This window comes from Halobacteriovorax sp. JY17, from assembly GCF_002753895.1.
Classification (GTDB): domain Bacteria; phylum Bdellovibrionota; class Bacteriovoracia; order Bacteriovoracales; family Bacteriovoracaceae; genus Halobacteriovorax.
In genome coordinates, this window is the sequence record NZ_NJER01000003.1 from 230686 (window position 1) to 285666 (window position 54981).

Below are 54981 nucleotides of genomic sequence, written 5' to 3' on the forward strand. Positions count from 1 at the left end.
TCGAGTATTCACCGCCAGGGGTTAATTTTACACCTCCTGGAGCTGTAATAATTTTATTGCAACACTTACAGGAATATTTCTGCCTCTTGTGCCTTTTGATTATATATTGTCTTTCAATAACTTCGAATTCGTTTGATTCTTCAAAACAATTATTCATTTCATGGAGTTTATCACCACCACAGCTTGGGCATGATGATTTTTCAATCTTGTAGTCTATGATTTCTTCATTGAGATCAATTTCTAATTCTTCAATTTGAGTATTCTTAGATTTATTATGAGGAAGATTTCCCTTTCTCCTCTTTCTCTGATTCTTTGGTTTGTTAGCCTTCCGCTCTTGCTTAGAATCGAAAACACGTTTTCTTAGGTTCTTTAACTCTTCTTCTAACTTTTGTAATATCTCTTCATCTTTCTCTTTTAATTTCCTAAGTTCAACAACTTCAAGCTCTTTTGAAAGTAGTTTTTCTTGCATTAACATAAGAGCTTCACGCATAAATTCTTTGTCATTTTCTTTAGTAAAATCAATCATAGAAGAACTATATTACGGACGAGATGAAAGGCCTAATGTTTTCTTATCTTTTTAGTAGTATTTTCTTCCCAGACTTTGAGAGAGGGATCTGTCCGCCATTGAGAATTAGCATTAACTCATTTGAGTTTATCTCAGTAACTTCTTTGATGTGTTCAAAGGACATGAATCTCCCACGGTCAATCTTCTTGTGAATTAGCACAAGTCCATTGCCATCAAAGAATAAAGCTTTGCAGGCCTTTCTACTTTTTGCGACGAATAGAAAAAGAGCTCCTGACATTAGCTCCAGATCGATCTTATGAGTGACGATATAAGCCAAAGTGTTGTGGCCTTTTCTCATGTCGACGTAGTCGTTAAAAATATAAATGGGATATTTGGGGTCGAAAATCATGACTGGATAATAATGTAGGAGATATTATCTGACTATCCGTGGCAGACGCCCAACTTACGACACATGATAGGGAACTGCTTATTCAAATAGGCCAAAGCACTTCTACACATCTCTAAATTTGAAAATTTAATATTACGGCTTATTTTGGGTGCGAGTTCCTTTTTAGATAGCGGGGTGAAATCCCACAATTCCTCATAAAGCCCTCTTCCTGAAAGGGCTGAGAGCTTCCCAATTATTTGGATTAGATAGTAGTCTTCCCAATGCTCAAACTTGCTCAGAGGTCTTTCAAGTAATCTAAAGGGACGGCCACGAGTCTCCTTTCTTTTCTTCTTTGGAGGAAATGAGAATACTCTCTCACAAAGGTTACACTTATAACGCTGTACCTTGTTTCTTCCTCTCCGATAAAATCCATTTTTCCTTATGCACTCACTCGATGGCCGTACTCCTTTTGCTCTACAAGTACACTTGCAGTTATCAAATTTCTGTTCACTATCCATATTAATCTCAATTTCCTACCCACTTGAGTTTAATAATCAATAGTAACAACTCATCGAAATAAATGTAATAAACAATAATAGACTACAGAGTGGTGTTGATTAACCCAACCCTTTGTGCAATCGCTTGCACTAAGACTAAACATACTAAATTAGCTTGCACATTCTTTTAATCATAATAAATACGTTGAGAAGATGAAAAAAGACATAAGACCACTTCAAAGCCCTTAAAATCTACTCACATACCAAAGACTTGGATTGCCTTGCTAGACAAGTGAGTTTTTCCTTTCATGTCTATAACAAACCCCAATAAATCACGCTCGTTGAGATAATCAATCGCTTTTTTCGATGAATAGTTCATCAATATAGTTGCAGTCGTATCTGATTCAATAGCATTATCAGCAACGACTGTTGTTGTAATAAGTTCACTTCGGCTACGGCCACTTTTGGGGTCTAAAATGTGATGGTCGCTATGGCCTTCTCTCGACGAGTTGTAATGAATATAACTACCAGATGATGCGACACTCCCTTTTTTAAGTTGCAAAAAGCCAACTGACCTTTCAACACTTTTTGAGAATGGATTTTTTATTCCAATTCTCCAAGGTCTTGGAGCACAAGAGTGGGAATGAACTCTTATATCGCCTGAGCCATTAACATAAAAATTATGGATGCCTTCTGACTTTAGCAATTCAAATACTTTATCTACGGCATATCCTTTTCCTATACCGCCTAAGCCTATTTTCATTTTTTTACTTGGCAAAAATATAGAATGTTCCATCTCATTTAATTCTATATTTTTATAATTAATATATTTATGGCCTTCCGTTCTTTCTTTAAGAGACAAAGTACGATTTTCTTTTTTTGCTTTTCGCCACAAGTGACCAACACTAGCATAAGTTATGTCAAAAGCCCCTTTAGATTGTTCTGAAATCTCGATAGACCTCAAAACCAGATTCCATATTTCCTCATCTACAGGAACAGGCCTAATTCCTGAATATTTATTTATCTCGTTAAAGGGGCTCTCTTTAAAATCTGTAAATTTCGATTCAATCCGCTTTACTTCCTTTTCTGCCTCTTTAAAAATGTTTAAAACCTGACTTTTAGAATGATAAGATTGAGGGAAGCACAAAAGCTGAAATTCTCCCCCCATCGCCTTAAACCGATGTCCTAATCGAATACTACTATTTTTTTCAACTATTGAAGCTGTCATTAAATCTTCTTAGGAGGACGATTTCCTCTGAATAGAACTTCCATTTTATTGTTTATAAGAATAGTTTTAGGAAGGTCTGTAATATTTAGGCTTTTAGAAGTTACTCTATCCTTATCTTCTAGGATAAGGTAGCTGAAATTATGCTTCTTCAAAAACCTCTTAATTTTCTTTCTTTTTTCCCCTGCATTCACAGCAACAAAAAGAACTCCATTTTTCTCATGCTTTTTCTTTAAACTCTCTAGCTCTTCTAATTCTTGAATGCAAGCCGTACACCATGATGCCCAAAAGTTGATTAATATCTTGTTATACTTTTTTGTCTCTTTCTTGATTTCAAAGGACTCTTTTTTCCCATAGATTGGTAAAGTAAAATTTTTCAATTCTTCAGCCTGAACTCCAAAAGAGATAAATAAAAGCAGTAAAGAAAATAAGGTTGCCTTAAACATAAATATTCCTAAAACTCGAAGCCAAGAGATGACTGAAAATAAGCATATATTAAGCCATTTGAACGTTTGTAGCCAGTAACACCATTATTCCAAGTAAAGTCATCTAGCTCCATACCAAAAAGTTTTTTTCCTTCAAAGTTACTAGAGAGATACATACTCAACTCATACGAATTAAACTTATCTAAGTCTGAGTCGCTCGTCATAAAATCTTGGCTCGTATTAAAGGAGTCTTGATAATATCGAACCTTATCTTGAGAATGAAGTCTTATTGAAAATTCCAAAAAATCTTCATCATCATTTATCTCTTTTAAAAATGCCAACCGTACCGTATGAGCGTCGAGCCTCCATTGGTCAAAGTAATATCTATAAAAAAGGTTCATCGCAAAAGTATCACTAAAGCCGTGTACCCATTTTGATGAAGCGGCATATCTTTTCCGTGAGTCTGGTAATTTTTCAGACTCACGAATATCAGAAACCAAGACACTGCTAGCAGTAGACTCAAGGTTATCCTTAGCCTGAATATAAGTTAAACCAAATTGAATAATGTCCTTTCTCGTTAGTATTTGAGAAGCTGTTAGGCTTGCCGCCAAAATCTTCCTAGGCTTAAACTCTGAAATAGTAGCACTGCCAGCAGGGGTTAAATCTTCAAACAGCCTAACTTCATCTGAATAATATTGAAGACCAAGACCAATAGTGAAGTTGTCTTTAGCCAGAGAACGCTCTACTCCCAAACTGGCATTAAGAGAGCGATAATCGTACTCTGAAGAAAAGCCTAAGCCTCCATTGAATGCCCAATCACCTATTTCCTTTCTGGCTCCAACAGTTCCAGAAACTCTGGATTGCCCCTTAATCGGCTCACCTCCACTTGCACCTGTTAAACCGTCTAATTTTGTGTCAGAAGCCGCAGTCCAAAAATCAAATACAAAGTGAGCATTTATTGCAGTATCTTCTGTAATTTGATGTTCAATGAAAAGCATTGGCTCAACGACATTTGCTTCTTCTCTTTTTGAATTATCGAAGACCTGTTCTCCATCGTCACTATTTTGGTGATAAAGATTAAACAAGAGCTTAAATTTTGTCTGCCCTTTTTCCATCATTTCAGCAAAGACACTTTGAATCGAAGTAATAACTAGAAATAAACTTAGGGCGAGCTTTTTTAATTTAGTTACATCCACATCCACCACCAACTGCGGAACTCCCGCCTACGGCTCCTTCCCTAAAAGAACGAACTTCCTCTTGAAAAACACTTTCCTCTGGATGAGGGTCTAGTTGCATAATCTTTTTTGATAGAAGGCCTCTATCAATTTGCTCTACATTTGCACAAGAAACGAGAGACAAGAGTAAAATGCCTAATAATAATTTCATATCATTTCCTTTTCTTTATTATATCAGATAATTAGAATATTTACATTGAGGAAAAAACCACTCTATTCACTAAAAATCATCTTTTATGCCGGTTACTTATAAAGTTAGATTATATTTCTCAGTTATTTTTCAATTCTACTCAACCTTCTTCAGAACTTGATATATAGTCTTCCCATACCAAAGACCTTTCTTAGTCTTTGTCGGAACTTTAAGAACATTTAATATTTCAGCAATTTTTCGATAGCTATAACCTTTAGCTCTAAACTCTTTCATTTTTTCAATAACCTCTCGCTCCCTCTTATGTTGAGACACCTCTCTCTTTTCAACTTTTTGACCATACGCAAGACCACGCCTCCTTTTTTGGTTCTTTCCAGCCCCACGAATAGAGATTTCGCATTCCTTCAATCTCTTTAAAATAGTCGTTCGGGAGGACGCCACAGACCTCGAAATTTCAGCACAAGAAAGGCCTTCTAAGACATATTTTTGATGGAGGAACTCTTTGGTTAGGACTTCAGGCTCATGGAAAAAATCAATTATATTAGACAGTTCTGATGGAGGACGATATTCTTGTTTTGTGGAGGTTTGATGACCCCATTGATTTTCTTGACTACATTCACGAAAGTGATAATCCCTTCGGGGTGATTCATATTAAGCCTCGTTCACAACCCGTTCGAGGCTTTTTTGTTTCTACGGAATTTAATCCAAACAGGAGAACTTGGCGCAAGGGCCACTGCGATCTTGGCCTTTGGTATTTCTTTTGAGAGACATTCAAGTTCATAGTTATTTAAAAACTTATCTAAAACAATTTGCATAATTGAAAGACCGAGCTGCTCGCCGATACACTTTCTTGGCCCTTTTCCAAAAGGAAAGTAAGCTTTTAGCGTATGTGGTTTTACATCTTTGAAGCGCTCTGGATTAAATTCATTTGGATTCTTCCAAAATTCTTCCATTCGGTGAACCACATAAGCGGGAACAACCACATTCGTATTCTTAGGAATTTTTAAATCACCAAGAATTGTGTCACTAGAAGCCTTTCTCGAAAATATAGGAAGAGCTGAGTAAAGCCTAAGCCCTTCGTGAATAATATTTAAATGATCTGAATCTTTCCAATTACCATGAGTAGCTAAAAGAGTAAAAATCCATCCCAAACTAAATGCTGTTGTCTCATGTCCTGCGATCAGAAGTGTTAGAAGCTCGTCTTTAATTTCATGCTTAGTTAACTCTCCTCTCTCACCAGCTGCGACAAGTTTAGCTAACACTCCTTCGCTATCTTTGGTTTCAATAAGATCAAAGATCAGGGTTTCAAGGAAATTATAATGCTTTGAAAATTTCTTATGCTTATATGTTGGAACCCAATATGGAAGTGGAATAAAATCAAAGATTCTATTGAAGGTGACCTCAGAGCAAAACTCTAGGGCCTCTTTAAAATGACTTACTTGTTCATTCTCTAGTCGAACACCTAGGAATAACTCACACGAAATATCAAAGGACATATCTTTAAAGAAGTTGAAGATATCAACTTCACTTTCATCAGATAACTTATTTATATATTCTTCAACGACACTTTCAATTCTTGTAGTGAATTCTTTAACAGATGGCCTCGTAAATTCTTTAGCAATTAGAGAACGCTTCTTACTCCAATCTTCAAGGTCATTATTGACGGCGAGCCCGCCTCCAATAACAGCACTCACTTCTAAGAGCTGATCTCCCTTTATAAAGTCAGAGTGACGTTTAATAAATAACTCTTCAATAAGCTCAGGCCTGTAAATAATAACTGAATTCATAGGCCAAGGAAAACTCGCATAGTCTCCATAATCTCTTTGCACACTAAGAAAAGAGTCCAAAATATCTCTTTGAAATTTCTTCACGTATGAAAAAAAACTCTTACCTCTTGGTCCGTGAATATGAGAGAGATCTACTCTTTCAAAAAATGATTTAGAATTTGTGCGCTTATTGATATTTGTCATAATTTAATTATAACTAATTTCTTTCATCTTTAGGAGATTCCATCACAACAAAAGTTGATATTGAGTTCACTTGGGGTAATGTTCCAAGAACATCGGTGTGAAATACTTTATAAGAAACCAAATCCGCAGTTTCAACTCTCAGCAAATACTCAAATGCTCCTGTAATATTATGGCACTCACGAACTTCAGGAGATTTCACAATGGCCTTTTCAAAGTTCTCTTGTGACTTCTTAGTATGCACGGAAAGCCCTACCGAAATATAAGCGACAAAACCAATACCTAAGCGAGAAGTATCAAGGACCGCTCTATAACCTTTAATAATTCCACTTCTCTCAAGCTCTTGAACTCTTCTAAGGCAAGCTGATGGAGAAAGTCCTATTCGGCCAGAAAGCTCGGAGTTACTCACTCGCCCATCAATGCTCAACTCTTGCAATATTCTTTCGTCAATTTCATCTATTTTAGTCATATATTGCAAAAAGTAGCACTTAGGCACATCAAAAAGCAAGATAAAAAAATACGTTCTCTGCTATATTAATCTCATGAATAATGAAACTCTTAATGCTCTATTCGCCTTTGCCCTCGTATCTTCCATAACTCCAGGGCCTAACAATATAATGCTCATGAGTTCTGGAACAAACTTTGGCATAAAGAAATCTATTCCTCACATGCTTGGAGTAAGTATTGGATTTGCTCTAATGATTATTCTTGTTGGGTCGGGCTTAATGGAGCTATTTACTCTTTATCCAGTTGCTCAAAAAATTTTAAAGATTGTTAGCATTATTTACTTAGTTTATCTGTCTTACAGAATTGCTACCTCAACTCCTGTTACAACAAACTCAACAGTGATAAAAAAGCCTTTTTCATTTATTCAAGCAGCTCTCTTTCAATGGGTTAATCCGAAAGCATGGACTATGGCCCTTGCGGCAATAACTTTATTTTCTCCATCAAATAATTTTCAAGATATTTTAAAGGTCTCCATTGCCTATGGACTTGTAAATCTTCCATCTGTAAGTCTTTGGGTAGTTCTTGGAAAAGAAATTAGAAAAGTGTTAAGTAGTCAGGCAAAATTAAGATTTTTCAATGCCACAATGGCAAGTTTACTACTAGCCTCTCTTTACTTTATTATTTAATCTATTAAAGAATAGATACTCTTAAATAGTTCTTAGGTATTTTGCAAGTTTCTTAATCTTAGAATCTTCAATTGTAGCTTCTCTTTTTACTATATAAACACTTCTCTTAACGGTCTTCATTTTAGCTGGTAGGTTCTTCTTCGTAAGCTGATATTCATCTTTCACAATTTCATTGTGCAGTTTTGCGACAAACTTTGGAAGAAAGACAGCGCAATGCCCCTGCCTTGCGAGAGAGATAGCTGTCTCCATCAAGTCTACTCTAAATTTTATAATTCTCTTGAACTTTTCATCAGGCCAACTATCAAGTCCCTTAACTCCTGTAGGCGCTCCTTCAATAGGTATTGATGGCGCAGCAAATGGAATATTTAAAATATCAATTCCTTTGAAAGATCCTTTTTTGACATAAGCATCCATCTCTATTTCTGTAACTTTTAAGTGCTCAATCCCAGGAAAAGGAATAGGCTCATAAGTAATAGCAACATCAATTTCTCTAGAAAGAAGGGCCCTTTCTAATTTACCTGGAATTAATTCATGAAAGTCTAATTCCATCTCGGAGAATACTGGTTCAAAAACTTTAGCGAAGTATGTTGTGAACACTTCAAATGAGCCAATTCGTAAAATTTTACTACCGCTTTCATTTTCTTCAGATAATAAGTTCTCAAGACTTGAAATAAACGAGGGGATTTTCTTAGCAAATTCATGCCCCTTGTCAGTAAAAGAAATCCCTCTTCCCGACTGAGTAAAGAGCTTAAAGTTCAACTCAAACTCGAGTGTAGACATTGATTTTGAAAGGCCAGAATGAGAGATCCCAAGCAATTCAGACGCTTTTCTTATGTTTCCGGTTTGATAAATTGTAATAAATTGCTTCAGCCTATTGGTTTCCATATGGAACCAATAATTGAATATTAATCACTTTTAGTCAATAAGCCATAGTGATAGTTTCAATATTCATCACAAGGAGGAAATATGAAGATGACCATTTTAAAGATTGCTATAATTACGGCCCTTATTCCTGTAAATAGCGTTCACTCTCTAGAAATTGCCAAAAGAGATGGTGCTTCAGACACTTATAAAAGTTGCTCACTTACAGAAGACAGCAGAACACTATTTTTAAATAGAAATTTAAAAGAAACAACTCACTTAGAAGTCCCCGCAGAAGAAATATTATCTAAAAGTAATAATGCTCTTAATAATAGAGGTCCTATTCGCTACAGATGGTTAAGTAATCAGGAAAATTACTTTGTAAATGGAGAAAGATTCTACGCCTTTGGATATGAAACGATCAACAACGATTCTACAGCCTCAAAGGAGCTCATCACAATAATTGATGAAGTTTGTGAGAGAGACTTAAGAGAATTTAAAATATTTGGTAACTTTATATTTAATTTAAGAATAGGAAGTAAATTATTTAGGGATATTGTTAACATAGATCTTATTAGAGATCCTTTAAATAAATATCCCACTATTCGTGGAAGCTATTCTGTTCCCAGCTCTTTTACAGCTAAAGTTTTTGATTTGAAGTATGACAGTGGAAGCTTCTCATTTAAAATTAGAGTTCTTGAAGGGGATGATGATTATATAGCCTTATTCAAGGGAGATTTTACAGACACTAATAACCTAGAAGGTAGAGCGTTCATTCTCCCTGAAGGTAAAGAGCTTGGAAGTTTTAGCGGAGTGAGAAATTAAAATGGAAAATATTTATGAACATATTCTTTCTCATAAATCGATACGAAAGTATAAAGAGAAAGAAGTTTCTGATGAGATCCTAAATAAAGTAATCACAGCGGGAACAAGGGCCTCCTCTTCTGGTAATATGCAACCATACTCTATTATCATTACTAGAGACAAGAAGCAGAGGAAGAAGCTCTTCCCTCTGCATTTTGAACAAACAATGGTTCTCGAAGCCCCTGTACTTCTCACCTTCTGTGCTGACTTTAACAGAATGCGCATTTGGCTTAAACAAAGTGATGCTCCAGAAAACTTTGATAACTTTATGAGCTTTCTAATCGGAATGATTGATGCAACACTAGCGTCCCAAAATGTTGCTCTGGCGGCCGAGGCAGAAGGACTTGGCATTTGCTATATGGGAACCACTCTAGCTTCCAACGGAGAAATTTCAAAAGTATTAGAACTTCCTGAACACGTAGTTCCCGTTGTTGGTTTTTCCCTTGGTTATCCAGACGAAGAAGTCGCGGCGCGAGACCGACTCCCTCTTGAGGCAATTATACATCGAGAAAAATATCAAAACTATACAGAAGAGAACATACGAGAAATTTACAAGAAAAAAGAAGTGGATGGAATGAAGAGATACCTATCTCACCCTGATCTTAGGAAACTCATTGAAGAGTCTGATGTTTCAAATCTTGCACAAGTTTATACAAAGATAAAGTATACCAAAGAATCTCACCTTAAATACTCAGCTGATGTCTTAGAATGTTTAAAGAATCAAGGTTTTCTAAATAATATAAAGAGTGAAGATACAACAATCATACTCAAGCAGTAGTAGGAATTACTAATGATTTCTATAGGAGTTAGCTTAAAGCTAGCTCCTAACAGTAGTGCCTGGGCCCCGTAAGGAAGAAGTCCTTGTGTAATACATGAAAAGATATCTAGCAAACTCGCAGACCGCTTTGCGGAAATACTGCCCGCGATTGCCAACTTCTTTGCGATCGGACCGACAACAATAATTGAAACAGTATTATTAGCAACACAGAGATTTGTTAACGAGACCAAGAGAGATATACCTAATTGATCGGCAATATACTTATTCCACTTCCCAATTCTCATTGTCGCTCTTTGAATCCCTCTTGAAATGAACTCAAGCCCTCCACCGACTTTTATAAATTCAGAAAGCCCTCCAATTAATAGAGAAAGTAGAAATATTTCTTGCATACTACTAAAGCCTTTATAAATATCCTTTGTAAATGCTAAGAATGAATAATCACCAAGAAGCCCAATCCCTCCGGCCAAGAAAATTCCCGTAAGAAGAACAATAAAAACATTTACTCCTAAAATAGCGAGAATCAATATAGAAAAATAAGGAAGTGCCAGTAAGAGATCAAAAGATTTTACTTCTACAGCCTGTGGGGCTGGAGTAAGAAAAACTAGTAAGAAAATCGTAATTGCTGCTGTTACTAATGAAATTTTAAAATTTTCTTTGAACTTATCTTTCATATTACAACCCTGCGAGCGAGTCGCGGCAATTGTTGTATCAGAAATGATAGAGAGATTATCTCCAAACATTGCTCCCGAAAGAACTGCTCCGGCCATAACTGACATATCAATGCCCGTCTTGCTTGAAACTGCATACGCAATAGGAGCAACTGCTCCAATAGTTCCCATTGAAGTTCCCATTGCAGTAGCAATCACTCCGGATATGATAAAGAAGCCAGGGAGGAGAAAGCTTGAAGGAATGAGAGAAAGTCCTGCGTTTACCACAGCATCAACACCACCACTTGCACTAGCAACAGTAGAAAAGGCACCTGCAAGTAAGTAGATTAGACACATTGTTATAATATTTGAATGACCCATTCCTCGAACGAAGGTTTCAACAGATTCATTCATACGCATCTTGCTTAAAAAGAAGGCCAAGATGATAGCAGGAATAATCGCTATAGGAGCCGGCACCTGATAAAAAGCATAACTAGTACCAATAGATTCAAAGTAAATTCCACTACCAAGGAAAACTAAAACAAATAGTAGAAGTGGTAAAATAGATAATTTTTCAGTCTTTGCATTCACTCTTTATTTCTCTCTTATAGGCTTCATTAAGTATTTTCTGCTCTTCGCTTTTTCCATCAACTTATTATAGAAGTCTTCACCTCTAAGCAAGTCTTTCTCTAATATTGATTTATCAAATCTTAAATTATTCAATTCATCGGCAACGTGAAACTCAGAGGATATTTTTCTTTCTAATTCTTTTATATCTTTTTCAGTTTCTAGATTCTCTTCTCTCTGTCTAAAAACATCTAGCCCTAATTGGTGAGCAACTTTAAATCTATCTTCGTCTTTAAAAGAACTACACTGTCCTAGATAAGTGGCCCCTCGTCTCCCCTCATTAAAACCTCCATATCTTGTACAAAAGAGTTTCAATCCCTCATTTCGACCAGAGACATACTCTTTATTATCCGGTGCTTCAGTACATTTTAAAGCGTGCTGTAAAAAGTACGTACTTCTCCTTCCTTCTTCACCGTCCTTCACTCCTTGATCATACCAATTTAAGGACGAGCAATCCTTCTTTGAAACACTAGAACAGGACTGGACGAGTAAAATCATCAGTAAAGATAAATATCTAAACATAGGGTCTCCAAAATTAAGAAATTTAGATACTTATCGGATTATTTCAACAAAACTAAACTAACTCTTTTGAAGTTTATCCTGAAGAGTTTTAACGGCTAAATCACTTGTCCAATCATTGCCAAGACACTTAAAGTCCGTGGAATCTGGATCAACATCTAGCCCCGAGAGATAGTCTCTATCACAGACAAAGAATTGCTTTCGATAAGGTAGAATAAACTCATCACTTTTTAGAAACTCTAAGGCCTCTTCCTTAGTTGAAAACCACTTCTTCCACTGAGCACTCCACCTTGGAGGATTTACAAGATCAGCTAACTCATAGGAGTCCTTTAAATCTTTCCAAGAATTATAACCAGCACTCTCAGCGATAATCTTAAATGCTTCTTTAAGGGCTATCTCTTCCCCTTTAGACTTCTTCGCTTTTTGTAATAGCTTTGCTTTAATTTTTAATGAATCTACACTGGACTTTGACATTACACTTTCTCCTCTGGTTATTGTTACCTTGTCCGTTATTGGTAACCAAAAGATTAAATGTAAAAAATTTGAATTGAAGTGAGGTACTCTTTTTAACGGTTAGGCGTCTTCAAAGCCTAAACCAACTATAACCTAAACAGATAGTTGATTCAAGCCCGAATTTATAACTACTACGAATCAGATTTTTCAAAACTTACAAGGTTCTTAAATCCACCCCACATCATTCTCTTTCCGTCGAATGGCATCTCTTCATTTTCCATGTCCAACATTCTCTTATCACTCATAACCTTTTCAAGAACTTCATCTCTGTGCTCTCTTGATTCGTAAGTAATCCAAGAAAAGACAACTACCTCATCTTTCTCTAAGTTAACACTTTGTGGAAAAGAAGTTTCCTCACCTGATTCCACATCGTCAGAAACACTTTCAATATATGAAAGAGCTCCATACTCCATCCAAATCTTTCCGGCCTTCTCAGATATTTTTCTGTAGGCTTCTATATTCTTACTTGGAACAGGGGCAACAAACCCATCAACATAATTTCCCATTACTTCTTTCCTTTCTTATTTAAAAGATATTCTAAACTTCCCTCTGTGACGGAGAAGAAATAGTCTTGATTTAATGCCTTTTTAGTATTGTTTTGACCAAAGATAAAGCAAAATGATTTATCATTCTTCTCTAGCAGGTAATTCATTGTGATCACTCCAGGCTCACTTCCACCTTTGTAGCCTGCATATGTTGCTCCATCCTTAGAAACAAAGGGAGTGTTATAAGCAAGAATTTTTCTAACTTCCTCACTCTCTCTCTTATTTAAGACTTCAAATAAATTACACATTTCATTTGCGCTAGAGAACCATTCAATTTTATCAATATAAAGAGGGTTATTCCCCCATTTTTGAATAGCTTTAATAAATTCCTCATAAGGTTTATTAGATAAGCTCTTTAACATTTCCAACTTTTCTTCTCGAGAAGATGATTCATACTTCTTCGCATCTGCAGGTTTAAAGAAAGCGCGTGTTCTAAACATTTCCATCGTTGAAAGAAAAGGGGAATTACCACTATGAACAACTCCTAAGCGCTTTAATAATTTCTCAACAACTTCTCTTCCAACAAATTGAAGAAGGTGGTCTGTTGCCGTATTATCAGAAATCTCTATCATTTTCCTAGCAAAGAAAAATAATGTCCGCTTTTCGCCGGCCTTTAGATTTTGCATTTCCCCAGATGGAAGAGACTTAAACTCCTCTTTAATCTCTAAGAGATCGTCCCAGCTTGCTTCTCCCTTGGAAATTTTCTCATCTAAGGCGAGGAGGATATAGAGCTTAAAAGCAGACCCAAGAGCAAAGGGTTGATTTAAATTTCTTGAAATTATCTCTTTTCCACCTAACTCTTTAAATAAGATCTGCGTATCTCCAGGCATATTTTCAAGTAGCTTCTTTAACTGAGTAGTGCTTTCTATTTTAACTTTTGGAAGATTAACACCCTTATAAAGTAGTCCTATTATTTTATAATTCTTAGGATCTATACTGATTGTAAATTTAAGATCAGATCTATGCATTGTTATGAAAGTTCCAGAAAACTCATCTATAACACTTAAATCAACGCTCTTACACTCACCGTGCTCTTTTAAAATATTAGAAAAAATAGACTTAACCGTTTCCTCGGAAACGGCCTCTATGAAAGATTTATCAAAATTCTTCTCATAGTTTAGCTCTGCACCTTTCTTTAAAGAAGAGCAGACATAATCAACTTTCTCTTCAAGCTTTCTAGAGCTTGTTTCAACATTATCTACCCAAAGGCCTGTAATTTCTTTTTTTCCATTAATAAAGAGCTTTAATCGAATCATAGCTCTTTCAGACTGAAGATTTACAAAGAAACTCTTATCACTATCTTTTTCAAAGCGAGAGCTTTTGCATTTTCCAAAACGCTTTCTAAGTCCTTTAAAGAAAGTATTATTTTTTTCAACATCAATAGTTTCTCTAAAGTAGTTCGAGAAATACTTTGAGTATTCCACCTTAGGAAGATCTTCATTTAAATTTCCACAAAGAAGTGTTGAAATCTCGCTCGAAGCGAAGACCTGAATTCTTAGTAAAACTACTATTAGTAAAATCATGACTTTCACAATTGCTCCTTCACTGCTTCACTTAGTCTTAATAATGCTACAGGCATAGGAAGCTTATCCCAATCAAGCCCCAGTTCTTTTTTTAAGTATTCATTTGCAACTTCTTCCATTGCCTCATTTTTTTCTTCTCTTATTTTCAAAGTCTTTAAGTCCGAAGCACAATCGCTTCCCTCGCTCGCACCAGGAGATCTTGCATTAAAACCTAGGCAACCATAAGGTTTCCATTCTGGCGCGATAGAGCACCCCTTTGGTCCCTTATTATAAAAAGGACACGTATAAGTTCTTCTAAAAGAACTTCCAAATCCTGTCTGGATTTCATAATCTAGTCTATTATTTCTTACGACTTCTTTAAGTTCTGTAATAAGCTCTTCATTCCATCTGTTTTCATTATTCAAATACAGATAAAGCTCCAAGGTTTGAATAGCATCTGTTTGCATAGAATTTGATACAAATGTGCAACAAAGCCCTGAGCATGAAAAACAATTTACACCTTCTTTAAGAAGACTCTTCATATTTTCATTCAGCACGGCTCTCCTCTCTTGAGAGCCTGCAATGTCACCTCTACTTAAGAGGTTATTGTATAATTTTTCTGCTTTTTCATTCATGGGAGAGATTTATCTAAATAATGATGATATGTTAACTATTATCGATCAAAATGAAGATATTATAGAGACCAATAGCTCAATATTATTGAATAGTTACAGGTAGTTAATTAGATGAGTATAAAAGAAATTGTTTTTAGCATGCTTGCAGTAATGATAATCGTTTTCGCAGTTTTTCCTTTCTATAGAAAGAGAGAAGTGAAGACTAATAATTTAGAGGTTAAGTACTTTGATGCTCTCAAAGAAAATGCTTCAAATGTTGATGACCTTGGATTGAAATACTACTTAAATTTAGGAATGAATCAAGAGAGTGCTTTGAAATCAATTGAAAGCGATAAGGCCCACACCAGAGTGTAGGCCGTTTCATTTATTTCGCGCTTAGCTTTACTGTTAAATTTACATCATCATGAATTAGTTTATCTCCAAGATCTTGAAAGAAAGACCCTGATTTGTATTTAATATCATAGTGAGCTCTATTGAACTTAATTTCTGCTGTTGCATTAGCTGTCTTATCTTTACGCTCTACATTTGCTTTAAACATAATTGGCTTTGTAATCCCTTTAATTGTTAGATCTCCCTCAACATCAAAGTGCCCACCTTTACCAAGTCTTGCTGACTTAATAACAAGCTTCGCTGTTTTAAATTTAGATGTTGAAAAGAAATCATCACTATTAAGATGATTTACTAATTTCTTATTGTATTCAGGGTTATCGATATCTTCACAAGTGATACTTGTCATATCAATTACAAATTCTCCTCCAACTAAATCTCCTGATTTAAAATTAAGGCTACCTGACTTAATAGAAACTTTTCCATTGTGTGCCCCTGTAACTTTTGTAGCTTTCCAGTCAAGCGTTGAAGTTTTTGTATCTACCTTTAAATTTTGATCTGCTGCAAATACAGAGAATGTACATAGAGCAAGAATTAGAGTCATAATTTTTTTCATTTTTTTCTCCTTAAAAAATATTTCAAAATTCTAGATTTATTTTTAATGGAGAACAAGCCTTTTAGAATAAGTTTGCAAAGACATGACAAAAACCTCAAATAAATAGAAAATTTAAATTTAATTGGTATAATTAGAGTGTTCGTAATATGAGGAACTTATGCAAACTCTCCTATGTTATTTAGTATTTCTCCTATTAAAAATCGTTAAGCTCACCTACCGATTTGAATATAGAGACGAATATGTAATTAATGACGCAACGAAGGGAAGCTCTTACATCCTTGCAATTTGGCATCAGAATATTTTGTCCTCGATCTTGGCCCACACAAATAGAAGATTCTCTATGATTATCAGCCCATCAAAAGATGGTGAATATGTAGCTAAAGTCTGTGAACTCTTTGGTCATGAACCTATAAGAGGTAGTTCATCCAAAGGTGGAGTTAGGGCGCTTATCAATTCAATTCGATCTTTAAAGGCAGGAATCCCTAGTGCTGTCGCTATCGATGGTCCACGGGGCCCTCTCTACAATATAAAACCGGGTGTATTTGAAATGGCCAAAAAGGCTCAAGTTCCAATTATCCCCATGACAGTAAGTCCTGCAAAATTTTGGACTTTCAATAAGGCCTGGGACAAATTCAGGTTACCGAAGCCATTTACAAAAATAATTATTCACTATGGCAAACCAATCTTTATAAGTGAATCAATGACTAAAGAAGATATAGCAACCTATACCAATAAACTTAGCCTTGACCTTGTAAACACAGAGGAAAAGTTGTCACCAACTTTGCTTCGATGACAGTGATGGAGTATTCTTAAAGAATGGAAGATTTAAAAGAAAAATTAAAGACTGAGATTGAAAAAGCAAAATGGCTTTTACTAGAAGAGCACCACAAAAGAGATGCCTTACTTATTGTTGACCTAGAACTCAATCTAGTCGAAGTAGCAGCATCAGTTGCACTTGATGATGTAATGAATGTAAAAGAATGGCTTACAACAGAGAAATTAATTCGACCAACTGAAGAGATGATTCAATCGTGGGAAGAAAATCCTGAACTCGATTTTAACTTTCTCATTATTCAACCCTATGTGATAGCCCAAGAAATAAAGGAATAAAAATGAAGAATCTATTACTAATTCTATTAACAGCTACTCTTGTAACTTCTTGTATAGATACAACAGAACCAATGGGACTTGGGATTTCTGTAAAGAAACTAGGAAAAGTTAGCGGGTTTGCATTAAAAGAATGTTATGAGAAAAATTGTGTAAATTCACAAAGAGAAATTACTGATGAAAAACAATTTATCGAACCGATTAAAATTGTTGCGACCAAAGATATTGCCTATGAAAAAATAATGAAAATCATTCTAAAAGAAGAAGGTATAAACATTGCTAATAGCACTTCAAACTACATAAGAGCGAAACAAGTTCTCTATGGAAAATTAGTCACTGATATTGAATTCTTCTTTGGTCAAAATAAGAAAGTTCAAATGCGTGCTGAAATGAGAGGCGTTCCATACGACCTAGGAAATAGTCGAAGAGTTCTTGAAAGTATTCGATTTAAATTTCATCAAAACGATTATTAGTCAGCAATTTTTTCGAAGCAGTCACTATCTAAGAACTGCTTCGAATATTTCTCATAGCTCTTAAAATGTTCTCCATATAATACTAATTCATCTGCTGTTAATTTTCTTTTTACAACGGCCGGCGAACCTATAATAAAACTTCCAGCGGGATACTTCTTCCCTGGAGGAACAACTGAGCCTGCCGCAACAAGAGAGTTTTCTCCAATTACTGCTCCATCTAAAATTGTCGCCCCCATTCCAATCAAGCAATTGTCTTCAATCGTACAAGCGTGCAGAACAACACTATGACCAACACTAACACCATTTCCAATTATAAGAGGAAGATCCTCCGTCACATGCAACATAGAGAGGTCTTGAATATTGGTAGACTCTCCAATATGAATTTCTTGAACGTCGCCACGTACAACAGTTCTAAACCATATACTAGACTTTGCACCAATCCATACCTTTCCAATAATATCAGCGGAAGGTGCGATGAATACATCAGTTGCAATTGAAGGAGAGATTGAATCAAATTTATAGATAGCCATATTTAAGACCAAAAAAAAGCGGCCAATAAGCCGCTAAGAGTTTTACTTCTTCTCTCCCCAAGGGAGTTTAGAAATATAGGCAGCAAGATCTTTAAAGTCTTGAGCTTCAAGTTTCTTTAGGTATGGCTCCATCACTTTATTTACTCTAGCGCCACTTTTCATATCAACTAATTGCTTTTCAATGTACCAATCAAGTTGACCACCGATATGTGGAGCTTTTTGAGACTTCTTTCCTTCACCTCTTTTTCCGTGGCAAACAACACAAGTCTTATAAACTTCACTTCCATGAACGAGTTGAGGAGTATCAAGAACAACAAGTGGTCCCTCTTCAACAACTTCTTCAACTTCTTTTACTGGATGTAAAAGGGCCAAGCGTTTTTCTTCTAATTCTTTTAAAGTCTTTAAGTGTTCTGCATAAGCAAGCTCTTGCTTCTTAAGATCAAAAGGTTCGTTTGAAACTTTTTCAGATTTAAATGTATTTAAATTCGCTGCTACTATAAGAGCAATTAAAACTACGGCGAAAGTCACCAACCTAGTCATGTGATCTCCAGACTTAATTATATTTCAAAATTGGTTTGATAAGTGATGAAAGTATATATTATCACACAACTATTGGCAATTATTACGCGCCTAGACGAAGCAATTTTTCAACGAGTTCTCAAGTTCTTCAAAGCTATCAACAACTGTTATCAATTTCAAATGCTCATCAGAAAGAAAACCTTCTTTATTGATATGCTCAAAATGCCTCACAAGATGGTCAAAGAAACCATTGAAGTTTAGTAGGAAACAAGGCTTCTGGTGGTACTTTAGCTGCGCCCAAGTGAGAATTTCACATAATTCATCGAGTGTTCCAAATCCACCTGGCATGGCGACGAATGCATCTGACCAGTCATACATAATTTGCTTTCTAACATGCATTGAGTCAACAACTTCAAACTTCGTGAGACCAGAATGGGCCACTTCCCACTCAACTAGAGACTTGGGCATAACTCCCCAAACTTCTCCTCCAGCACCTAGGACTTCGTCGGCCATGGCTCCCATCACTCCAATCGAGGCGCCGCCGTAAACAAGCCCTAAATTATTATCCGTTAATGTTGTTCCCATCTTCTGGGCCATAGACTTATAGCCTTCACCCCTTCCAGCACTTGAACCACAAAATACACATATCTTTTTCATAGAAACCTTTAAATTTTTGCCAAGTCTTCTCTTTTTAATTGATGCTCCTTAAGAGATTTTTCAAAGTAAAAGAAGTACTCCGTATTTCCAGTTTTACCAGTAATTGGAGAAACCGTTGCGTTCTTAATAGCATAATTTCTCTCTAGACACCAATCGTAGAGAGACTCTAGCGAGCTCAGTTTTGCTTTCTCGTCCTTAACGATTCCACCTTTACCAATATTTTCTTTTCCAACTTCAAACTGTGGCTTAACCAAAGCAATGACTTTTCCAGTATCTTTAACTAAAGAAAAAATTGTATCAAGAGTAAGCTTCAAAGAAATATAGGATAAGTCCACGACTGCGAGATCCACTTTTTCATCAAGAATTAATTCATAGCGAATATTGATTCCTTCCATATTCACAACTCTTGAATCATCAAGAAGTGAGGAGGCAAGTTGACCATGTCCAACATCAATTGCGTAAACTTTTGATGCTCCATTTTTTAAAATAAAATCAGTGAAGCCACCAGTACAGGCTCCGACATCAGCAACTATCATATCAGTAGGGTCAACACCAAAGAACTTCAAAGCCCCTTCAATTTTATGAGCACCTCTTCCTACGAATATATTTTCTTTTCTAACTTCTAGGCCTTCTCCGTCTACTGGAAATGAAGGCTTCTTAACTTGAATGCCTTTATAGAAGACGACCCCCTCTTTAATAAGTAAAGAGGCCTGCGACCTAGTTGATGCCATATTTAGAGAGACGAGTATTTTATCGGCGCGGTCTTTCATTAGAGTAGTGTTGGAACAATTTTAATAATAACTTCTTGTCCTGACTTATCATCAAAGACCAGAACTTTTTCAGAGTCTAGTGGTATAGTGAAATCATTCTCTGTAATACTTTTTAAAACACTTCCCTGGGCATTATAAATCTTCCCCGTGAGAGCAATTAAAGGACTTGGACCGTAGTCATTCAAGTTTTGAACAAAAAAGGCCTTAAACTCGACACCGACGCCATTTTTCATTGTAACAAAGAAACTCTCTCCGTTTTCAAGTTCTTTAATCTCATGAACTTCACTGACAAGAATATGTCCTTCATTTGCACTAAGGGCCTTCTTATGAATAATTCCAAGATTTAAAATAATTGTCGCCTGACTTGAAAAACAGATCATGAAAGCGACAATACACAGAAAAATCTTTTGAGATCTTTTATTTTGCATAGAGCTAGTCTATTATCAATTTGTTAAAAACTCAAAAATATAAATGATGAAAGAGCTAAAACTACAAAAAATCTGGTTATTCATAGGACTTAGCTATATTGCTGGTATTTTCTATCTATGCCTAAGAAGATCCGCCCCATCAACTCCCCCTTTTGAACACTTTGATAAAATTCTCCACTTTAGTGCCTACTTCTTCTTAATGAGCTACTTCACTCTTATCTTGAAAAAATCTTCTTATAAAAAGGTATTTATTTTATTTGTAATAATGGGCATTCTCATTGAATTTCTTCAACTGATGACAGGCTATAGATCTTTTGAACTCTTAGACATTCTTGCCAACACGACAGGCCTTATCGTTGGTCTCTTCACTTTTGGAAAGTATCTCTCAAATATTTTAGTTCACATTGAAAATATCCTAAAGCTCAAAGACTCCTGAAAATATTTTTAAAGCTTTTCCACAGAGATACACCTTTTCATTTTCAAAGATTATTTGTAACTCTCCACCAGGAACTTCTATATCGATTACATCCACTGACTTGTGTAATTTTCTATAGGCAAAAGCGCAAGCAACAGCGCCTGTACCACAAGCAAGGGTCTCCCCTTCTACTCCTCTCTCATAGGTTCTCACTTTCAATTTTCCATCAGCTATCACTTGGACAAAGTTCGCATTACAGCCTTCAGTGAATCTCTCGTCGTAGCGAACCTTACTTCCCCATTCTTCTAATGGAACTTCTGATACTGAATTTACAAAGTAAACAGCGTGAGGAACACCTGTATTCATATAGAATGAATTTTCATTAGGTATAATATCAGAAACATCGATTGCTCCAACTTCATCAAGCCTCGACATCTCAAGTTTTATATCTCCACTCTTTAAGACTTCACTTGAGTAAATCCCGTCACGTGTCTTAAAGGTAAACTCAACTTTATCAAATTGAATTTTCTTAGCAAAACTAGTCAGTGCCCTTGCACCGTTCCCGCACATTCCAACTTCGCCCCCATCTGCATTTAGATAGACCATTTCAAAGTCGTATTCTTCACTTGTATTAAAGAAGAGTACCCCATCGGCCCCAACGCCAAAGCGTCTATCGCATAACCTCTGCCAAAGCTTAGAGTCCTTAGGGTCAAAAGAATTTGTTCGATTATCAAGAACGATAAAGTCATTTCCTGTCCCACAATACTTATCAAACGAAATTTTAGCGCTCATAGTCATCCTTTTTGGCCATTTTGAGAATTTACATTATAGACACTTCGACTTATATTATAAAGCCAAACAACCAATATGAGGAGCATTAGCTCAGTTGGTTAGAGCCCCCGGCTCATAACCGGGTGGTCACAAGTTCAAATCTTGTATGCTCCACCATAAAAACCTGTTTAGGGCCCTGGCCTTAGACAGGTTTTTTTCGTTTGGGACACTAAATTGGTACTAGTGAACGCCACAAAGTGGTGGTCACACTGGATCGAGAGAACGCTTGATAAGCGTTCGGATCGTGACAGCAAATCTTGTATGCTCCACCATGATTTTAAAGCCTCAGTTTTTAGCTGGGGCTTTTTTAATTCTACTTCTCTCTTTAAGTATATCAAAAGAAGAATATTTAAATTAGGTCTCTAAAATATTTTGGGATGTTGAAATTTTTTATATCTTCAGTTATGAAAAACTTATCTTGAGAGTTAAATACAGTCGCAGTAAGGTTTTTATTATTTTGAGGCTCAGAATCTTTTGGGTTACTTGATCTAGAATCGACAAATATTAAGGGCATCGATAGATCAGAGATTGATTCCTTGAGAACCATAATTTTGAAACTTAGACTGTAGGGTGGAATATAAAGTATAAAATCCTTTCTATATTCTTCTGGCAAAGCCCCAGAAAAGCACAGTCCATATTTACAAGCACTTTCTTGTTCTCGTCTGTAAAGTTTTAAGAGATTATTTTTTGAAGCTTCAACATCATCAATCCAAATATATTCAATATAATTTTTTGGAAAAAGTATAAATTCTGCACTAGTTCCTTGTCCCTTGTGACTACGAGGCCCATGGAGATTAAAACCTTTGTCTAACAAAGCTTGTCTTTGTGGAAAAGATTTATCTACAAGAGTAAAATAGTGATTGAGTACCATTGTTATACTTTATCCTAATATATTAAGACGCCTTTTTTAGTGCCTTTATATAGTCGGGATGATTTTTAAGACCTTGAGGAATCAAAAGTTTTTCTAGAGTTAAAGGAAATATCGCACATAACTTGATAGCGACATTTACACCTATCTCTCTTTTTCCATTCTCTATAGCTGAGATATTATTCTGAGTCGTTCCAATTAGCTCTGCAAGAGCAGTTTGAGAGAGCTCAAAAGACTCACGATATCTTTTCAAGATATCTCCTGCTGATTCCTTTTTGATCTTTCTCTTAATGACGTCTTTTGCATTTTTCATAATAAACCTCTAACTATAATCATGCTCAGGAGTTATTCTCACAATAGCAATTTCAATTTTTCCTTCGTTGTACCTATATATAAGTCTTCCTGATTTTGAAAATGAGCAAGATTTATGGTTTGACCATTTTTTATCTCTAACAAGATCATGATCCTTTATATCGTAAGAAACATAATCACTAAATACATCTGGCCCATGCTCTTCCATTGCTTCGATAATATCTACAATAATATCATTTTGAGCATCTGTTATTGCACCACTATCAAGTAGCTCTATATATTCTTTTTCACACTTCTTTGTGATTACTACCTTCCATTTCATCAACTTATTATATATCAAAGTCGAGATAATATCAACAACGATATACTTATTGTAAACTCATAACCTAACTGCTTCCTCACTAACTTTTCTTATGTTTATAAGTAGTCAAAAATACATTCAGCGAGATTCAAAAATACAGATCAAACTGACTGAGGAAAATAACCAAACCACAGAGTTTCATTAATAATATTAGCGAATTGTAAGTGAGGAGGAAAAATTCGCGTAAGCAACTGAATGGACCACCATAAAAACCTGTTTAGGGCTTTGGCCTTAGACAGGTTTTTTACGTTTGGGACACTAAATTGGGTTCTACGGTTATCCTCGGGCGGCAGTGGAAAGAGTTCAAAACACCTTCGATCAAGATTATATACTTAGTTGAATTAAGTACCTAAGCAGCTACATCATAATCTGCAAACATAATCGATGCAGGGTGAACGGATAGAGCCTCAGCTAAAACAATTGTTCGTTCTTTACCTAGCTTTACTCTTCCATTTTCTATAGCACTAATATTGGTCTGTGAAATTCCTGTCTCAGAGGCAAGGTCTAACTGCGACCAGCCCTTCAAATTTCTAAGCTCACGAATCATTTCACCAGGAGTAATCAAAATAGACTCACCGGCACCAACCAAATCTAATCTATCTACTTTCATCTTATTACCTCCTCATATTTATGAGTAGTAACACTCACAACAATTATTTCTTTTACCATTTTATCCTCAGTGTAGATTACTCTATACTGAATATTTAATCTTGATGCTCTACATTCACGTAGCTTTCCCTTCAAGGCCTTATCTTTAAAACCGGCGAAGTTTATTAAGTTTTCTGAACCACCATTTTGAACAGCAGAAATCCAAGCTTTATACTTTCTTTGAATCTCAACAGGGATCTTTTTTAAACTTTTACGAACATCTTTTGTTTCTAGAACTTTATACATCAAATCTAGTATATATTATATATAATATATATCAAGCTAATTATATGTATTAAATGATTAGATGTAGAATAAATATGAAACTATAACCTAAAGTGTTTCCTCACCAACCTTTTCTAAAGTTATAACTTACTAAAAATGCGTTATAGCCTTTCAATTTATTGAAAATAATATCACTGAAGAAAATAGCCTAATCAAAGAAAAATCAGAATTAAATTAATAGCTTACGACTGAGGAAAAAAAGTTCGTTTATATGATCGAATGGACTACCAGTTATTAAAAAGCCTTCTTTTAATCGAGAAGGCTTTTTAATTTTAAGACTATACTTTGTATTTTGCTTATTAAGCGGCTAGATCGCGTGCATTTTTTAGTTCCCATTTTGCTTGCATGGTTACCCAAAGTTCAGCACTTATACCAAAGACCCTCTCAAGATCTAATGCAAACTTAGCACTCATCCCTCGTTTATTGTTACAGATTTCAGAGATTTTTCTCTCGGCACAACCAATCTCCTGCGCTAACCACTTTTGTGTTAAACCACGCTCTTCGAGGATCATCGTTTTAAGAAATTCTCCTGCTGAATGTCTTACTTTAATTTCAATCATGATAATCTCCTATTTCAACATCGATGAATTCACCTTTTGAGTATTTAAAAATAATACACCAAGGCTTTTCAATAGTTAATGACCAATATTCTTTCAGGCTCCCTTTCAGCTTATGTAGTTTTAAGGAAGGTGGTTCACAGATCTTCTTTAAATCTTCAATTCCAGTCACATCACTTAAGGCCATTAATAAGAAGATTGCTCTTTTATTTAGTTTTTCAGGAAACTTTTTTGAAGTTCCCTTGTTCACCATATCCCTAGTAATTTTTCCATTGATCGACTTAATCATATTTACAAATTACCACATTCTGTAAACATGTCAACAAAGGTTAAAAAAATCATAACCTAACTGTTTCCTCACTAGTTATTTATTGCTCCTAAATTACTAAAAATACACTTATTGGTTTCAAGAAATATAGATCAACATCACTGAGGAAAATAACCAAAGAGAGGATTTACATGCATTATTTTAGATACTTAAGAGTGAGAAAAAAGTTCGTGAATGGATCTCCATTTAAAAAGCCTTCTTAACTGAAGGCTTTTTTGTTCAATAACTTTATACATCATACTTAACATATATCAAATGTGATCAAACTTGGTTTCTTTATTGAATAAAACATCTAATCTAGAATATATCCATTAGCGCACTCAGGCCAACCTAATTGCCCGTTTGAACAGCCAAGACGATTTGAAGCATTGCGATCATTTTCGACATCACTCCAACAGTCATAGGTGAGAGTTGGCGCCATATTATGATAACTAAAATACTTACAAACTTTCTCGTTAGGAAAACACACTGTCACTACATTAGAACCAATAAATGTCTCTCTACAAATATCTTCAGCAAAAGAATTCTTAGCAACTAGTACTAGAATTGAAATAAAAAGGACTTTTATCATTATGACTCCGAGTGATTATCAACACGTTTAATAGCCATTAATCAAACTCGTAAGATTTAGTCAATATTAAATAAATAAAGCATACAAAAAGCCTTCTACTTAGGAGGATTCTTTGTTTATATAGATTAGACTGAATAAGATTTTAAAACTTTATCTCCATACTTAATCCATGCATCATGATTAAAAAGAGGAAGTTGTAGGCCTTCTTTCAGACGAGACTTAATGAGAGCTCCCGTAACTAAGTCTCTCAAATCCATAATCTTCATCCAGCTTTCTAATTCATCTACATTATAGCCTGATGATTCTTCATATTTTTTAATAAATAATTTTATTAACTCTGTTTTTTTATACCTTCTCAATTGTTCACAGAAAGTAGCAACATCAATCATGGGGCTTCCAATCACAGACTCTTCAAAGTCTATAAATAAAAGCTGCTCCTTCTCAAGCAGGATGTTGCCTACATTCAAATCACCATGAAGAAAGGAAACCTTCCTGCATTTTAAATTAATCCTATCTTTAGTTATTTTAACAGCATCAATAACTCTTTGATCCTTGGTTTCAATTGACCATTCAGACATCAATTCAAAAAGTTTATCGATTGATACATCTGGAAGATGCGCTGACTCGATTGGATTAGCTAATGACTTTCGATGCAAGCTTCCCAACTCAAAAGCTAGCTTATATATATTGGTCTCATCTAAATTCCCCTTTAACGTTATAGCATTTACTTTTTGAGTTAATATAACGGAGATATTATTAATAACACCGATTGCAATGACATCAGGGCAAGGTACACCTAAATCTTTAAGGTATTTAATTGATACCTCTTCACGTTTTGGCAGATCTCCAAAAATTGTCCACCATGAGAAATTTCCCTTATATGCTCTTAAAAAATATTGACCAACAACATCTTTCCCATTGAGAAGATAGATAAATTCAGCTTCATGTTGAAAGCTGTCGACACACTCTCTTTTAATTGAATCAAAACCGATATTATCAAGACTTTCCTTTAGAAATTTTTTAATTTCTTCTGTTTTAAGTTTAAGTGATTTGTCCATAACTATAACCTAAGTTGTTCCTTCAATATGAAAAGAGCCGTACCAAGTAATTACTATTGCACTAATCTTTTTCAAGATTCTTAATTTAAAGTACCGAAAAATACTATACTTTTCAAACAAAACATAATCTAACTGTTTCCTTGTGAGTAACTTAAAACTAACATAAAGATTCTTTCCATAATTTTTAATTATTATACCCATAAAATCCAATCATTAGTATTATGGTTACAGTATTGTTAGAAATGCCCCAACAATGAGTCGGGAGGGACAACATGAAAGCATTATTTTTAGGTTTAGCACTTTTATCACAGCCAATTTTAGCGAGTAATGAAAATGCTCAAATTCAAGTATTAGAATGTCAGGGGGACAGTTCCCACACTAGAATGAGTATAGTCCTAGATTCTTCGCCATATGAAGAAGGTAGTGGCTACAGTAACCCAATAAGTGCGAGACTACAGCATCACTTTACAAGTATTCCTAAGATGGTTTGTACTGGATTTGTTTTTGAGAATGATTTCAGCAGAATGAGATGTGCAGGTTACTACTCATGGGGAGATACTCTTTCAGAAATAACCGTAACAAATGAAAACGAAAAATTAACAGGGAATTGGACAACTATTCATGGAGTTGAATCGACAATGGATTGTGACCTATCACCAAAAGAATGACAAAATTAGAGAAATCTCACTTTTTATGCTATCTAAAGCTATGGGAAATAAAAAAGAGCATACACATTCAATAGGCTTAAATGGGAAGAAATATACATGGGTAGTTAAAACGATCTGGGAACTATCTAAAGATTTAGAACCTTTCGATTTTAAAGTCTCTAACTTCAGTGGATTTAATGAAGATTGTTGGTTTGGAGATAGATTCAAACCAACAATTAATAAAGTTCTTGAACATTATCAAAAAATTCAAAATGCCAACTTTGATTTTCCAATTATCCTCGGGGAAGACGGTAGAATCATGGATGGTATTCACCGCATTTGTAAGGCCCATCTTGAAGGAAAAAAAACTATTAAGGCTGTGCAATTTATCAAAGATCCGGGGCCTGATTCTATTGAAGACCTCTAAGCTTTAATTTACTCTTGACCTTGGATCATACTCTAGGCCTTAAACTTCCTACAAAGGAGTTTATATGAAAGGTATTATTATTGCTCACCCATGGAAAGAAAGCTTTAATCACGCTATTTTTGAAAAGATCAGTCGTAAATTAGAGGACCAAAATAAAAACTTTATTAGTATTGATCTCTATGAAAATGACTTCTCTCCAGCGCTAAGTGTTCAAGAGCTTTCGAAATTTAAAGACGGACTTCCACTAGATTTAAAAGTCATCGAATATCAAGCAATACTTAAACAAGTAAGTGAGCTAATCATCATATTTCCAATATGGTGGTACTCAATGCCTGCAATTCTTAAGGGATTCTTTGACAAGGTTTTACTTAAAAATTTTGCTTACACTGAATCACCGAGAGGCCTGATTGGACAGCTCACTCATATTTCGAAAGTCACAATTATTACAACCTCTGAAGGTCCGACCTGGTATATAAAATATTTCAAAGGAAATTTTGTTAAAACCGTTTTAATAGGTGGGATTCTTAAAGACATTGGAATAAAGAATACAAAGTGGATAAACTTTCCTAATATTAAGAAAATCTCTAAAGAAAAGAGAGTAAAGTTTCTTGAGGATTTAAATGTATAGAATCAAAGAATTCGCTGAAAAGTTAAATATTAAAACAGATACGATTAGATATTATGAGAAGATTAACTTAACCAAGTCTCCCGACCGTTCTCTAAATGGCTATAGGAAATACTCAGAAAAAGACCTTCACATCTATCAATTCATACTTAGATGTAAGCAATTTGGCTTTACACTGAAAGAGATCAAGCCTCTATTAGATTTCATACTTAGCAATAAGGGAAAAAGCACCGATCTAAAGCCTTTTCTTGATAAGAAGATCATCGAAATTCAAAAGAAGGAAAGAGAACTAAGAAAACTTAAGTCCCAAATAAAGACAATCCTAGAAAGTTGCACAAGGAATGACTGCAGCTTACTAGATTACTTATAATCACACCCTTATTTTTAAATATATGAACGATTATTAAAGATTTCTTGTACAATAGAAAGAATAATCATGTACCCTATCATTACGTCTAACTAATAGGACCTATATGAAAAAGAAGAATTCATTCTTTTGTCCACTCCCTTGGGTACATCTTTCACTTGAACCAGGAGGGAAAGTCTATAGTTGCTGTAACACCTCCTCTCACAAAGAGATTGGTGATATTAAGAATGAGAGCTTTGCTGAAATTTTAAATTCTCCATCCAATAGAATTATTCAGGATCAATTTGCTAAAGAATCTATCCCTAAACAATGTCAACTATGTGTAGACGCCGAATCTCTTGGACAAATAAGCCTCAGAGAGTCTTCCCTTAGAAGATTTCCTGACATTAATAAAGACTCAGAACCGTCTTTAAAATACTTATCTTTAAGACTAGATAATATTTGCAATTTAAAGTGCCGAACTTGCGGACCACAACTTAGTACCTCTTGGTACAATGATGCTCAAATCATGGGTGAATCAATTCCTTCAGGAATAGTTAATTCCTTCAAAAATGAAGATCACTTTTCCAATTTTTTAAATAATATTCCACCTTCTCTAGAAGTTCTCTACTTCGCAGGAGGAGAACCATTTCTATCACCCAAATTCTATAAAGTTTTAGAGAAATTATTAGAAAACGGACAATCACAAGTTGAAATTCTAATTAATACAAATCTAACTAAGCTAGATATTAACGGTAAGGATACCCTAAAGATTTTGAGTTTTTTTGAAAATGTTAGTTTAGATTTAAGCATAGATGGAATAGAAGAGGTTGGAGAATATGTTAGAAAAGGAATGTCCTGGATAGAAACAAAATCTCTTATTAACAAAATAGCCTCCGACTATCCAACTATTCATTTAAAAATTTTCCCTACTATATCTATTTTTAATATTCATCATCTACCTAATTTAATTTCATATTTCTTAGATAATGATATTTTGAGACCATCGGATATTAGGATAAATCCCCTTACTCTCCCAGAGTATCTTTGTATTTCAAACCTACCCATGGATCAGAAAGTAATAATAAAGAATATTGTCAGGCAATTTTCAAAATCTCTAATGCTGAAGCATGACCTTAATGATTTAACGGGACTCTTAATTCAACTAAATGGTGTTCTAGAACAACTTTCTTTAGAGTCAAATGATGTATTCTTTGAAAACTTCATCAATATTACATCACAGCTTGATAGAATAAGAGATGAAGATATTAAAACTATTGTTCCGGAACTAAGAAAATATTTTCCTTAAAAGTATTTTCCTTGCTCACCATCTCTAACCATATCTAATGTTGAGCAATGCAACCCTCCTCCAAAAAGCCTTGAATGCCTCAATTTTACAGTATGAACATTAAACCCATTCTTTGCTAGAGTTTCAGCTAAAGCATGATCAGGGTTTCCATCTTCGTTAAAAGTCACTACTTCTTTTTCTGAGAGAGAAAGAATATTCACGTTTATATTTTGAGAAGCAAGATAAGTCTCATCAATTCCACATGGAGCATCGTGAGGGACGGGCACCTGAATATATTTCCATTTTTGGAGCTCCTTAGGAAGTCTTTCAATTTTTTGTTTCATACTAGAAGAATTGATGAGCACTACACCAGGAGCTAATGGCATCAACATTCCATCGATATGATGATCCGTTAAGCACACAGGATGAATCTTAACATCTTCACCAAGGTGACCCCTGAGCCAAAGATAGCCAAGATAATGATTTCTATTTGAAATATTCATGAGAATATCTTTTCCAAACTTTAAGCACTGTGCTCCATCAAACATTATTTCAAAATTTTTAAATGGCCCATTTGCTATCTCATCAAGGTCATCCTTAAATTCAAAATCATAAGATTCATCGTTCATTACAGGACGTGGAGAACAAATCCACCTAGAGCCTTTTAAGAAATACTTTCTAAAAGAATCTTTCATCAAGTCGTTTTCAAAGTATCTCATTCTCCATATACAAGAGGTTTCTATAATTTCATTCCCATAAACTAAGACTTGATCTCGAGGATTTATTACTGGACAGGTCCAATCACTAAACTCTGGAGTATTGAACTTCTTTATTTCCTCAAGCTTTTGAGGACGACTCACTTCAATTTTTTTCTTAATTAGAAAGTCTGAAAAAGAATCTAAGTCCTCCTGTCTTTGTTCTACAATTTTTTGCTGAAGGCTAATTGAATTTTTAACAAAACCATCTTTTAGGTTTTCATGAAAGAAGTATTTAAAACTAAGGTCTACATTTATTCGATTTATATTGTAGCAATTTGCCACAATAATTTCTCTTAAAGGGTCCCATTCTGTATAAATCTTAACCATTTCCATCCCTCTTTACGTAATATCACCTGAAAATCACAAGTTTTCCTATAAATTACCTCATATAGTAGTATAATTTTCTTGTTAAGACGACTGAGACTAAGGAGAATTTCTTTGAAGAAAAAGCATGAACAGTGCCCAATCGCAATTAGTCAGCTTTACTTACATTCTTCCGGTAAGGTTTATCCTTGTGGATTTATTCAAGGTCGTGAATCGATCGGCAATATTAAAGAATCCTCCATGAAAGAAATCTGGAATGGAGAATTAGCAACTTCGTTCAGACAATCTCACCAAGCTGGTACAAATTCAACGTGTTCTGAGATGCAAGGCAAGTACAACTGTCACCTGCTACACAATCATATAAACACAGAAAGAGAAGATACTAAAATTAAACGACTTGATATAATGATCGATTCATTTTGTAATCTCGTATGTATTATGTGTACAAATAGAAGTGAAGAAAACCAAGGTTTTACTAACGAAGCCTTCTGGAAAGAACTCGAAGAAAGTATCTTACCAGATATTGAAGAAATTGAACTTGTTGGTGGTGAACCTTTCGTTGTAAAGGATACTTACCGCTTAATCGATTTGGTCATGAAGGTAAAACCAAGTATTAGATGGTGCTTTGTAACAAATGGTCATTTCGACTTTGACCGTTTACTTGCAAAGAGATTACAACATTTAAATATTTATTCCGCAGCAGTAAGCATTGATAGTTTTATTCCAGAAAGATTTAAAGAAATCAGAGTAAATGGAGACTTAGACAAGGCCTTAGACACTTTAAGAAAAATTCGAAAGGAAAGAGATTTAAAAAAATTCTATCTCACTTGTAATTTCTTAATTCAAAGAGATAATTATGATGAAGTTCGAGCTGCAATTAATTTCTGTAAAGAGGAAGAAGTCGCTTTCTATCCAATGCTTCTAAGAGATCCAAGTGATTTTTCTATTTTAAACTTTCCAAATAGCAAGCTTGCTTCTATCGTCAAAGACTTCCTCTGTATTTACCGTGAAACTAAGAATCTAAAAATATATAATATCGCTTTAAAAATAATTAAATCTAAAGATAAAGACTTTCTCTTGGAAGTAGCCGAAGACCTTCCAGAACTGGAAAGAGTAGAGCATGACTAAAGGTTTTGATTGTCCCTTATGGTATGGAGCTCTTAGTCTTGAAAGTGGATTAAGAAGGCGTTTATGCTGTCACGATGAAACAGGAAGCTCTGAGTTTTTTTCGGGGGACTTTGCTGATTTTAAAATACTTAAAGAAGCTAAGAATTCTTCTTTAAAAGGTGAAATCCCTAAAAACTGTATGGGATGTTTTAATATTGAAGAAGGCAATGGATATTCTCCGAGAAACTTTTACCAAGATTTTTTCAAAGACAACTCTCCTACTAACGCCCTTAAGTATATTGACATTACTTTTGAGAACATCTGTAATCTTTCATGTTTCTCCTGTAAACCTATCTATTCAAATAAGATTGAAAAAGAATTTAAAAAACTTGATATACCTTTTGAACGAACAGGTCTAAACGCTAAAGAATTTCAAGAAAAGTTCAATAAATTTAAGTCTCTCGCTCTCAGTAAACTTGGGGACGACTCTCTCATCGTTATCTCAGGCGGAGAACCTGCTCTATCCAAGAATGTAGTAGATTTTTTAGATGATCTTATTCTTCTAGATCATACTAATACAATTACTCTAAGAGTTTTTTCGAATCTCACAATTTCTACTGACTGGATTCTCAATTATATTGATAAATTTAAAAGAGTAGAGTTTATTATCAGTATTGATGCCATTGAGAGTCGGGCCGAATATATTAGATTCCCATCAAATTGGAAGACTATTAATAAAAACTACCAAGAGTTAATAGAGAAAACATCTCAACATAATAATTTTGAAGTTAATGTCCATACAGTCTTAAGTATTTTAAACTTTGATCACATTCCACAACTTATAGATTATTTTCTATCAAGTAAACTAGAGCTATTTCCAAGTTTTACTTTAGTATCAAGCCCAACGATTTATATGATTGAGAATTTACCTAAAGAAAAACTCTCAAAATTTCAAAATGATAACCTAAAGTATTTAGATAACTTAGATATAAATTCATTCAATATTAAAAAGAAAGAAGATTTAGAATCTCTTTTAAAGAATTTAAGGCCTAACCCAAGCCACCTTCTACTAGAGTTGATTATGCATCATAGGAAACTAGATCTACTCAGAAAAACTTCTCTACTTGATGAAGTTTCTTACTTAAAATAATTCTTATTAGACAGTAGATCTTCATTTAAAGTATATACGAGTATATGAAACATGACATAAGAGATTTACAGATTATTTTTCATCAATTATTTCGCGATGAATATAAGACACAACTTGTCTTTGGCGCAGGTGAGCCCTTTTATCAAGCATCATCTTTAAAAAACCATGAGCATATTATTTACTGCAGAGAAGACTTCTTTGCCTCGGCTCTTCATGAAATTGCTCACTGGAGCCTTGCCGGAAGAGAAAGAAGACAGCAAGACGATTATGGATACTGGTATTCGCCTGACGGTAGAAATCGAGAAAAACAGCTTCAATTTGAAAAAGTTGAGATAAAACCTCAGGCTATCGAGAAGGCCTTCAGTATCGCATCGAATTATTCTTTTAAAGCAAGTATAGACAATCTTGTCTTAGAAAATCATAACTCAAATGAGTTTATTTCAAATATTAACATTCAATTTAATATCTATCAGCAAACAAAATTTCCAAAAAGAGCGAGACAATTCATCAAGGCCTTAAGAGAATTTTATTGTTAATTAGATTTATTCCTCTATTTCGCTTAGACTATATAAATGAAAAAGAGAAATTTTGAACTCCTTTATTACTTTATGAACGAAAATGTTATTCTGACTGAAATCAAAAGAAGTGATCTCTCAAATGAGAAGGATAAATCTAAAATTTATTCATGGATTAAAATAAACCCACATAATCAAGAAGCCGAATTTCTTACTTATCAATCTATGAGCGTAGAAAATATAAATGGCAATGAGATTAATGTTAGAACATTTTCCGATGGAGAACTTCGCTTTGATCAACACTTCGCAAAATTTCAACATAAGAGCGAAGGGTACATAGTCATGAATTGCAATACTACTGATGTACCCGAAGTATTCTTAGATAAGATTTCATCTCTTATTCAAGGGCATTAATCTTTATTATGCCAAACAACTGAATAGAGATCATGTCTTCTATCTTTAAGGTTTCTCACTGCTCCAGATTGTCGGGCTTCTCTAAGAATATCTAATCTTAGATCTGCAATTGCAACCATCTCTACATTAGGAGTTGTATCTGCAGCTACTCCATCCTTAGCAAAAGGAAAATCACATGGAGTTAAAATACAACTCTGTGCATACTGAATATCGACATTGTGAACTCTAGGAAGGTTTCCAACATTGCCGGCCATTGCCACATACATTTGATTTTCAACAGCCCTCGCCTGACAGCAATACTTCACTCTACAATAAGCTTGTCTATTATCTGTTAAGAAAGGAACGAAGAGTATATTCACTCCTTGGTTTGCCAAATGTCTTGAAAGCTCAGGAAATTCAGAATCATAACAAATAAGAACACCAATCGGCCCACAATCTGTATCAATGACTTTAACTTCCTCACCACCCTCAATACTCCACCAATATTTTTCATCAGGAGTTGGATGAATTTTAGCTTGTTCGTGAACTTGCCCATCTCTCAAGCAGATATAACTTATATTTCGAACTTTATCGTCCACTTTTGTCGGATGAGATCCTGCAATAATATTTACGTTATATTTTACCGCCAATCTCCTAAAGAGTTCTTTCACCTGCTCTGTGTAACTTGTCATATGCTCGATTGCGACATTAGGAGCGATCTCTTCATTTTTAATAGAGAGTAACTGCATTGTAAAAAGCTCTGGAAATAATACAAAGTCTGCACGGTAGTCAGCAGTCACATCAACATAATACTCAACGAGACTTTCGAATTCCTCAAAGCTCTTAATTCCTCTTTGTTGATATTGGACACAGACAACTCTAACAACATTTTGCTCTATTGGTCCTTTATCGCTTTTTGGAACTTCGTTAAATCCAGGGTTACTCCATTTTAAATGAATACCATAACCCAACGACGCTTTATCAGAAGGAAGATAATCTTTTAGTATTCCAATAACTTCAAAACCATTTCTAAGTTGAAATCCTAATGACGAATCTTTTATTTCTTTATTTATTACTTTTTCTACATACTCTTCAATATTTGGAACTTGTTTTCTCTTCTTCTTGAAATTTGGCACTCTTCCGGCGAATACAATTCCTTTTAGCCTATAAAATTGCACCAATCTCTTTCTTGCATTATAGAAACGTTGTCCTATTCGATGTCCTCGGATATCTGGATCAACGCAAACTTCATAGCCATAGAGATAGTCTCCATCTTCATCGTGAGTGGAACCATAACCTCCACCAGTTATACTAATCCAAGTATGGGGGGCCAAAACAACCTGCTCTTTAAGCAGAATACTTGCACTGTATCCAACGATTTCATCATTCATCGTTGCGACAAAGTGACCCTCTGGAAAGTTAGTGATTTGACCTCTAATAATATCTTTTGAATAGTCCTCAAGATCTCTATAGGCCTTTTTTATTAAAGACATTATCCCTTTAATATCGGTAACTTCTGCTTGTCGAACCTCTAGCTTCATATCACTTTTCATAAATTTCCTAGGAAATACCCTTTTTCTACTTAACGATGACAAATTTTAGCACGATTTATTTTATAAAATCATTATGAAAAGTTTAATTTTAGTTTTTACCTTATTCTTTACGCTTTCAACCTATTCTTTAGAAGGATGGGAGAAAATCCACACTGAAAGTAATATCAGTATTTATTCAAAACCAGCTGAATCTGGAATACTTCCTTTTAGAGCAATTGGAACAATCAGCGCGCCAATCCAAGATGTTTTAAACGCCCTAATGGATTTAAAAAATAAGAATATTTGGTCTCCAAAATTAAAGGATGTCAAAGTTCACAAAAAAATCTCTGAATATGAAATGACCATTTCAGAATATTATAAAACCCCATGGCCAGCGACGGATAGAGAATTTCTTCTACAAGGAAAATTAGACAGAGTTAATAGTAAGAAATTTATACTGAAGGCCCACTCTATTAATAACTCAAATCTTTCCTCAAGGGATCATATTCAAGCTGATGTTAAATTTCTGGATATTACAATTGAAGACAATGGAAACAATACAACATTTATAGATTTCAGGTTCCGTGGAGATTTTAAGGGATGGATGCCAATTTGGCTAACAAATCTCATTCAAAAGAAATGGCCTCTGAGGTTTATTCAAGGTCTTGAAAAGTACATAAATCAAAGTGATGAGATAAAGCTAAGCTCTAATTAATCTATCAATTACTAAATCAATCTGACTTGATTCATCACTTGAAATTAATAGATTCATTCTCTTTAGAAGATCTAAATAGAATTCTATATTTTGACTCTCTTCTATCAAGTATATCTGAGTATAAAGTCCCATGACTTCCCACTTTATCATTTCTTGAATTATTTTTCTCTCTTCAGTGGTTAGCGCTAGTTTCTGATACTCCTCCTCTAAACCTCCATTCACATTGACCCAAACTGCCCAACGATGAGGAAAGAGAATAATGGACTCTCTCGATATAGAAAAGTGATACCTTCCTGACTCTAAAAACTTATTTAGTGCCAGAGAGTATCTCTTATCTTTCGAAATACTCTCAGATAAGTAATTAACAATGTCATCAGCGGTTACATAATCAATACTCTCTAATCCAATAGCGTGAAAGTGAGACACCCATTTTTTCTGTCTATAATGGGGATACTTATATAAGTTTTCCCTATCTGCTTCAAACATTCTGAGGATAAAGACAAGTTTTTGATACTCACTTATTATTTGTTGATCACTTCCAATTTCTCTTAAATAAGGATCTCTATTCATTTCAAGACGATTAAAGACATTAAATATAGCTTCATCTCTTTTAAGATAAATATTTATCTCTCCCAAAAAAGGAAAGAAAGTCTTAAGGAGACGATACTTCGCTTTTATCTTTTTTATTTGTAAAGTCGTAGGAGGCTCTAGAAGTTGAATAGAGATGTCGAGATCGCTAATTCCAACAACAAGTGTTCTTAAAAAGTAGCTATTTCTTACCCAAACATTAGCTCCAATCTGAGAGAAACTATAACAGGCAATTTTCTCTGCAATGAAATAAGGAAAATAAAATAATCCTCTAAGACAGGAGCTATCTAATAAATGAAATATTCTCTTAAGGTTTAAAGTATCCATAGTAGAGTTTACTCTTCATTCTCATTCGCTGAATCAGAGAAAACATAGAAGTATTTTTTAGGAACTTTTTCGTTAATAGAATTAAACCAATTTGAGAATTCATTTGGAAAGATTGAAGTGATATCTTTCCCTCTTCTTTGATCATATTGTAGGAAAAAGTTCTTAAAATCTATTTCAAGAATTCGTCTATCAATCGACTTATGATGAGGTTTCTCGGCCTTAGATAGATAATGAGAAAGTCTCTCAAGTGACTCTATTTCATGCTCTAACAATTCTTTTGTATGCTCTGTTGTCCACTTTTTAAGAGACCTAGAGAAATTTTCTCTCATTTCCTCAGGAAGAGTCAGGCAAGACATGAAGGCCGGGAATCTCAAAATATTTAATGTAAACGTTACTGTCTTATTTGAAAGCTTCTTCCACTTTAGGATTTGATCTAAGAACTCAGTCATTCTAAACATACTTAAAGCATTAATAGTCATCATGATATTAACAGACCTAAAACCAGATTCTAGAATCATTTTTTCAACATTTCGACAAAAGTAATCATACTTAAGTCCATCTCTAATATACTCAGCGTGTTCACCAATTGTTTCACAGCTCGTATAGAGGTCGAAGCCTTCAATTTTCTTACTATGTTCAATTAATTTATTAATCAATGTTTCAGGAACACCTAAATTCGAGTTAGTAGCAAAAGAAAAATTTGGCTTTTCATCAATTATCTTTTGTAGCAATTTCCAAAATTGCTGACTCAAAAGAGGCTCACCACCAGTGACCCTCAATTCCTGAAGAGACTTTGAAAGTCTTGGCCACCATCTCCAGAATGCTCCAAGAACAGGATTCTGCTCTTCATTTTCCCACTTAAAATCTTTATCTGCATTATGATTAAAGGCCTTAGTATCTCCATGAATAAGATTAACAAAAGGTCCCTTCTGTCTCATTTCCTGCGCCCATCTTGAACTAAAGCTAGAGTTGCAATATGAACAAGCAAAATTACAATTTCGATCAAAGGAAATTTCTAATGTTTTAAGATCTATATCTTTTTGAGAACCCAGTTCCTTAAGGCCCAATATCTCCATGTCATCATAGATAATGCTCTTATAGACACGATCACTGACAACATCATCTCCGAGATCTTCCAACGTCCAGCAATATTCACAGCCCTTTGGCCTCTCCCCATCAAGCATCTGACGACGCTGTTCTTTCTTTTCTTTGGTATTATGTATTGCCGACGGATTCGTTTTAATTTCTTCTAAATCAATCTGATGAAAAGGAGGATGATGGCAACTAGTGGTTCCACCCATTCCCAGCCAGATTGTCGCATTGTACCATTTTGCTCCACACACTGTTGGAGATACTTTGTCGAGAATACTCCACCGGTAATTTAAATGTTTTTCACGCTCATCACTCATGGCACCAAACCTAACCTATATTTTCATATATTTAGTATGCCATAACTTAGATATTATTCCTTGAAAAATTCGCCCATTTTGACAATACTGCGCTATTTACTTAACATATTATTAAATACTTATTAGATAGGAAATCACTATGAGCACATTTGAAAATATCAAGATTAAATTCCAAGAAGAAATTGTAAGCCGTAAAAATGAAAACGGTTCTGTTATTTTGATGAAAATGGATAACTCTGACGTATTCTTTAAAGTTGATGGGATAGCAGCAGAGATCTACAAAGAACTTGAAAAAGGAAAGCCTCTTTCTGAGATCTTTACATCTCTAACTGAAAAATTTCCAGGAAAAGAAGATCAAATAACAAATGACATTAACTCTCTATTAAAGAAAATGAGAGACTATAACCTTCTATGCGCATAAAGAAGGCCACCTTAATTCGGCAAAGAGATGTTTCTAGCTGGACTAGTTGCCAAACCATTACTCAGAATCTTTACGATCTCTACGCGGGTCTAGCGGAGATTCAAATTCAAAATACTTTAGAATTAAGTGATAGTGATCCTTTTTCTACTTTTGAAAAGGGATATGAACTCTCTCAACTTGAGTCAGACTTATTAGTTTTTATTGATCACTTCCCTTGTCCCGCAACTATTATTAAATCATTTTCTAAATATATTACTTCCAAGAAAAGACCAGACATTATCATTCACATATTTGGAGACTTTACTCTTCAAGCTGCTGAATGGTTAAGTGCAGAAGAGCAGCTCAAAGAGTTTAATATCAAGTTTATTTGCGCTTCAGATGCTCAAGCGAATTTACTAAATAAGTTATTGAATAACCCTAAGAATATTGAGTCACACTTTTTTCCATTGAGAGATGGTGCCCATCATTTCTCACAAGAAATGAGAGAATCCACGAGAGAAAGACTTAAGATCCACGAGAATGAGCTCGTCTTTATTTACACCGGCCGCCTTAGTATGCAGAAGAATGTCATTGAACTTATATCAATGATGAATGAGCTCAAGAGAACTTTTCAATTAAAGTTTAAGCTTTTAGTCGCTGGTCCATTTGATGACCTTGGTATTCCCTATATCGGACAATATTCTCAAGAAGGCGCTTATTGTACTCGCTGGATGAAACAAGTTCCAAACGTTGATTTTGTTCATTATCTAGGAAGTCTAGACTCTAATGAACTTCACCAATACTACTGCGCCTCAGATTGCTTTATTAGTTTAAGCACTCACAATGACGAAGACTTTGGAATGTCTCCCTGCGAGGCCGGAGCAACTGGACTTCCACTTATCCTCACTAACTGGGGTGGATACTCTAGTTTTAAGAAATACTTTTCAAAAACTTATCTTGTTGAAACGACATTTAACAGTACAAACTCTTCCCGTCCTTCGCCTGACAAGAAAAGCTTATTTAAGACAGTAATAAACTTTATAGAAAATTTTAGTCCTAAAGAAAGAAAACAAATAGAAGAATGCTCTTTGAACATCATGAGGAAAAACTTAAAGAACTCAATAATAGAACTTGAAACTTCTCCATTCAATGGGTTTACTGAGCTCATGACAAAAGTAGGTGCAAGGTTTAGCGCAACGAAAAATTCACCATTCTCAGGAGTCAGAGGCAATTACTCAGACCTCTATTATGATCTATATGACAGCTATATTGAAGTAGAGAAGAAAGATGTTTAATCAAACCGCTGATGAAATTTACTTATTAAATACTATCGATAGATGGAGAAATTTAATTGATAATCAAGAAGATTATGAAGATATTCACACAGCTAATGCTCAAGATTATATGTCTTCACTCAATCCTATATTTCTCAGCGCTTTTAAAAATCTAGAATCTTTAAATAACTTCTCTTTTATTCAGTCAAGAGATGGAATAATGGACCTGATTCACTTTTTTAATCTCTATAGAGAGCCTCACAATACACTAACTAAAATACTTATTCGAAGAAGTTTCTCTCATATTGTTCCAAATAGCTGGCTTCCTAACATCATCTTTTATACCGATACAGTTACAACAAAAATTGACAGAAATATTGATACATTTGTTTATGTTAGCGCCTTTAGAAATAGCTCAATTAATGAAGAAAATCTTCAGAAGATAGCAAATGACTATAATATAAAGAGATTATTTATTTGTGGAGAAGCTCTTCCTAAAAAATCTGATATTTTTCATAGTGAAGTTTCTACTTGCGAAAGAATATTCAATTTAAAATCTAAGTACTTGTCTTATAAAGATATTTTTAGTTTTTCCGAAAAAAATAGTATCGTCTATGAAGACCAATATTCAAATATTATGTTTTCAAAATCATTTCTAAGTAGAATTTTAATTATAAATGGAATACTTCCTATTAATTATGAATATCAGCAAGTGGACGTATTTAAAGACAGTCCACACTCCGGGATAAAGATTGCAGATATAGAAAAAAGGGAATTTGATCCATTAGAAATATACCAATGGCTAGATGAGAACAATAGAGAGTACAAGCTAAGTGATTACTATGAGCAATTAAATAATGTAAATAATACGAGAAGATTCTACTTTGATTCTGCTTATCAATTTTCTAAATCTCTACTTGAAAATAAGAATATTTTTTATCGTTAAATCTCACTTAATTCAGGACGACAATTAAGGAGATAACTCTTTATTCCTTCGACAACATCTCCATCGAAAATGACTTGCCCCATATGTAACACGAGAACCCTATTGCAAATTTCTCGAATATTTTCTAAATCATGACTAATAAAAATTACGGCGCCGGAAAGAGCGATCATTTTCTTCACCCTCTGAGCAACTTTCGTACTAAAGAAAGTATCTGCCCCATCGAAGACCTCATCTAAAATGAGTAGGTCTGAAGGCGTTGAAGAAATCGCTGATAAGAATGTTCTGGCCTTCATTCCTTTTGAATAATTTTTAAAAGGAGTGTCAATAAACTCTTCGATCTCACTAAAGGAGACTGCGTCGTCTACAATTTTCCTCTTCTCCTCTTTTGACAAGTTGGTATAAAGTAGGTGTACCAGAATCTCTATATTTTCTCTTCCCGTAAGTTCAGGAAAGGCTCCAACATTTGTATTTAAAATAGCTTTAACATCTGAAGTTTTTACAAAATTATTCTTCTTCCCCATTCCTGCAATTTGTCGACACAGAGTAGACTTACCACTTCCATTTACTCCAAGAATTCCGACACGATCCCCTTCAAATATTTCAAGATTAATTGAGTCTAATACATGATTAACTTGTTTTTTCTGAGTCAAGAATTTGATCGGTGAGCTAAGAGCTTCAACAAAGATCTGTCTAAAATCTTTATTATTGTGATAAAACTTCATATCATAATTGAAAGAAAAATTTTCAATCTTAACTATAGTTCTCCTAAAGGACTGCATATATTTCGTCCTTCATTTTTTGCCAGAACAAAAAACCAAAAATAAAGCTTCCTACTCCTAATATCGTTGCAATAAGAAATGGTTGAACAAGAGAAGTATTTGAAAAATTATTAAGAATCAATTGAAAAGGTCGAATCATAATATAATAAGGATTTATTTCAACAAATACCTTTGCCCATGACGGAACCATCTCAACAGGATAGAAAATAGGTGTTAATAAATACATCAAGCCATTAACAAAATTTATAAAGTACTGCGTATCTCTAAAAAAAACATGTACTGTTGAAAGAAAAATTGAAATACCCATATTAAAAAGAAGTAAGTTAATAATTGCAAAGGGTAGTAAAAAAATAGAAGTAGTAAAAGAAGTTTCCAAGAGAAGAAAGACTCCAATCCCTATTATTAAAAAACTAATGCAAAAGTTTAAAAAGTTGTCCAAAACAGTAGAGACAACAAGAGATAGAGGATTAATATTAAATGAGTTTAGAAACTCTCTATTTGTTACAAGAGAGGGTATTACCATATTTATATTGCCGACAATAAAAGTCCAGGGTATTAGACTTGCCAATAAGAAAATGAAGTAATTAGGAATATCAAGCTTAATTATTTGTTTGAAGATTAAAGCATGGGCTAAAAATAAAATGATTGGGTTTATAATAACCCATATTGCCCCAGCAAAAGTGGATCTATATCTAGACTTAAGCTGTGTTCTTGTTAGAATAAGAGAAATATTAAAAAACTCTTTCAGATTACTATTATGATTCATACAAATAATTATAGTGAATTTTTGGCAATAAAGCAGGAAATTCAAGAGAAAAAATTATTTTTTATTAAAATAGTGTCAGATTCTATGGAGCCTCTCCTAAATGTTGGCTCTAAGTATACCGTTGTACCTGTAAATTTAAATCAGTTAAAACAATTTGATATCATTCTTTTTTGGCAAAATGACAGACCTAATGCTCATTTCTACTGGGGCAAGCACCTTGCTGGTAACATAAAAGGACACATGAGCAGATCACTAAAGTATCCATCAGATGTAGATCTTCCTATAAAAGATGAATATATTCTTGGTATCATTCCCATTAAACTCAAATTACGACACAAGATTATATTTCTTTGGCGGTACTACTTCTCAAAGGTTTGAATAATAGATTCTTTAATGAGTTCTGCAAAACGATGAGTTTCTTCAATTGTCCAATGCACATTAACCTCCATTTTCAATGTTTTTGAAACATTTTCCATTGAAGACATAAAATTAAATGCAGAATAATCATACTTTATATTTGTTTTTACATAGGGGTTTCGAGTGTTATCAAAGAATGCATCCTTATTAAGCATTTTTCCCCATTTCCATACGACATGACCAGGTCTAAGAGATGGAGGTATTGCGGGAATTCTCTTATCTCTAAGGGCCTTCCCAAGCTCTGCACTTTTCCCAGCATCTTCACAGCTTATATATATATTTATTCCACAATCTCCGCTTCGATCAGAGCCAAATGGAATTTGTACATATTGGTTTTCTTCCAGAGCTTTTTGCAAGATGGCCTTTCTCTCTCTATATTTTAAGAGAATCATATCTAACTTAGCTAATTGAATATTTAAAATGGCCCCAGTGATCTCACTAACTCGCATCGAAAATCCTAATGCAGGCCTATACTCATTAAAGAACTCTTGATGATGTGGACTAAAGCTAAATGCTCCATCTGATATACAACAAATTTTTTCATACATTTCAAGAGAGTTTGTAACAACAATCCCTCCATCACCCGAAGTTAGAATTTTATCCTTATTAAAAGAAAAACATCCAAAATCTCCGATGCTTCCAAGAAACTTATCGTCATATTTCCCTCCAAGAGATTGGCAGGCATCTTCAACGATAATCAATCCCCTTTCTCTTGAGAAATCTTGTACCTTCTTCATATCACAAGCAAAGCCATCCATATGAACAGGAATAATGGCTTTTGTACGCTCTGAAACAACACTATTTGCGTGATTCAAATCAAGCTGTAAGTTTTTATCTACCTCACAGACAACAGGAATTGCTCCCGTCATCAGAACTGCACTTGCCGTAGCGACGAAAGTATAAGCAGGAATTAAAACTTCATCCCCTTCTTTTACTCCTGCAGCAATCAAGGCGCATACGAGAGCATTCGTCCCACTTGTTACAAGATGTGCGTATTTAACCCCTATCTTTTGAGCAAAGTCTTTTTCAAATTTACGACAAAGGCCATCCACCTTTTGATAACGAAAAAGATCTCCTGATAAAAGTAATTCTGTTACCGCCTCAGCTTCTTTCTTATCTATAAAATGTTTGTCCATAGCGATTTGCCCTTCACAAGAATCTATTCGATTGCAGTTTTTACAAATATTATACTTTTCTCTATTGCCACTTTTTAAATCATTTCTAAAAGTACAAAATTTATGGTTGTTCCAAATATCAATAATATTATCTTCATTAATATTGCCAAGGATTTCTGTTCTATAAGCATCTTCAAAACACGGCAATACGTTTCCATCATAAGTGACTGTTGTCATTAGACTGGGAACACTACAAGTCTTCCCTTTGCCTGAGATATTATTATTGATTTGAAGCGAGCCTCCTCTATTTGTTAAGCTTAGCTCTTTAAAGCCCCGCAAAGAAACCTTTGCTTGAGTTAAGGAATCTAACTCACTATAGAATTTTTCAATTGGTAATTTCTTTATCTGCTCATGCTTCGTGATAATAACTTCACCAATACCTTGACTTAAAATTTCTTCAAGATATTCTTTTGAACCAATCTTTGTTCCATTTGTATAAAGACTTAAAAAGGTATCTGGAAGGATCCTCTTTGCTTCTTCTATATACCAATTAAAGTTTTTAGCAATCATTGGTTCATTGTAAAAATCAAAAGAGATTTTTCCTTTATATTCTCTAATACTCAATTGACGTAGCAATTTTGTATAAAGAGATTTTTCCATTTCAAATTGCGTTGGATATCCATCGACAGAATTAGGACAATATGAGCAAGACAGGTTACAGCCAGAATTAATTTCAATTTCTACGACAAGAGGATGTTTATTCATAAACTATACTCTCTGTACTAATATGAAGTGTTTTCTTTAAATAACTATCTAGATCTTCTTTATTTAATCTATCTCTAACGATATAAATTTTCTCGCTCTCTAAAATTATTTTCATAGTATCTTTATAAAAGATATTCTTACTCGAAATAAATTCGACACCAACTTCTAAAAGGTTCAGATTTGAATAAATTAAATTAAAGGATTTAATTTGCTCCTCAGAGAAGTCCTTTTCATCAAAATCATAAGCAATAATTGAAATATGTTTTTGGGGATTTTTCATATAGCACTTAATTTTATAAAAGAAGCTTGCTCCCTGAGATGTGTCTGCAAAAGCTCCTACATAATCGCTATGAATCAAGGACAAGCTCGCTCCAAGTTTAAGCGCCATCTTCCTTCGACACTCATCTATTAAATCTAAAGAAACATGCTTTATTACACTATCTTCTACATTTAGCTTTTCTTTTTCTATTGGAAGTTTCTCTAAAGAGTCTACTAATTTATTCGAAACAATAGACTGAAGAGACAGAGGATAATGAGAGTTACAAATAAAACTCACAGGAACTTTACGAATATTCTCCCCTCTAATATCAAGATGTCCTCCATATTCAGAAACGATTACTGGCCAGCCTATTTGCTGAGCCTCCGCAACAGCACAACCAAAGTCCTCACTCACAAAAGTGCTCAAACTTATAAAAACAGGGTTTGTAATATTTGATTTAATCCAAGTATCTCTTTCAACTCTTCCATGAAATTTAACACTTCGAGAAATATCCAATGTGTCGACAAGTTTAAGTATCTTCGTCCTATAAGACTCCTGAAATCTTCGACCTAAATCTTCGTGATATGTGTCTTCAAAGTCTCCATAAAGCTGTAAAATAGAATTAACCTTATACTTTTCATTATAATTTTTAATAAAGTAGAGTAAAGATTCGATATTCTTTTGTGCCGACAATCTTCCAGCAAAAACAAATGTATGCTCAGTTCCAACTAAAAATGGTAAAAGCGATTGTTTTACAGGGAATAGGAGATACCGTGGAATAACATTCACCTCGGCCCTATTCTCAAGATAAGATTCTAGAATTTTTTTATTCGACTCACTTAGAACCCAAATTCGAATTTCTTTACCTATCCAATTCCCACTTTCAAAAAATTTTTTAAAAGCATTTCCAAATAAGATAAAGTCGACGACTTCATTCTTATCTGACCCTAAACTTTGTTCATATGGATCATCAATGTAGACTCGACAAGTACTTTTTAAATTTGAATTTTCCAGAAAGAAATTCTCACATCTCTCCCTCAAAGTATTAATACTAATTATACAAGGATCATTTTGAATAGAGTCTCTTTTTATCTTAGTCACTTAACGCACACCCTAATTCTACTAGTCTTTGAAGCTTCTCTTTCTTGCTACCCACCTCAAATTCTAGCTCCAATATTCCTTTATGTGGATCATTAATTAAAACTCTAGGCTCTTCTACTTTCACCCAAGGAAATAAATCTTCTTCTTTCGCACTAAATTCTTTCTTTGAAGATGAAGAGTATTTCTTACTAAAATAATGATAAAGCTCGTCTCTATAGTCGTTAAATATCTTTGAGCTCATTATATCACTTGAGAATTCTTTTCTGATATTTACTATTTCTCGAGCAAAAGAAAAATCGCACGTTTCTTTATTTTCTTCAAAAAGCTTTAGTTTATATCTATTCGCAATGTGACCTCTCTCAAAGAAAGTCGTTCTATCAGGATCTATTTCCTTTAAATCTATTAAATTCATTTCTGTAATTAATTGTTTAGTATTAATATATGGACCAAAGTCACCATGTTCCACATCGACAAGACTTACTTGATAACGATAGTGCTCCTTAAAGTCTGCATAACCACCCCAATTAGATATAATTGCCTTATGCCCAAACCGCAATGCTTGAAGGACCGCCATTCCAAAGTTTTCATCAGAATGTAGAGAACTTGATATAAAGACTTTCTTTCCTTCGGGTATTAGGTTTTTAATTTCTTCTCTCGGAACAAACCCCTTGAAAGAGATACTTTTTTCTATACCTAATTCTTGACTTAAGTTTTCTAAATAAGACTTATAATTAATACTTGGGATTCCCATATTTGGAGACCCTAATTCATCTTCCCGACCAAAAATTGTCAGCAACGAACTTTTCTCTTGAATCAAATGCTTAGAGAATGCATATAGAAGTGTGTGAAGGTTTTTTTGCTCTGATATCCTACCAATATAATAAAATGAACGTCGTTTAAATTGATCTTTTCTATTTATAATAGAAATATTCTCAGGTGCCGAAAAAGGAAGATATTCTACATTTATATTCTTAAATTTATCTTTTAAAATTTTAACATCTCTTTGACATGAAACAATAAAGGAATCGTTCTTATTCCAAATAGTATCCCATTCCCAAAATACAAGTGGCCATAAACCAACAGTACTCATTCCATGAACATAGAATTTCAAAGGTGCATGGATTTCCATTTTAGTCCGAAGTATTTTCAAGGCCCACGATATTTTCAGATTGAAACACGTTACAAGAATAAGGTTTGATTTAATCCCTTTTATGATAATTTCTTTAACTGATGCTTTATCTACATTTATTTTTAAAACTTTATAATTGTTCTTTTCTGCTATCTCTTCCCATAACTTTTCAATCTCGGGAATTATCTCCGTCATACTAAACCAAGAAAAGTTCTGTGCCGATGTTAGTATCAACATCGTCCTATCTTGTGACAAAGAAATCTCCTATAACTACCCCATCCACATTTGAAGTCTCAAAGAATAAGAGTAAATCTTCTAATGTCTCAACAATTGGCTGCCCCATAACATTTAAACTTGTATTTAAAACAGAATAAACTCCTGTCTTATCTCCTACTGCAGATATTAACTCGTGATATTTCTTATTAATATCTGGACTTACAAACTGTGCTCTTGAAGTTCCATCTATATGCAAAACCTCCTGAAAAGATTCTCTCCATTCTTTTTTTATTGGAATCGTAAAAGACATATATGGACTTCTAAACTTCTCATCAACTTCAAAATAATGATGTGAGTACTCTTTTAAGCAGCTGCAAGCATAGGGTCTAAAGGCTTCTCTAAACTTTATATTCTCATTTAAATAAGACTTAAGACCTTTTCTATCTACCCGAGCAATAATACTTCTGTTTCCCAGGGCTCGAGCCCCAATTTCAGATCTTCCTTGAAACCAACCTAAGATCTTCCCTTGTTCTAATAAATTTGCAGTGTATTCAATGATATCACTTCCAAAATTTTTAATTTTAAAGTTTTTAAAAACACTTTGAATTTTTTCTTCATTAATGTAAGCAGTGTCTCTTCCTAAAAAAGGAGAAGAAAGCTTAAAATACTTTCTTTCTTTTAGAAAATATAAATACTGAACTAATCCAATGGAGATCCCATCGTCACCAGGACATGGCGCCACTTCAACTCTTTTAAAAGAAGAGTTCTCCACTAATTTCATATTATTAACACAGTTCATCGCTGCGCCACCAACTAGAATTAAATTATCTGAATGATTTGAATAATTCATAACTTCTTTTAGAATTATTTTCTCTAATAATCTCTGAGCACTTGCCGCTAGTTTCTTGTAATAGTCAAGATGAATGGAGTTCTCCCAAGATTCCTTTGATGAACCCAAGAATGACTTCTCCCATTTAATATCTTTTAAGAATTCTTCTACTGAAGCGTATTCTATAGGCTCTTCAAAGACAGAAAGCCCCATAACTTTTCCAGCATCATGTTTTGAGTTGAATATCACTTCCGACACATATTCAAATAACATTCCGGGACTATTTGAAACTACTTTATTAGGTTTTTCCAAAGAATAAAAAGGAAAGAAACTCTTAGCTAAACACCGAAGAGAGTTATTCTCATATAAGTAAAATGAAACTCCCTCATAGGACTTCCCAGTAGATATAAACTTACTCTCACTCTCCAAACTAACGAGCTCTGAGAAGTTTTCGGCATTTGTTCCTGCCCCATCAATCACACAAATAACAGCACTCTCAACATTAGAAAATGTTAAACCACATAAGGCGTGAGCATAATGATGAGATAGAGAAATAATCTTATCTGTTGATTTGAAATCGGCAAGATCTTTTGATTCAATGAATTCACTAAAAGGTGAGTAGTTTTCAAGGGCCAGCTCAAATCTTTTGGCCGTTAGAACGTCTCGACATTCTGCAGCCACGTAACGGTCAATCTGGCTCTTTAGTAATTCTAAGCTACGCCAGGGCCACTCTCCAGAGTACTTTTTCTTATTATACCTCTCAGAAATTAAGACCTCCATCCTACTCCCATCATAATAGGCGCAAGATGAATTATAGAGAGTTTTTCCAACCCCTATTAAATCACAATCTAATTTCTTTTTTATTGTTTCCATCGTTTTTCTATTTTGAATTTTTTGACAAATACGAACGAATTAAAGGGTAAGTAGGGAATTTCAGCCTTCTCCTTGGATAGAGAAGGCTAAACGAATTAATTTATTTTCTTTCTTAAATCATCAATTACTTTTTGCTGTTCTTGCACAGTTTCAGTTAATTGTTGAATGGCCTTAGTTAAGACTGGAGTTAGCTTTGAATAATCAACTAACTTCTTTCCATCAGTATCAGTAACAACCATTCCCGGAAGAATTCCTTCAAGTTCATCGGCCATAAGACCAATTTGATGATCTGATGAGAATTTGTACTTTGGAAACTCTTCAACCTTATAATCATATTCATAAACATTTAATTTATTAATTAAATCCAAACCATTATTAAACGTCGTTACGTTTTCTTTAAAGCTCGGATCTGATCCAGCAAAAACATCAAGGTACACACTTTCGTTTAAAACTTCAGATTCAATCTCTTCAAGACTAAATTCTTGAATCCCTCCAAAGTAATAATCTAGCTCATCTTTCTTATCTTGATTATTTTCTGACATAATTATCTCCATAAATATAATATAGTTTATAGGTGTTATTGTAACACAACTCCACTAATTCTAAAAACAGAAAAATCAAACAAAATCAACAAGTTAGGCTATTTATCCAACAAGATGCACTTAGTATGCTCTCTTTTTAGCCCTACCTCAAAGGCCTTTTCAACCTCTGAAAAAGGAAAGACTCTCACTAAACTCTTTGCATATTTCTCAATTATTGGAGTCCAAAATTTTACTGACTGTCTAAATTCTTCTACACCATGATGTCCAAGCCAGCTAACTCTTAGATTTTGTTTATAAAAAGAATTATTGTCTAATTTAGCGTCAAAATACTTTCCTATAATTACGATCGACCCAGACCTTTTAGGAAATAAATGCGCGTGAGGCAACAGTCCAGTTCCACCTGCTCCGTCTCCAGTACAATCTATAACTGTGTCATATTTTGAAAAGTTTGTTCCTCCGATTAAGAAGCTCGCAAAATTTTCAACATTTAAACCTAGCTTCTTTGCATTATCAACTCGCACCTGACTTTTCTCAACAAGAATCGGTTCATAACCTCTGTGCTTCAATGCTAAATAAGAAAATATACCAATTGGACCTGCTCCGAAAATAGCAATTTTATCACATTCAGTTAATCCGATTTTCTTTGCGTGCATATATGAAAGGTCTCCAATAAAAGCAACTTCCAGTAAAACCTGAGCCTCAATAGATAGCTCCTGAGGTAATTTTACGAGGTCACTTTTATGAACTTTAACATGGCTGGAAATTACACTAATACTATCTGTTCCCAAAAGTTTGCGTCCCGTACACTCGCTCCAATCCTCACTCAAGCAAGCTCGACACTTTTGGCAGCAATAATTTGCAGAGGAGGTAACTATTTCACCAACTGAATAATTTTTAATAGAATCTCCAACCTCAACAATCTTTCCAACCCATTCGTGTCCTATAGGAGATTCTCCTTCATTGTGCTTGATCGCGTATAAGTCAGACCCACAAATTCCAACAGACATTGGTTTTACAAGAACTTCATTATGATTGAGTTTGATAGGAACTTTCCTATCTTTTTTGACAAACTTCCCATTAAGGTATGTATAAAACCAATCTTTCTCCAATTAATCCTCACTATTTTTTTCGTCGCTTTTATTCTTATAATGTTATCATTAATAGAAATATAAATATAGCTTGTACACAGGTAAAAATGATTAGAATAATTTCAACAATTCCTTTTATTTTTGGACTAATTACTTATTATATTGTTGCGCTCTCTCCAAGTAACTATAGCCTTCTTGAGCAAGGATTTCTTTCTTCAATTAAGAAGCAACACTGGGGTACCTGTTGGGCATTTTCCACAATCTCAAGCCTTGAATCAAATATACTTAAAAGAAAACTTCAATTCAGCCACGATCTCTCTGAGTATCACTTAGATAAGTTCAACGGCTTTAATAGAAATGGCAGGGAGTCAGACCCAAAGAAAGAATGGTTCTCTACCCAAGGCAAGGGGTATATTGGAAGTAATAGGGATGATCAAAGATCTGGCTTGATGGTTCACCTAGGTGGAGACTATAGAGTTGCCGCTGCCTACCTAAGCAATACATTAGGTGCAGTTGAGGAATCAAAAACCCCAGGAATAAAGACCGACTCCGACTTTGCTTCATTTGGGAACTCTCCAGGAGAAGGAATTCTTCTTAGAAATAATTATCAATATATCTATCCGAAAAGTATTGAATGGCTCGTATGGGGTAATTCAAATCTTGAGACTCAAAATAGAATAAAGAAAGCTATTAAAGAAAATGGAGCTGTAGCCTCTGCTCAATTTATGGAGTCCAGCCCTTTGGCCATTATCAAAGGAAAGGAGTGGCACCAAAATTTAAAAGAAGAAGGGCCCAATCATGCAATATCAATAGTTGGATGGGATGATCGTATTTCCTATAAGGGAAAGACAGGAGCATGGCTCATAAAAGATAGTGATCATATTAACGAAGAGGACAATACTAAAATTGGTCTCTTCTATATTTCCTATCAAGATCTAATTACTGGAAAGCATAGAGATATGGGAGCTGTTTCTTTTAAGAACGTTTCTCTCAGAGACTCAAGAGCAAGAGTTTATTCTCATGCTCTTCATGGATGGAGATACTCCCAAATATTTCCCGGTCCTATAAAAAATCTATATACGATTAAAGGTGATGAGACCTTAAATGCGATTGGTCTTTATCTACCAACTCCTCAAGAGACAGCGACTTATAAAGTCAGTATTAACGGAAATTTTCTTCTCAAAGAAACAATCAATCGAGAAAACCCAGGCTTTTACTACCTAAAAATCCCTAATTACGATGTAAGAATAGGTGATAAAGTCGAAATCATTCAAGAGAATAAATCCACACTTTACTCTATCGACTCATCCTCATGGATAACAGTCTTACTTGGAGATACAGAAGACACTCTTAAACCTCAATGGGTTGAATCCAAAGCGAACCCCAAAGAAAGCTACTACTATGAAAAAGATAAATGGTACGATTTAACAAGTAAAGAAAGCTCTTCTGAAATAAATTATAGAAAAGCAAACTTTCCAATTATTTTATACACCCTTAATAGAGAAGAATTAAAATGATCAATCTCATAAAAGAAATAAAAGAGAATAAATATTTAAAAAATTTACTAATTATTACTCTATTTATTTATCTCCCCTCCCTTTACTTCAGTTTTTTTATTTTTGATGATAATCATAATATTATATTAAACTCTAGAGTAAGTAATTTATCTGACTTAATTCTTCCATGGACGAAAAGTAAGATCCCTTTATCTTATAATTATTGGCAAGTACTACATTTAGTATTTGGAACAAGTTCTCCTCCGACTCTAAGGTTTCTCAATATTATTCTTCATTTACTCAATGGAGTGCTAGTTTTTAAACTTCTTCCTCTTAAAAAAAATGAAAAAACACTAGGAGCTATTGCGACAGGAATTTTCCTCTTACACCCTGTCGTTGTTCAAAGTGTCGTTTGGCTATCCTCATCAAGAGAGCTATTTGCGACGTTCTTTACTCTTTTAGCCGCTCATTTAATAGTTAGAAGTAATCTAGACTCTAAAACTATTTTCAAAGCATTTTCCCTTTTAATCATTAGCATATTATTCAAGCCCATTAGTGCAGCCGCTCCCTTAATATTCCTAGGCTATATCCATCAAAAAAAGAAAGAAATATTCTACCCTCTCATCTTCACTTCAACGCTTATCCTAATAGCTATTTTCTATTTTTATTTTAATGAAATAATGAAAGCGACAACTATCTTTAATTATACTTTTTCAAAATCTCTTGGAATCGCAGCGATAAGTATTTCATATTATTTTAGAAACTTCTTTACACCGTTTTTTCTAGAATATAATTACAATCTCACTCCAGAAAAAGCTATCTCACTTTACTCTTCCCCAAGAATACTTCTACACTTAGTCTATCTATTGCTTCCAATAACTTCCCTATTTCTTTTCAAAGAAAAGAAAAAAGAATTATTAATATGCCTTTTATCTTTTTTAACTTTAATCACCATTAATACTGGTCTTATTCCGTTTAATCATCAATTTATCTCAACTGTTACTGACCGCTATTTATATCTACCAAGTATTGCACTTGTCTTCTTTCTCTACTTCCTTTTAAGTAACATTCCCAAAGAGAGATACTTCCAACTTTCTGTTATTCTCTTTGTTCCTTTAATATTTCTATCAACTATCGAAGTATCCAAATGGAAAGATAGCTCTACTCGTCTTTACAAGAATAAGTTCTCCAATGAAGTAGAATTTATTACATACATAAATGCGTTGATTAAAGATGGAAAACTAGAAAAAGCTCAAGCCCTGACAAACAAGCTCTTTGAAGGGAGAAATTCTATAGATGAATTAAATCTAGAGCTAAGTATTTTTCAAGCGAGCTACAAGGATACAAAGCCCAAAGACTTTACTAAAAAAATACACTTTCAAATAGAAGAAATCCCCTTAGATCTCTATCCTCTTCTTGCAAACTACTCTTACTATAATAATGATTTTCATCTCGCTAGACTCTCTTATGTATACTCCAAGAAAAGTGAGTTCAAGTATCTACTTGATTTTGATATGAACCAATTAGCTCAACGAGAAAAAAGTTACTATGACAAAATACTAAGGGAAGTAACTTTACTTCCCTTAGTTCAAAAAAATAAATATTTATCAAGAAAAATTTATAAGACTCTCAGACCTCTCGTCGACAATAAAACCAAATACGACTTAGAGGTCAACAAGCAGTTAAGCGAGAATTAACAGAGCCTAAGGAAATGGAGCGGCACAACCAAGTGTCCCTCCACGACCAAGAGCAACCGCATTTTGTCCTGTTGCACATCTTTGAGTACCAAAGGTCGTCCGACAATTAACACCAATACAAATCTTAGATCCGGTAACACTTCCTGAACCGTTATTTGTTCCACTATTTCGTCCCAGGGCCGTTACATAAGAACCTTTAATCCACCCATTTGAGTAAACATTGGAACACTTACCATTTTGTGAACAGTCTTTAATCGTATAAGTGACATCATAAGGAGTATCAGGTTGATAGAGTCGGATCACATTTGTAGTCGCATTATATGATGAATACATTCGTCCTACATTTCCAACTGTACAATCTCCGGCCATATTTCGAGTTCCATTAATCATAATAGAATCACACACTGCCATTTTAATCGCTGCGTAAGTATCTCCCTCACTCGTAACAGAATTAAGATAGTTT

70 protein-coding genes and 1 tRNA gene (2 of these 71 cut by a window edge) are annotated in these 54981 nt (G+C 34.4%); 25 read left to right on the forward strand and 46 right to left on the reverse strand.

Translation table 11 applies throughout. The features are described 5' to 3' along the window. The 10 genes from CES88_RS13430 to CES88_RS13475 all read right to left on the reverse strand — a co-directional run. Nucleotides 1-526, reverse strand: the start of a protein-coding gene (locus CES88_RS13430; RefSeq protein ID WP_290735317.1) for an IS66 family transposase. 1010 nt of this gene lie to the left of the window's left edge; 526 of the gene's 1536 nt are visible here — the first part of the coding sequence; the start codon lies at nt 524-526; its stop codon lies off the left edge, out of view. A 43-nt stretch (nt 527-569) separates the two neighbouring features. After that, nucleotides 570-863 carry an IS66 family insertion sequence element accessory protein TnpB gene (gene tnpB, locus CES88_RS13435; protein WP_290736356.1) on the reverse strand — a complete coding sequence of 98 codons (294 nt, stop codon included), beginning with the start codon at nt 861-863 and terminating at the stop codon, nt 570-572. Between the two features lie 83 nt (nt 864-946). Beyond that, the gene (locus CES88_RS13440; protein WP_290735320.1) at nt 947-1411 is read right to left on the reverse strand and encodes a hypothetical protein; all 465 of its coding nucleotides are present in this window, start codon (nt 1409-1411) and stop codon (nt 947-949) included. Between the two features lie 235 nt (nt 1412-1646). Beyond that, entirely contained in the window at nt 1647-2618 is a 972-nt protein-coding gene (locus CES88_RS13445; protein ID WP_290735324.1) for an FAD:protein FMN transferase, read from the reverse strand. Continuing rightward, nucleotides 2618-3061, reverse strand: coding sequence for a TlpA disulfide reductase family protein (locus CES88_RS13450; protein ID WP_290735327.1), 444 nt, complete (start codon nt 3059-3061; stop codon nt 2618-2620). The genes CES88_RS13445 and CES88_RS13450 overlap by 1 nt, the downstream gene beginning before the upstream one ends. Nucleotides 3062-3069: 8 nt before the next feature. Next, nucleotides 3070-4236, reverse strand: coding sequence for a DUF3570 domain-containing protein (locus tag CES88_RS13455; protein WP_290735330.1), 1167 nt, complete (start codon nt 4234-4236; stop codon nt 3070-3072). Further along, complete coding sequence (locus CES88_RS13460; RefSeq protein WP_290735333.1) at nt 4223-4426, reverse strand: DUF4266 domain-containing protein; 204 nt, start codon at nt 4424-4426, stop codon at nt 4223-4225. The genes CES88_RS13455 and CES88_RS13460 overlap by 14 nt, the downstream gene beginning before the upstream one ends. Before the next feature lie 135 nt (nt 4427-4561). Then, the gene (locus CES88_RS13465) at nt 4562-4831 is read right to left on the reverse strand and encodes a recombinase family protein (protein WP_290735336.1); all 270 of its coding nucleotides are present in this window, start codon (nt 4829-4831) and stop codon (nt 4562-4564) included. Nucleotides 4832-5085: 254 nt separating this feature from the next. Continuing rightward, on the reverse strand, nt 5086-6393 hold the full coding sequence (locus tag CES88_RS13470) for a cytochrome P450 (protein WP_290735339.1): 1308 nt from the start codon (nt 6391-6393) through the stop codon (nt 5086-5088). 13 nt (nt 6394-6406) lie between these two features. Further along, the gene (locus CES88_RS13475; protein WP_290735342.1) at nt 6407-6859 is read right to left on the reverse strand and encodes an Lrp/AsnC family transcriptional regulator; all 453 of its coding nucleotides are present in this window, start codon (nt 6857-6859) and stop codon (nt 6407-6409) included. Between the two features lie 73 nt (nt 6860-6932). Here CES88_RS13475 and CES88_RS13480 point away from each other — a divergent pair, with 73 nt between their 5' ends. After that, nucleotides 6933-7523 carry a LysE family translocator gene (locus tag CES88_RS13480; protein WP_290735345.1) on the forward strand — a complete coding sequence of 197 codons (591 nt, stop codon included), beginning with the start codon at nt 6933-6935 and terminating at the stop codon, nt 7521-7523. A 21-nt stretch (nt 7524-7544) separates the two neighbouring features. Here the strand turns inward: CES88_RS13480 and CES88_RS13485 are convergent, their stop codons facing one another. Next, nucleotides 7545-8408: a LysR family transcriptional regulator gene (locus CES88_RS13485; protein WP_290735348.1), complete on the reverse strand. Its 864-nt coding sequence runs from the start codon at nt 8406-8408 to the stop codon at nt 7545-7547. An 81-nt stretch (nt 8409-8489) separates the two neighbouring features. Here CES88_RS13485 and CES88_RS13490 point away from each other — a divergent pair, with 81 nt between their 5' ends. Both CES88_RS13490 and CES88_RS13495 read left to right on the forward strand, forming a co-directional pair. Next, nucleotides 8490-9209: a hypothetical protein gene (locus CES88_RS13490; RefSeq protein WP_290735349.1), complete on the forward strand. Its 720-nt coding sequence runs from the start codon at nt 8490-8492 to the stop codon at nt 9207-9209. 1 nt (nt 9210) lies between these two features. After that, a complete protein-coding gene (locus tag CES88_RS13495) occupies nt 9211-10026 on the forward strand; it encodes a nitroreductase family protein (protein ID WP_290735352.1) in 816 nt (271 codons plus the stop codon). Here the strand turns inward: CES88_RS13495 and CES88_RS13500 are convergent. From CES88_RS13500 to CES88_RS13525, 6 genes are all read right to left on the reverse strand, one after another. Next, on the reverse strand, nt 9969-11264 hold the full coding sequence (locus CES88_RS13500) for a Na+/H+ antiporter NhaC family protein (protein ID WP_290735356.1): 1296 nt from the start codon (nt 11262-11264) through the stop codon (nt 9969-9971). The two genes, CES88_RS13495 and CES88_RS13500, sit on opposite strands and share 58 nt — an antisense overlap. A 3-nt stretch (nt 11265-11267) precedes the next feature. Then, nucleotides 11268-11822 (reverse strand): DUF2799 domain-containing protein, encoded by a 555-nt coding sequence (locus tag CES88_RS13505; RefSeq protein ID WP_290735359.1) that lies wholly within the window; start codon nt 11820-11822, stop codon nt 11268-11270. A 57-nt stretch (nt 11823-11879) separates the two neighbouring features. Continuing rightward, nucleotides 11880-12293, reverse strand: coding sequence for a hypothetical protein (locus CES88_RS13510; RefSeq protein WP_290735362.1), 414 nt, complete (start codon nt 12291-12293; stop codon nt 11880-11882). A gap of 170 nt (nt 12294-12463) precedes the next feature. Then, nucleotides 12464-12838, reverse strand: a complete 375-nt coding sequence (locus CES88_RS13515) for a DUF1428 domain-containing protein (protein WP_290735365.1) — start codon at nt 12836-12838, stop codon at nt 12464-12466. Further along, nucleotides 12838-14400 carry a serine hydrolase gene (locus CES88_RS13520; protein ID WP_290736359.1) on the reverse strand — a complete coding sequence of 521 codons (1563 nt, stop codon included), beginning with the start codon at nt 14398-14400 and terminating at the stop codon, nt 12838-12840. The genes CES88_RS13515 and CES88_RS13520 overlap by 1 nt, the downstream gene beginning before the upstream one ends. 5 nt (nt 14401-14405) lie before the next feature. After that, nucleotides 14406-15014 (reverse strand): hypothetical protein, encoded by a 609-nt coding sequence (locus tag CES88_RS13525; RefSeq protein ID WP_290735367.1) that lies wholly within the window; start codon nt 15012-15014, stop codon nt 14406-14408. A 111-nt stretch (nt 15015-15125) separates the two neighbouring features. On the opposite strand from CES88_RS13525, the gene CES88_RS13530 reads away from it, so the two are divergent. Beyond that, nucleotides 15126-15368: a hypothetical protein gene (locus CES88_RS13530; protein ID WP_290735370.1), complete on the forward strand. Its 243-nt coding sequence runs from the start codon at nt 15126-15128 to the stop codon at nt 15366-15368. Between the two features lie 10 nt (nt 15369-15378). On the opposite strand, the gene CES88_RS13535 is transcribed toward CES88_RS13530, so the two are convergent. Further along, the gene (locus CES88_RS13535; RefSeq protein ID WP_290735373.1) at nt 15379-15957 is read right to left on the reverse strand and encodes a YceI family protein; all 579 of its coding nucleotides are present in this window, start codon (nt 15955-15957) and stop codon (nt 15379-15381) included. A gap of 157 nt (nt 15958-16114) precedes the next feature. Here CES88_RS13535 and CES88_RS13540 point away from each other — a divergent pair, with 157 nt between their 5' ends. Genes CES88_RS13540 through CES88_RS13550 form a run of 3 tightly spaced genes read left to right on the forward strand, consistent with a single transcriptional unit; the run spans nt 16115 to nt 17537 of the window. Beyond that, nucleotides 16115-16750, forward strand: a complete 636-nt coding sequence (locus CES88_RS13540; protein ID WP_290735376.1) for a lysophospholipid acyltransferase family protein — start codon at nt 16115-16117, stop codon at nt 16748-16750. A 23-nt stretch (nt 16751-16773) separates the two neighbouring features. Beyond that, on the forward strand, nt 16774-17067 hold the full coding sequence (locus tag CES88_RS13545; protein ID WP_290735379.1) for a DUF2288 family protein: 294 nt from the start codon (nt 16774-16776) through the stop codon (nt 17065-17067). A 2-nt stretch (nt 17068-17069) separates the two neighbouring features. Beyond that, entirely contained in the window at nt 17070-17537 is a 468-nt protein-coding gene (locus CES88_RS13550; protein WP_290735382.1) for a DUF1499 domain-containing protein, read from the forward strand. Here the strand turns inward: CES88_RS13550 and CES88_RS13555 are convergent. From CES88_RS13555 to CES88_RS13575, 5 genes are all read right to left on the reverse strand, one after another. Continuing rightward, on the reverse strand, nt 17534-18067 hold the full coding sequence (locus tag CES88_RS13555; protein WP_290735385.1) for a gamma carbonic anhydrase family protein: 534 nt from the start codon (nt 18065-18067) through the stop codon (nt 17534-17536). The two genes, CES88_RS13550 and CES88_RS13555, sit on opposite strands and share 4 nt — an antisense overlap. A 42-nt stretch (nt 18068-18109) precedes the next feature. Further along, nucleotides 18110-18607, reverse strand: a complete 498-nt coding sequence (locus CES88_RS13560) for a c-type cytochrome (RefSeq protein ID WP_290735388.1) — start codon at nt 18605-18607, stop codon at nt 18110-18112. 90 nt (nt 18608-18697) lie between these two features. Beyond that, on the reverse strand, nt 18698-19243 hold the full coding sequence (locus CES88_RS13565; protein WP_290735391.1) for a TIGR00730 family Rossman fold protein: 546 nt from the start codon (nt 19241-19243) through the stop codon (nt 18698-18700). A gap of 8 nt (nt 19244-19251) precedes the next feature. Then, nucleotides 19252-20013 (reverse strand): TlyA family RNA methyltransferase, encoded by a 762-nt coding sequence (locus tag CES88_RS13570; protein ID WP_290735394.1) that lies wholly within the window; start codon nt 20011-20013, stop codon nt 19252-19254. After that, complete coding sequence (locus CES88_RS13575) at nt 20013-20441, reverse strand: hypothetical protein (RefSeq protein WP_290735396.1); 429 nt, start codon at nt 20439-20441, stop codon at nt 20013-20015. Before CES88_RS13575 ends, CES88_RS13570 begins: the two co-directional genes overlap by 1 nt. Nucleotides 20442-20484: 43 nt before the next feature. Here CES88_RS13575 and CES88_RS13580 point away from each other — a divergent pair, with 43 nt between their 5' ends. Next, complete coding sequence (locus tag CES88_RS13580; RefSeq protein WP_290735400.1) at nt 20485-20877, forward strand: VanZ family protein; 393 nt, start codon at nt 20485-20487, stop codon at nt 20875-20877. On the opposite strand, the gene dapF is transcribed toward CES88_RS13580, so the two are convergent. Beyond that, nucleotides 20857-21648 (reverse strand): diaminopimelate epimerase, encoded by a 792-nt coding sequence (gene dapF / locus CES88_RS13585; RefSeq protein ID WP_290735402.1) that lies wholly within the window; start codon nt 21646-21648, stop codon nt 20857-20859. The genes CES88_RS13580 and dapF overlap by 21 nt on opposite strands. 79 nt (nt 21649-21727) lie before the next feature. Here dapF and CES88_RS13590 point away from each other — a divergent pair. Then, a tRNA-Ile gene (locus tag CES88_RS13590) sits at nt 21728-21804 on the forward strand. Between the two features lie 232 nt (nt 21805-22036). On the opposite strand, the gene CES88_RS13595 is transcribed toward CES88_RS13590, so the two are convergent. The 9 genes from CES88_RS13595 to CES88_RS13635 all read right to left on the reverse strand — a co-directional run bounded on the left by CES88_RS13595 (nt 22037) and on the right by CES88_RS13635 (nt 26675). Continuing rightward, nucleotides 22037-22558, reverse strand: coding sequence for a hypothetical protein (locus CES88_RS13595; RefSeq protein WP_290735405.1), 522 nt, complete (start codon nt 22556-22558; stop codon nt 22037-22039). A gap of 22 nt (nt 22559-22580) precedes the next feature. Beyond that, nucleotides 22581-22868 carry a helix-turn-helix transcriptional regulator gene (locus CES88_RS13600; RefSeq protein ID WP_290735408.1) on the reverse strand — a complete coding sequence of 96 codons (288 nt, stop codon included), beginning with the start codon at nt 22866-22868 and terminating at the stop codon, nt 22581-22583. 9 nt (nt 22869-22877) lie between these two features. Continuing rightward, complete coding sequence (locus tag CES88_RS13605; RefSeq protein ID WP_290735411.1) at nt 22878-23189, reverse strand: hypothetical protein; 312 nt, start codon at nt 23187-23189, stop codon at nt 22878-22880. A gap of 388 nt (nt 23190-23577) precedes the next feature. Next, entirely contained in the window at nt 23578-23838 is a 261-nt protein-coding gene (locus tag CES88_RS13610; RefSeq protein WP_290735414.1) for a helix-turn-helix transcriptional regulator, read from the reverse strand. Continuing rightward, nucleotides 23835-24122 (reverse strand): type II toxin-antitoxin system mRNA interferase toxin, RelE/StbE family, encoded by a 288-nt coding sequence (locus CES88_RS13615; RefSeq protein WP_290735416.1) that lies wholly within the window; start codon nt 24120-24122, stop codon nt 23835-23837. The genes CES88_RS13610 and CES88_RS13615 overlap by 4 nt, the downstream gene beginning before the upstream one ends. A gap of 338 nt (nt 24123-24460) precedes the next feature. After that, nucleotides 24461-24721 (reverse strand): HigA family addiction module antitoxin, encoded by a 261-nt coding sequence (locus tag CES88_RS13620; RefSeq protein WP_290735419.1) that lies wholly within the window; start codon nt 24719-24721, stop codon nt 24461-24463. Further along, complete coding sequence (locus CES88_RS13625; protein WP_290735422.1) at nt 24714-25007, reverse strand: type II toxin-antitoxin system RelE/ParE family toxin; 294 nt, start codon at nt 25005-25007, stop codon at nt 24714-24716. The genes CES88_RS13620 and CES88_RS13625 overlap by 8 nt, the downstream gene beginning before the upstream one ends. 331 nt (nt 25008-25338) lie before the next feature. After that, nucleotides 25339-25617, reverse strand: coding sequence for a hypothetical protein (locus CES88_RS13630; RefSeq protein ID WP_290735424.1), 279 nt, complete (start codon nt 25615-25617; stop codon nt 25339-25341). Nucleotides 25618-25742: 125 nt separating this feature from the next. Further along, complete coding sequence (locus tag CES88_RS13635) at nt 25743-26675, reverse strand: phosphotransferase (protein WP_290735427.1); 933 nt, start codon at nt 26673-26675, stop codon at nt 25743-25745. Between the two features lie 272 nt (nt 26676-26947). Between CES88_RS13635 and CES88_RS13640 the strand changes: the two genes are divergently transcribed. From CES88_RS13640 to CES88_RS13660, 5 genes are all read left to right on the forward strand, one after another. Beyond that, nucleotides 26948-27343 carry a hypothetical protein gene (locus tag CES88_RS13640; RefSeq protein ID WP_290735429.1) on the forward strand — a complete coding sequence of 132 codons (396 nt, stop codon included), beginning with the start codon at nt 26948-26950 and terminating at the stop codon, nt 27341-27343. Between the two features lie 40 nt (nt 27344-27383). Further along, nucleotides 27384-27749: a hypothetical protein gene (locus tag CES88_RS13645; protein ID WP_290735432.1), complete on the forward strand. Its 366-nt coding sequence runs from the start codon at nt 27384-27386 to the stop codon at nt 27747-27749. Nucleotides 27750-27813: 64 nt separating this feature from the next. After that, nucleotides 27814-28377 carry an NAD(P)H-dependent oxidoreductase gene (locus tag CES88_RS13650; protein WP_290735434.1) on the forward strand — a complete coding sequence of 188 codons (564 nt, stop codon included), beginning with the start codon at nt 27814-27816 and terminating at the stop codon, nt 28375-28377. Further along, nucleotides 28370-28744, forward strand: coding sequence for a MerR family transcriptional regulator (locus CES88_RS13655; RefSeq protein ID WP_290735437.1), 375 nt, complete (start codon nt 28370-28372; stop codon nt 28742-28744). Before CES88_RS13650 ends, CES88_RS13655 begins: the two co-directional genes overlap by 8 nt. Nucleotides 28745-28847: 103 nt before the next feature. After that, nucleotides 28848-30029 (forward strand): twitch domain-containing radical SAM protein, encoded by a 1182-nt coding sequence (locus CES88_RS13660; protein WP_290735440.1) that lies wholly within the window; start codon nt 28848-28850, stop codon nt 30027-30029. Here CES88_RS13660 and CES88_RS13665 read toward each other — a convergent pair. Further along, the gene (locus CES88_RS13665; protein WP_290735443.1) at nt 30026-31093 is read right to left on the reverse strand and encodes a hypothetical protein; all 1068 of its coding nucleotides are present in this window, start codon (nt 31091-31093) and stop codon (nt 30026-30028) included. The two genes, CES88_RS13660 and CES88_RS13665, sit on opposite strands and share 4 nt — an antisense overlap. 111 nt (nt 31094-31204) lie before the next feature. Between CES88_RS13665 and CES88_RS13670 the strand changes: the two genes are divergently transcribed. The 4 genes from CES88_RS13670 to CES88_RS13685 are packed head-to-tail and all read left to right on the forward strand — an operon-like array spanning nt 31205 to nt 34276. Next, nucleotides 31205-32218 carry an SPASM domain-containing protein gene (locus tag CES88_RS13670; RefSeq protein ID WP_290735446.1) on the forward strand — a complete coding sequence of 338 codons (1014 nt, stop codon included), beginning with the start codon at nt 31205-31207 and terminating at the stop codon, nt 32216-32218. Beyond that, nucleotides 32211-33347, forward strand: coding sequence for a twitch domain-containing radical SAM protein (locus CES88_RS13675; protein ID WP_290735449.1), 1137 nt, complete (start codon nt 32211-32213; stop codon nt 33345-33347). Before CES88_RS13670 ends, CES88_RS13675 begins: the two co-directional genes overlap by 8 nt. 44 nt (nt 33348-33391) lie before the next feature. Next, nucleotides 33392-33883 (forward strand): elongation factor P hydroxylase, encoded by a 492-nt coding sequence (locus CES88_RS13680; RefSeq protein ID WP_290735452.1) that lies wholly within the window; start codon nt 33392-33394, stop codon nt 33881-33883. Between the two features lie 36 nt (nt 33884-33919). Then, nucleotides 33920-34276, forward strand: a complete 357-nt coding sequence (locus CES88_RS13685; RefSeq protein ID WP_290735455.1) for a hypothetical protein — start codon at nt 33920-33922, stop codon at nt 34274-34276. Here the strand turns inward: CES88_RS13685 and CES88_RS13690 are convergent. After that, nucleotides 34273-35808, reverse strand: a complete 1536-nt coding sequence (locus tag CES88_RS13690) for a carbon-nitrogen hydrolase family protein (RefSeq protein WP_290735457.1) — start codon at nt 35806-35808, stop codon at nt 34273-34275. The two genes, CES88_RS13685 and CES88_RS13690, sit on opposite strands and share 4 nt — an antisense overlap. Before the next feature lie 73 nt (nt 35809-35881). On the opposite strand from CES88_RS13690, the gene CES88_RS13695 reads away from it, so the two are divergent. Next, nucleotides 35882-36502, forward strand: a complete 621-nt coding sequence (locus CES88_RS13695; RefSeq protein WP_290735459.1) for an START domain-containing protein — start codon at nt 35882-35884, stop codon at nt 36500-36502. Here the strand turns inward: CES88_RS13695 and CES88_RS13700 are convergent. Next, nucleotides 36488-37417 carry a hypothetical protein gene (locus CES88_RS13700; protein ID WP_290735462.1) on the reverse strand — a complete coding sequence of 310 codons (930 nt, stop codon included), beginning with the start codon at nt 37415-37417 and terminating at the stop codon, nt 36488-36490. The genes CES88_RS13695 and CES88_RS13700 overlap by 15 nt on opposite strands. An 8-nt stretch (nt 37418-37425) precedes the next feature. Then, nucleotides 37426-38826: a twitch domain-containing radical SAM protein gene (locus CES88_RS13705; protein ID WP_290735465.1), complete on the reverse strand. Its 1401-nt coding sequence runs from the start codon at nt 38824-38826 to the stop codon at nt 37426-37428. Nucleotides 38827-38965: 139 nt separating this feature from the next. On the opposite strand from CES88_RS13705, the gene CES88_RS13710 reads away from it, so the two are divergent. From CES88_RS13710 to CES88_RS13720, 3 genes are read left to right on the forward strand one after another with little or no spacing between them, the layout of a single operon-like run. Then, nucleotides 38966-39247: a PqqD family protein gene (locus CES88_RS13710; RefSeq protein ID WP_290735467.1), complete on the forward strand. Its 282-nt coding sequence runs from the start codon at nt 38966-38968 to the stop codon at nt 39245-39247. Further along, nucleotides 39238-40521 (forward strand): glycosyltransferase family 4 protein, encoded by a 1284-nt coding sequence (locus CES88_RS13715; protein WP_290735470.1) that lies wholly within the window; start codon nt 39238-39240, stop codon nt 40519-40521. Before CES88_RS13710 ends, CES88_RS13715 begins: the two co-directional genes overlap by 10 nt. Next, a complete protein-coding gene (locus tag CES88_RS13720; protein WP_290735473.1) occupies nt 40514-41446 on the forward strand; it encodes a hypothetical protein in 933 nt (310 codons plus the stop codon). The genes CES88_RS13715 and CES88_RS13720 overlap by 8 nt, the downstream gene beginning before the upstream one ends. On the opposite strand, the gene CES88_RS13725 is transcribed toward CES88_RS13720, so the two are convergent. Beyond that, nucleotides 41443-42168: an ATP-binding cassette domain-containing protein gene (locus CES88_RS13725; protein WP_290735476.1), complete on the reverse strand. Its 726-nt coding sequence runs from the start codon at nt 42166-42168 to the stop codon at nt 41443-41445. The two genes, CES88_RS13720 and CES88_RS13725, sit on opposite strands and share 4 nt — an antisense overlap. 43 nt (nt 42169-42211) lie before the next feature. Then, nucleotides 42212-42991, reverse strand: a complete 780-nt coding sequence (locus CES88_RS13730) for an ABC transporter permease (RefSeq protein WP_290735479.1) — start codon at nt 42989-42991, stop codon at nt 42212-42214. Nucleotides 42992-43012: 21 nt separating this feature from the next. On the opposite strand from CES88_RS13730, the gene CES88_RS13735 reads away from it, so the two are divergent. Continuing rightward, on the forward strand, nt 43013-43369 hold the full coding sequence (locus CES88_RS13735) for a hypothetical protein (RefSeq protein ID WP_290735480.1): 357 nt from the start codon (nt 43013-43015) through the stop codon (nt 43367-43369). Here the strand turns inward: CES88_RS13735 and CES88_RS13740 are convergent. The 6 genes from CES88_RS13740 to CES88_RS13765 form a co-directional block, all read right to left on the reverse strand. Beyond that, on the reverse strand, nt 43351-45288 hold the full coding sequence (locus tag CES88_RS13740; RefSeq protein WP_290735482.1) for an aminotransferase class I/II-fold pyridoxal phosphate-dependent enzyme: 1938 nt from the start codon (nt 45286-45288) through the stop codon (nt 43351-43353). The two genes, CES88_RS13735 and CES88_RS13740, sit on opposite strands and share 19 nt — an antisense overlap. Next, nucleotides 45281-46648: a glycosyltransferase gene (locus CES88_RS13745; protein ID WP_290735484.1), complete on the reverse strand. Its 1368-nt coding sequence runs from the start codon at nt 46646-46648 to the stop codon at nt 45281-45283. The genes CES88_RS13740 and CES88_RS13745 overlap by 8 nt, the downstream gene beginning before the upstream one ends. After that, on the reverse strand, nt 46641-48032 hold the full coding sequence (locus tag CES88_RS13750; protein WP_290735487.1) for a glycosyltransferase: 1392 nt from the start codon (nt 48030-48032) through the stop codon (nt 46641-46643). The genes CES88_RS13745 and CES88_RS13750 overlap by 8 nt, the downstream gene beginning before the upstream one ends. Continuing rightward, nucleotides 48019-49695 (reverse strand): carbamoyltransferase C-terminal domain-containing protein, encoded by a 1677-nt coding sequence (locus tag CES88_RS13755; RefSeq protein WP_290735490.1) that lies wholly within the window; start codon nt 49693-49695, stop codon nt 48019-48021. The genes CES88_RS13750 and CES88_RS13755 overlap by 14 nt, the downstream gene beginning before the upstream one ends. 95 nt (nt 49696-49790) lie before the next feature. Further along, the gene (locus CES88_RS13760; protein ID WP_290735493.1) at nt 49791-50237 is read right to left on the reverse strand and encodes a tail fiber domain-containing protein; all 447 of its coding nucleotides are present in this window, start codon (nt 50235-50237) and stop codon (nt 49791-49793) included. A gap of 98 nt (nt 50238-50335) precedes the next feature. Beyond that, nucleotides 50336-51346, reverse strand: a complete 1011-nt coding sequence (locus CES88_RS13765; RefSeq protein WP_290735496.1) for a medium chain dehydrogenase/reductase family protein — start codon at nt 51344-51346, stop codon at nt 50336-50338. Nucleotides 51347-51432: 86 nt separating this feature from the next. Here CES88_RS13765 and CES88_RS13770 point away from each other — a divergent pair, with 86 nt between their 5' ends. Together CES88_RS13770 and CES88_RS13775 are read left to right on the forward strand one after the other, a co-directional pair. Beyond that, on the forward strand, nt 51433-52842 hold the full coding sequence (locus CES88_RS13770) for a hypothetical protein (RefSeq protein WP_290735499.1): 1410 nt from the start codon (nt 51433-51435) through the stop codon (nt 52840-52842). Then, on the forward strand, nt 52839-54518 hold the full coding sequence (locus CES88_RS13775; protein WP_290735502.1) for a hypothetical protein: 1680 nt from the start codon (nt 52839-52841) through the stop codon (nt 54516-54518). Before CES88_RS13770 ends, CES88_RS13775 begins: the two co-directional genes overlap by 4 nt. A gap of 6 nt (nt 54519-54524) precedes the next feature. Here CES88_RS13775 and CES88_RS13780 read toward each other — a convergent pair whose 3' ends face one another. Continuing rightward, on the reverse strand, nt 54525-54981 hold the end of the coding sequence (locus CES88_RS13780; protein ID WP_290735504.1) for a hypothetical protein. It continues 1589 nt past the right edge of the window; the window shows 457 of its 2046 coding nt (coding positions 1590-2046); its start codon lies off the right edge, out of view — the gene reads right to left on this strand; its stop codon occupies nt 54525-54527.

What these genes read in the sequence shown, in the direction of transcription:
- CES88_RS13595 (WP_290735405.1), bottom strand. Translation starts at nt 22,558, where the DNA reads ATGGTACTCAATCACTATTTTACTCTTGTAGATAAATCTTTTCCACAA.
- CES88_RS13520 (WP_290736359.1), bottom strand. Translation starts at nt 14,400, where the DNA reads ATGATTTTACTAATAGTAGTTTTACTAAGAATTCAGGTCTTCGCTTCG.
- CES88_RS13575 (WP_290735396.1), bottom strand. Translation starts at nt 20,441, where the DNA reads ATGCAAAATAAAAGATCTCAAAAGATTTTTCTGTGTATTGTCGCTTTC.
- CES88_RS13580 (WP_290735400.1), top strand. Translation starts at nt 20,485, where the DNA reads ATGATGAAAGAGCTAAAACTACAAAAAATCTGGTTATTCATAGGACTT.
- CES88_RS13570 (WP_290735394.1), bottom strand. Translation starts at nt 20,013, where the DNA reads ATGAAAGACCGCGCCGATAAAATACTCGTCTCTCTAAATATGGCATCA.
- CES88_RS13600 (WP_290735408.1), bottom strand. Translation starts at nt 22,868, where the DNA reads ATGAAAAATGCAAAAGACGTCATTAAGAGAAAGATCAAAAAGGAATCA.
- CES88_RS13770 (WP_290735499.1), top strand. Translation starts at nt 51,433, where the DNA reads ATGATTAGAATAATTTCAACAATTCCTTTTATTTTTGGACTAATTACT.
- CES88_RS13655 (WP_290735437.1), top strand. Translation starts at nt 28,370, where the DNA reads ATGTATAGAATCAAAGAATTCGCTGAAAAGTTAAATATTAAAACAGAT.
- CES88_RS13605 (WP_290735411.1), bottom strand. Translation starts at nt 23,189, where the DNA reads ATGAAATGGAAGGTAGTAATCACAAAGAAGTGTGAAAAAGAATATATA.
- CES88_RS13635 (WP_290735427.1), bottom strand. Translation starts at nt 26,675, where the DNA reads ATGGACAAATCACTTAAACTTAAAACAGAAGAAATTAAAAAATTTCTA.
- CES88_RS13775 (WP_290735502.1), top strand. Translation starts at nt 52,839, where the DNA reads ATGATCAATCTCATAAAAGAAATAAAAGAGAATAAATATTTAAAAAAT.
- CES88_RS13620 (WP_290735419.1), bottom strand. Translation starts at nt 24,721, where the DNA reads ATGATTGAAATTAAAGTAAGACATTCAGCAGGAGAATTTCTTAAAACG.
- CES88_RS13495 (WP_290735352.1), top strand. Translation starts at nt 9,211, where the DNA reads ATGGAAAATATTTATGAACATATTCTTTCTCATAAATCGATACGAAAG.
- CES88_RS13755 (WP_290735490.1), bottom strand. Translation starts at nt 49,695, where the DNA reads ATGGAAACAATAAAAAAGAAATTAGATTGTGATTTAATAGGGGTTGGA.
- CES88_RS13640 (WP_290735429.1), top strand. Translation starts at nt 26,948, where the DNA reads ATGAAAGCATTATTTTTAGGTTTAGCACTTTTATCACAGCCAATTTTA.
- CES88_RS13545 (WP_290735379.1), top strand. Translation starts at nt 16,774, where the DNA reads ATGGAAGATTTAAAAGAAAAATTAAAGACTGAGATTGAAAAAGCAAAA.
- CES88_RS13440 (WP_290735320.1), bottom strand. Translation starts at nt 1,411, where the DNA reads ATGGATAGTGAACAGAAATTTGATAACTGCAAGTGTACTTGTAGAGCA.
- dapF (WP_290735402.1), bottom strand. Translation starts at nt 21,648, where the DNA reads ATGAGCGCTAAAATTTCGTTTGATAAGTATTGTGGGACAGGAAATGAC.
- CES88_RS13720 (WP_290735473.1), top strand. Translation starts at nt 40,514, where the DNA reads ATGTTTAATCAAACCGCTGATGAAATTTACTTATTAAATACTATCGAT.
- CES88_RS13450 (WP_290735327.1), bottom strand. Translation starts at nt 3,061, where the DNA reads ATGTTTAAGGCAACCTTATTTTCTTTACTGCTTTTATTTATCTCTTTT.
- CES88_RS13705 (WP_290735465.1), bottom strand. Translation starts at nt 38,826, where the DNA reads ATGAGTGATGAGCGTGAAAAACATTTAAATTACCGGTGGAGTATTCTC.
- CES88_RS13715 (WP_290735470.1), top strand. Translation starts at nt 39,238, where the DNA reads ATGCGCATAAAGAAGGCCACCTTAATTCGGCAAAGAGATGTTTCTAGC.
- CES88_RS13515 (WP_290735365.1), bottom strand. Translation starts at nt 12,838, where the DNA reads ATGGGAAATTATGTTGATGGGTTTGTTGCCCCTGTTCCAAGTAAGAAT.
- CES88_RS13680 (WP_290735452.1), top strand. Translation starts at nt 33,392, where the DNA reads ATGAAACATGACATAAGAGATTTACAGATTATTTTTCATCAATTATTT.
- CES88_RS13485 (WP_290735348.1), bottom strand. Translation starts at nt 8,408, where the DNA reads ATGGAAACCAATAGGCTGAAGCAATTTATTACAATTTATCAAACCGGA.
- CES88_RS13565 (WP_290735391.1), bottom strand. Translation starts at nt 19,243, where the DNA reads ATGAAAAAGATATGTGTATTTTGTGGTTCAAGTGCTGGAAGGGGTGAA.
- tnpB (WP_290736356.1), bottom strand. Translation starts at nt 863, where the DNA reads ATGAGAAAAGGCCACAACACTTTGGCTTATATCGTCACTCATAAGATC.
- CES88_RS13650 (WP_290735434.1), top strand. Translation starts at nt 27,814, where the DNA reads ATGAAAGGTATTATTATTGCTCACCCATGGAAAGAAAGCTTTAATCAC.
- CES88_RS13725 (WP_290735476.1), bottom strand. Translation starts at nt 42,168, where the DNA reads ATGAAGTTTTATCACAATAATAAAGATTTTAGACAGATCTTTGTTGAA.
- CES88_RS13560 (WP_290735388.1), bottom strand. Translation starts at nt 18,607, where the DNA reads ATGACTAGGTTGGTGACTTTCGCCGTAGTTTTAATTGCTCTTATAGTA.
- CES88_RS13525 (WP_290735367.1), bottom strand. Translation starts at nt 15,014, where the DNA reads ATGAATGAAAAAGCAGAAAAATTATACAATAACCTCTTAAGTAGAGGT.
- CES88_RS13490 (WP_290735349.1), top strand. Translation starts at nt 8,490, where the DNA reads ATGAAGATGACCATTTTAAAGATTGCTATAATTACGGCCCTTATTCCT.
- CES88_RS13740 (WP_290735482.1), bottom strand. Translation starts at nt 45,288, where the DNA reads ATGAATAAACATCCTCTTGTCGTAGAAATTGAAATTAATTCTGGCTGT.
- CES88_RS13665 (WP_290735443.1), bottom strand. Translation starts at nt 31,093, where the DNA reads ATGGTTAAGATTTATACAGAATGGGACCCTTTAAGAGAAATTATTGTG.
- CES88_RS13530 (WP_290735370.1), top strand. Translation starts at nt 15,126, where the DNA reads ATGAGTATAAAAGAAATTGTTTTTAGCATGCTTGCAGTAATGATAATC.
- CES88_RS13555 (WP_290735385.1), bottom strand. Translation starts at nt 18,067, where the DNA reads ATGGCTATCTATAAATTTGATTCAATCTCTCCTTCAATTGCAACTGAT.
- CES88_RS13730 (WP_290735479.1), bottom strand. Translation starts at nt 42,991, where the DNA reads ATGAATCATAATAGTAATCTGAAAGAGTTTTTTAATATTTCTCTTATT.
- CES88_RS13460 (WP_290735333.1), bottom strand. Translation starts at nt 4,426, where the DNA reads ATGAAATTATTATTAGGCATTTTACTCTTGTCTCTCGTTTCTTGTGCA.
- CES88_RS13710 (WP_290735467.1), top strand. Translation starts at nt 38,966, where the DNA reads ATGAGCACATTTGAAAATATCAAGATTAAATTCCAAGAAGAAATTGTA.
- CES88_RS13505 (WP_290735359.1), bottom strand. Translation starts at nt 11,822, where the DNA reads ATGTTTAGATATTTATCTTTACTGATGATTTTACTCGTCCAGTCCTGT.
- CES88_RS13610 (WP_290735414.1), bottom strand. Translation starts at nt 23,838, where the DNA reads ATGAAAGTAGATAGATTAGATTTGGTTGGTGCCGGTGAGTCTATTTTG.
- CES88_RS13660 (WP_290735440.1), top strand. Translation starts at nt 28,848, where the DNA reads ATGAAAAAGAAGAATTCATTCTTTTGTCCACTCCCTTGGGTACATCTT.
- CES88_RS13625 (WP_290735422.1), bottom strand. Translation starts at nt 25,007, where the DNA reads ATGATTAAGTCGATCAATGGAAAAATTACTAGGGATATGGTGAACAAG.
- CES88_RS13445 (WP_290735324.1), bottom strand. Translation starts at nt 2,618, where the DNA reads ATGACAGCTTCAATAGTTGAAAAAAATAGTAGTATTCGATTAGGACAT.
- CES88_RS13615 (WP_290735416.1), bottom strand. Translation starts at nt 24,122, where the DNA reads ATGTATAAAGTTCTAGAAACAAAAGATGTTCGTAAAAGTTTAAAAAAG.
- CES88_RS13550 (WP_290735382.1), top strand. Translation starts at nt 17,070, where the DNA reads ATGAAGAATCTATTACTAATTCTATTAACAGCTACTCTTGTAACTTCT.
- CES88_RS13760 (WP_290735493.1), bottom strand. Translation starts at nt 50,237, where the DNA reads ATGTCAGAAAATAATCAAGATAAGAAAGATGAGCTAGATTATTACTTT.
- CES88_RS13510 (WP_290735362.1), bottom strand. Translation starts at nt 12,293, where the DNA reads ATGTCAAAGTCCAGTGTAGATTCATTAAAAATTAAAGCAAAGCTATTA.
- CES88_RS13480 (WP_290735345.1), top strand. Translation starts at nt 6,933, where the DNA reads ATGAATAATGAAACTCTTAATGCTCTATTCGCCTTTGCCCTCGTATCT.
- CES88_RS13645 (WP_290735432.1), top strand. Translation starts at nt 27,384, where the DNA reads ATGGGAAATAAAAAAGAGCATACACATTCAATAGGCTTAAATGGGAAG.
- CES88_RS13470 (WP_290735339.1), bottom strand. Translation starts at nt 6,393, where the DNA reads ATGACAAATATCAATAAGCGCACAAATTCTAAATCATTTTTTGAAAGA.
- CES88_RS13475 (WP_290735342.1), bottom strand. Translation starts at nt 6,859, where the DNA reads ATGACTAAAATAGATGAAATTGACGAAAGAATATTGCAAGAGTTGAGC.
- CES88_RS13695 (WP_290735459.1), top strand. Translation starts at nt 35,882, where the DNA reads ATGAAAAGTTTAATTTTAGTTTTTACCTTATTCTTTACGCTTTCAACC.
- CES88_RS13690 (WP_290735457.1), bottom strand. Translation starts at nt 35,808, where the DNA reads ATGAAAAGTGATATGAAGCTAGAGGTTCGACAAGCAGAAGTTACCGAT.
- CES88_RS13675 (WP_290735449.1), top strand. Translation starts at nt 32,211, where the DNA reads ATGACTAAAGGTTTTGATTGTCCCTTATGGTATGGAGCTCTTAGTCTT.
- CES88_RS13700 (WP_290735462.1), bottom strand. Translation starts at nt 37,417, where the DNA reads ATGGATACTTTAAACCTTAAGAGAATATTTCATTTATTAGATAGCTCC.
- CES88_RS13630 (WP_290735424.1), bottom strand. Translation starts at nt 25,617, where the DNA reads ATGATAAAAGTCCTTTTTATTTCAATTCTAGTACTAGTTGCTAAGAAT.
- CES88_RS13685 (WP_290735455.1), top strand. Translation starts at nt 33,920, where the DNA reads ATGAAAAAGAGAAATTTTGAACTCCTTTATTACTTTATGAACGAAAAT.
- CES88_RS13535 (WP_290735373.1), bottom strand. Translation starts at nt 15,957, where the DNA reads ATGAAAAAAATTATGACTCTAATTCTTGCTCTATGTACATTCTCTGTA.
- CES88_RS13540 (WP_290735376.1), top strand. Translation starts at nt 16,115, where the DNA reads ATGCAAACTCTCCTATGTTATTTAGTATTTCTCCTATTAAAAATCGTT.